Source organism: Aneurinibacillus sp. UBA3580 (genome assembly GCF_002375825.1).
GTDB classification, from domain to species: Bacteria; Bacillota; Bacilli; order Aneurinibacillales; family Aneurinibacillaceae; genus Aneurinibacillus; species Aneurinibacillus danicus.
Genome location: NZ_DFMZ01000051.1, coordinates 20032 through 61497 on the forward strand (window position 1 = coordinate 20032; position 41466 = coordinate 61497).

Consider the following 41466-nt stretch of genomic DNA (forward strand, 5'->3'; position numbering starts at 1 on the left):
CTTCCGTACGGGAGGCGCTGCGGGCGCTGGAGCTGCTCGGATTGATTACAACGCGCCGCGGTGAGGGGACGTTTATTCAGCATTATCGACACAATCAGCTCATTAATCTACTCGGAGCGTACATTTTAAAAGATTACAAAACAAGAAATGATCTGGTAGAGATGAGGAAAATCCTGGAGATTGATGCCGTACGCCTGGCATGCAAGCGGGCAGGTGAGAAACATTTCGCCGAGATGGAGCGCATCATTCAACAGGGAGAAGAGCGGATTCGGGAAGGAAAAGTGCCGACGGAAGAAGATTATTTGTTCCATCGGGCCATTTGTAGGTCCAGCCGCAATTCGGTGCTGCACCGGATGTGGGTTCCGCTCATTGAATACAGTAAAACCGTCCGAGAGAGCTCTCTTTCCAGAGAAGGGAGAGCGGAAGAAGGATTCAAGGAACACCGGGCGATTCTTGAGGCGATTCGGCGGGGCGATGAAGATGAGGCTGTACACCGCATGAGCATTCATCTGGAAAATAGCATCTTATAACCTTTCTCCGCATGGGAGTGATAAGTAAGGCAAATTCTGCAAAAAAGGTTTAGAATGGTGATAGGCAACATATATTTGGTAAGGAGGATGAGCCGGAATGTGGACGGTCATCTACATTGCCCATAGCGCAAAGATTGCGGAACGAATTCAGGATAAGCTTACAGCCGAAGGATTCCTCGTGAAAATTCGCCAGTCCGGTGTATCCAGGCAGTATGAAATTCTTGTTCCTGCCGGAGAAGTACGGGAAGTGCAGGAAGTATTGAGCGCAATTCTTCATTGATGCCTGAAGAGAGGTGTATCGTGTTGTTAAAAGACATTTTTTATAAAAAACGTCGCTACGCGACGGTACAGACGGGACAAGTCCAAGAAGACAAACCAATGGCAAAAGAAGTGCCGGAAGGGTTGATGACGAAGTGTCCCAAATGTGGAACGATTGCCTATGCGAAAGAACTTGAGAAAAACTTGAAAGTATGCCAGGGATGCGGCCACCATTTTCCTATGACCGCGTTTGAGCGGATTGCCATGCTGGTGGATGAAGGCCATTTCTTTGAATACGACAGCGGGCTTCTGTCTGCAGATCCGCTCAATTTTCCTGATTATATGCCGAAACTGGAGAAGGATATGGAGAAATCCGGACTATCCGAAGCGGTGGTTACGGGTGAAGGAACCATTAAAGGATATCCGGCCGTCATCGCCGTGATGGACTCGCGTTTCCGGATGGGAAGCATGGGGTCGGTCGTCGGGGAGAAGATTGCCCGCGCTATCGAACAGGCCATTGAAAAGCAGTATCCGTTTATCCTGTTTTCAGCGTCTGGAGGCGCACGCATGCAGGAAGGCGTACTCAGTTTAATGCAGATGGCGAAAACAAGTGCGGCGCTGGCCAAACTGAGCGCCGCCGGCGGACTTTATATCTCCGTGATGACCAACCCGACAACCGGTGGCGTATCGGCGAGCTTTGCTTCGCTCGGCGACTATAATTTTGCCGAGCCGGGAGCGCTTATCGGTTTTGCGGGAAGGCGCATTATCGAACAGACCATTCGCCAGGAGTTGCCGGAGGATTTTCAGACAGCCGAATTCCTGTTGAAAAAAGGGCAGCTTGATAAAGTTATACCCCGTAAAGAATTGCGCGACACGCTCGCGAAAATTCTTGACATGCATACAGTAAGGAGGGCAAACTAATGGCCGGAGAATTACCATTTGAGAAGCCGCTCCTGGAACTGAATGCGAAAATCGAGGAGCTGCGCAAATTTACGGAAGAAAAAGATATAGATTTTACCGATGAGATTGTAAAATTGGAAGCGAGGGCAAAATCACTGGCCCAGGAGATATACGGAAACTTGACTCCGTGGCAGCGGGTGCAACTGGCGCGGCATCCGGAACGTCCGACAACGCTCGATTTGATAAACGAGCTGTTTACCGATTTTATCGAATTGCACGGAGACCGCCTGTACGGAGACGACGCGGCGATTGTTGCCGGTATCGCCAAATTCAATGGTCGTCCTGTCACCGTAATGGGACATCAGAAAGGCCGCGATACAAAAGAAAATATTGCACGTAACTTCGGCATGCCCCACCCGGAAGGCTACCGTAAAGCGCTGCGCCTTATGCAGCAGGCGGACAAGTTCAATCGGCCGATCATTTGTTTTATCAACACGCCGGGTGCGTATCCGGGCAAAGCGGCGGAAGAGCGCGGACAAAGCGAGGCAATCGCCCGCAATCTGCGTGAGATGGCATCATTTGGAGTGCCGATTATTTGTATCGTGACTGGTGAGGGCGGCAGTGGCGGTGCGCTGGCACTTGGTGTCGGAAATCGGCTGTTGATGCTGGAGAACGCCTTCTATTCCGTTATTTCTCCGGAAGGGGCGGCGGCGCTCCTGTGGAAAGATGCAAGCCAGGCGCAGCGTGCGGCGGAGACGATGAAAATTACAGCCCGTGATTTATACGAATTGGGCGTTGTGGATGAAATCATACCTGAGCCTATGGGGGGTGCTCATCGTCATCTCGCGCAAACAGCGGCTTCTTTGCGTGACGCGATCAAAGGCCATCTCGCAGAACTCACGGACATGAGCCGGGAAGAACTGGTGGCCGACCGCTATGAAAAATACAAATCGATAGGACGGTATGCAGCTCTCACAGAATCTATCTAGGAGGTCAGCAAACGATGCGAAAAACGAAGATTGTATGTACTATTGGTCCTGCAAGCGAGTCGATTGAAACGCTGAAAGCGTTAATGGAGGCGGGAATGAACGTAGCCCGCTTGAATTTTTCCCACGGCTCACACGAAGAGCACGGCGCCCGGATTGCGGCGATTCGTCAGGCGGCATCGGAACTTAACAAAAACGTGGCGATTCTGCTCGATACGAAGGGACCAGAAATTCGCACAGGCGTGCTGGAGCAGGCATCCGTGGAACTTGTAGAAGGTGAGACGATTGTGCTGACCACGGAAGAAATCAAGGGAAATGCAAAACGTGTCTCAATCACGTATGAAGGACTTCCAAATGATGTCTATCCAGGTTGCACCATTCTTATCGATGACGGTCTCATCGGATTGACTGTCGAAAAGGTAGAGGGAACAGAAATATATTGCCGCATCCGTAATGGAGGCATATTGAAGGATAGAAAAGGGGTTAATGTACCGGGTGTACAAATCGGGCTTCCCGGCATTACGGAGAAAGATGCGAGAGACATTGAATTCGGTATTGCGCAGGATATCGATTTTATCGCAGCTTCGTTCGTCCGAAAGCCGGAGGACGTGCTGGAAATCCGTGAGATTTTAGAGCGCCACGGTGCGGATATTCAGATTATCTCCAAGATTGAAAACCATGAGGGAGTCAAGAATGCGGCGGATATATTGGCCGTCTCTGACGGACTGATGGTGGCGCGTGGTGATCTCGGTGTGGAAATTCCGGCTGAAGAAGTGCCGTTGGTGCAGAAAGAGCTGATTCGCCGCTGCAACGAGGCCGGTAAGCCGGTTATTACTGCGACGCAGATGCTTGATTCGATGCAGCGCAATCCGCGCCCGACCCGTGCTGAAGCGAGCGATGTGGCAAATGCAATCTTTGACGGCTCGGATGCGATTATGTTGTCCGGCGAGACGGCAGCCGGGAAATACCCTGTGGAAGCCGTAAGAACGATGAATCGAATTGCTGAACGGACAGAGAGTGCGCTTGCATATCGTGAAATTCTGCATACGAATTCCGTCGTTAAACAGACGGCCATCCCGGATGCGCTCAGCCAGGCTGTGGCGAATGTGGCCTTTGATTTGGATGCACGTGCCATTATTACCGCTACGGAAAGCGGTCATACGGCGCGCATGGTATCGAAATTCCGCCCGAAAGCGCCGATTATCGCTGTTACGCCGCATCCGCGCGTTTGCCGCAAGCTGGCGCTTGTATGGGGCGTAATCTCGCTGCACAGTGAAGCGACGGAGAGCACGGATGAAATGCTCGACATTTCCGTCCGCACCGCCGTCCTCTCCGGTGTTGTGAAACGCGGAGACCTGGTGATTATTACAGCCGGTGTACCGGTGCGCGAACCGGGAACCACCAACCTGCTGAAAGTGCATATTGTAGGTGACGTCGTGGCGCGCGGGCAGGGCATCGGCCATAATACTGCCACCGGCAGGGTATTGAAAGTGAAGGACGGAAATGAGATTCCACCTGAGGACGGCTCAAATTATATCGTAGTTGCCAGGGCGACGGACCGTGATATGATGTCGCTGATTGAGAAAGCAAGCGCATTGGTAGTCGAAGAGGGTGGCCTGACGTCCCATGCCGCGGTAGTGGGGCTAAATCTTGGTATTCCTGTTGTGGTGGGCGTAGCGAACGCAACTCGGGTATTCGCCGATGGAGATGAAGTAACGGTCGACCCGTCGAGTGGACGCATTTATGCCGGATTTGCCCGAATTCTATAAATAACGGAGAAACGGTGGATAGATATGAACGACACAGAGAAGTGGTTTGAGACAACTGTGCGGGTTCGTTACCAGGAGACGGACCAGATGCAGGTTGCGTATCATGCTAATTATTTGGTGTGGTTCGAGGTAGGAAGAACGGAGATGATCCGCCAGATGGGATTCTCTTATCGGCGGTTTGAAGATTTGGGGTTCATGCTTCCCGTAACGGAAGCGAACGTAAAGTATAAGCAGGCTGCCCGTTATGACGATGAACTTACAGTGCGGACAAAAGTTATCCGTTGCGAGGGCGTGCGTCTACTGCTCGGATATGAAGTGCTTCGGCTTCCCGAAGGTGAGTTGCTGGCGTCGGGTGAGACGCATCATGTGTGGACATCCACCGACCTAAAGCCAGTTCGTCTGGAAAAACGGATGCCGGAACTCTATACGTTAATGAAACAATACGAATGGTAGATGGAAGGGGGAAGAAGGTATGCTGCGCGTGCTAATTGTGCTACTCCTGCTTATACCGATACTGGAAATCTGGCTGCTGATGGCTACGGGAAAGGCAATCGGCTGGGTCCCTACGCTATTGTTATGCATTCTGACCGGAGTAACGGGAGCCTGGCTTGCCAGACGGCAGGGACTACAGTTTTTCCGGCTGGCGCAGCTGCAGCTAAGCCGCAGGGAGATGCCCGGAGAAGTTATTCTGGACGGGATTTTCGTATTCATGGGCGGTCTTCTTCTCCTGACACCCGGATTTTTCACGGATTTTCTTGGTTTTTCCCTGCTCATTCCGTATACACGCGGGATTGCCAGGCTATGTACCAAGCGATGGTTGGACAAGAAAATTCGTAATGGTCAATTCAATGTATTTACGTTCAACCGGTTTAACCGATTCTAACCAAAAAAGCTTACGGCCTGGGCTGTAAGCTTTTTTGATTTCATCTTAATTATTGCTTCATTTTTTCTGTTTTTTATGGCTTTTATATAGGCGGGGTTCCCTTAATAAATGTCCAAACATCCCGGAAGATTCCCGCGTTTCTTAGAGCATTCATTACTACGAGCAGCACAGGTCCGAGAATGAGACCGAGGAATCCGAATAACTTGAGTCCCACGAACAGCGCGATCAACGTAAGAAGCGGGTCAAGACCTACATTCGTAGCGACAATTTTCGGTTCTGTGATCTGCCGCTGGACAATCACGATAGCATACAGAATAGAAAGCCCGATAACCAGACGAAAATCCCCCTCGAAACCTGCATACGCAATCCAGGGAACGAACACGGCGCCTGTTCCTAAATATGGCATCAGATCGACCAGCCCGGTTAAAAGCCCGATCGAAACTGCATAGGGTACGCCTAGAATCAAGAGCCCGATAATTACAATGGCTGCCGTAATTGAAATGAGCGTAACTTGAGCCTTAATGAAGCCGAGGAGCGCTTTACGCAAATCATCCGCGACACCAGATGCTTTACTTACATATTCGGCCGGAATGGCGCTTTTCGTTCTGGCTATGATTTTATGGTAGTCCTTGCTGATGAAAAAAGCCGATAATACTGAAATAACCAGCACTGTGGCAGTGTTCGGGATGGAACTTAGCAGATGGCTGATACCTCCAAGGAAAGTTTTGGTTATATTCGTTCCGGTCTGGGCGATTCTTGTCATCGTCTTTCCGACATTTTCCTGAATTTTCTCCTGATAGCTGGCATCAAGGTTGCTGTATAGATTCATGAAGCGTTCATAAAGACTGGACTGCAGGCTGCGTGATATAAAATTTTTCGTATAGTTGGAAAGTTGATCGATATAGATGGGTAGCATTTCCAACAACTTGCCGATCTCGATAATGATCTGTGCCACCAGTACGGTTGCGATACCGACAAGGAGTGAAATCACGACGGTTAGCACGACCGAAACCGCCAGCCACCGCGGCCATCGCGCCCGGTGCTCGAGTAAATCCACAGGACGTTTAATCAGGTACGCGATGATGAAACCGATGATGAATGGGTATAGTAAAGGGGTAAGAAACAATATAAGTTTATAAGCGATGTAAATAATCCCTACAACAAGCAGGAATCGCAGTACCTGAAACAGCCGATGGTAAAGTAAGGATGTGTCCATTTCAATCTCCTTTGCTAATGCGACATTGGATTGACACTTTCGTAATTTTTAATTTTAGGTTATGATAATTGTGGACAAAAAAGCAAGATTTTGTGTACGTTGTGGAATATTTCACATTTTTTTAAAGAAACATTCACAAATCAGATGAAATATTCTATAATTGTTCTGAAACTGAAGAAGTGTCCTCTCTCTTTTTTTATGCCCTCTGTGGCATCCCTGAAAGATGGAGGAGCGCTTCGAGTGGACGTCCGACAGATAAATTTAGGGATAAAGGAGAGATAGTACTATGTCAGCAAAAGGATTAGAAGGAATTGTAGCAGCTCAGTCTTCTATTAGTTCCATCATCGACGGGGTGCTTACATACGCTGGTATCAATATTGATGAACTTGCGGAAAACGCTTCATTCGAAGAAGTCGTGTATTTATTGTGGCATGGACGCCTGCCGAAAGCCGACGAGCTCGCTCAATTGAAGAAAGACTTAGCTGAAAACGCTACAATTCCAGAAGATGTGATTGCGCTTTTGAAGGCAAGCCCGGAAGGTAACCATCCGATGGCTGTTCTCCGTACGGCGATCTCCGCTCTGGCTCTGTATGATCCGGAAGCGCAAGACATGTCCAGGGAAGCGAATCTGCGTAAAGCGATCCGCCTGCAGGCAAAAGTAGGGACCGTGGTTGCGGCGTATCATCGCATCCGCGAAGGTAAAGAAGTGGTGGCTCCGTGTCCGGACTTTGGACTCGCGCAAAACTTTCTTTACATGCTGAATGGCGAAGAGCCGAAACAAATCGCTATCGACGCACTCGATACGGCGCTTGTCCTGCATGCTGACCACGAATTGAACGCTTCTACGTTTGCAGCTCGTGTTACGGTAGCTACTCTGTCTGATATTTATTCCGGTATTACCTCTGCCATCGGCGCACTGAAAGGGCCGCTGCACGGCGGAGCGAATGAAGCCGTTATGGCCATGCTTGAAGAGATTAAAGATCCGGCGAATGTAGAAGAATATATTAATGAAAAGCTGGCACAAAAGGTGAAAATCATGGGCTTTGGTCATCGCGTATACAAAGACGGTGACCCGCGTGCGAAACACCTGCGCAAAATGTCCGAAAAACTGACAAGCATTACCGGTCAGCCGCAGTGGTATGAAATGTCTGTAAAAATCGACGACATGGTAACGTCGAAAAAAGGATTGAAGCCGAATGTAGACTTCTATTCCGCATCCGTCTACCACAGCTTAGGCATTCCGCGCGATTTGTTTACGCCGATTTTCGCCATCAGCCGCATGTCCGGATGGACGGCACACATTCTTGAACAATACGAAAACAACCGCCTCATTCGTCCGCGTGCCGAATATGTAGGACCTGTTAATGCTCACTACGTTCCGCTTGAGGAGCGCTAAAACATACGCGAAATGAAGTTTAGGCAAGGGGTTACATAGTGCCCCTTTCCTGCTTTCATTTTATATTAGGCAGTCAGGAGAGAGTCCCGACCTGCTGTAATACATATTTTGGGAGGGGTATTAGGTGTCTATTTTCGAAAAGTATGAAATGCCTACACATGGAGAGAAGATTACGGTTGACAGCACAGGTACGCTGAATGTTCCAAATAATCCAATTGTTCCTTTCATTGAAGGGGACGGCACCGGCCCGGATATCTGGAATGCGGCGGTTCGTGTCCTTGATGCGGCTGTAGAAAAAGCGTACAACGGAGAAAAGAAAATTGCCTGGTACGAAGTATATGCTGGCGAGAAGGCTTTTAATAAGTACGGTGAATGGCTGCCGAAAGATACGCTTACAGCTATCAATGAATACCTGGTTGCAATCAAAGGCCCCTTGACTACGCCGGTTGGCGGCGGTATCCGCTCCATCAACGTAGCGTTGCGCCAGGAGCTCGACTTATATGCATGCGTAAGACCGGTACAGTATTTCGAAGGCGTACCTTCTCCTGTAAAACACCCTGAACTGACAAATATGGTTATTTTCCGCGAGAATACGGAAGATATCTATGCCGGCATCGAGTGGCAAGAAGGCAGCGATGAAGTGAAGAAAGTCATCGCGTTTTTAAAAGATGAAATGGGCGTAAACAAAATCCGTTTCCCGGAAACATCCGGCATCGGCATCAAACCTGTTTCTAAAGAAGGAACAAGCCGTCTTGTGCGTGCCGCTATTCAATATGCAATCGACAATAAACGTAAGAGTGTAACGCTGGTACATAAGGGCAACATCATGAAGTTTACGGAAGGTGCCTTTAAAAACTGGGGTTACGAAGTGGCTGAAAAAGAATTCGGTGACAAAGTATTCACCTGGGCGCAGTATGATCGTATTGCAGAAGAGCAAGGCAAAGATGCTGCAAACAAAGCACAGGCTGAAGCGGAAGAAGCGGGCAAAATTATCGTGAAGGATTCTATCGCGGATGCATTCCTGCAGCAAATTCTGACTCGTCCTGCCGAATATGATGTTGTGGCTACGCTGAATCTGAATGGGGACTATGTCTCCGATGCACTGGCTGCACAAGTTGGCGGTATCGGTATTGCACCGGGCGCCAACATCAACTACGTAACAGGTCGTGCTATCTTCGAAGCTACACATGGAACTGCTCCGAAGTACGCGGGACTTGATAAAGTGAATCCCTCTTCCGTTATCCTGTCAGGAGAAATGCTGCTCCGTCACCTGGGATGGACAGAAGCGGCTGACTTAATCCTGAGCGCCATCGAGAAAACGATTGCTTCTAAGCAGGTAACGTACGATTTCGCACGTCTCATGGAAGGTGCAACTGAGCTGAAATGCTCTGAATTTGGTGATGCGCTGATTAAGAACATGTGATTGAATATGCGCTTTTTACGGGGCAACGCCTGCAAGACATGCATGTCATGCGGACGTTTCCCCTTCCTTATGTGTGTAACATGTCTTTTCATGTTAAAGCGGCATATATACAATTTATTCAATCAGGAGGGAATCGTTATGGCTTTCACACGTAAAAAAATCGCTGTTATTGGTTCCGGATTTACCGGAGCTACCACTGCATTCCTGCTTGCGCAAAAAGAACTGGGCGATGTTGTGCTTGTTGACATTCCGCAAATGGAAAACCCGACAAAAGGGAAAGCGCTGGACATGGCGGAAGCCGGTCCGGTACAAGGCTTTGATGCTCGCGTAACCGGTACATCCAACTACGAGGAAATCAAAGACGCTGACATGGTTATCGTAACGGCAGGTATCGCGCGCAAGCCAGGCATGAGCCGTGACGATCTTGTTAATACAAACGCAGGTATCATGAAATCTGTAGGCGAGCAAATCAAGACATATGCCCCAAACAGCACCATCCTTGTGTTGTCCAACCCGGTGGATGCAATGACCTATACTCTCTTCAAAACAACTGGCTTCCCGAAAAACCGTGTAATTGGTCAATCCGGTGTGCTTGACACTGCACGTTTCCGTACATTCGTAGCAATGGAGCTTAATGTGTCCGTGAAAGATGTAACCGGCTTTGTGCTTGGCGGTCACGGTGACACGATGGTTCCGCTTGTTCGTTATTCCTACGCCGGCGGCATTCCGCTCGAAACCCTGATTCCGAAAGAGCGCCTGGATGCAATCGTTGATCGTACTCGTAACGGCGGCGCTGAAATCGTTAACCTGCTGGGCAACGGATCTGCATACTATGCACCGGCTGCTTCCCTGGTGGAAATGGCGGAAGCTATCCTGAAAGACCAGAAACGCATCATTCCTTCCATCGCATACCTGGAAGGCGAATATGGCTACAATGACCTGTACCTCGGCGTACCGACGCTGCTCGGTAAAAACGGTATCGAGAAAGTATACGAACTTGAACTTACGGCTGAAGAAAAAGCAGCTCTGGATAAATCCGCTGACGCGGTGCGCAGTGTAATAGCTGTGTTGCAATAGAAATCTATACGGTATATGGGGAGCCTGGACTGTATGTTCAGGCTTCTTGCTTTATATAGAGAGATATGGAGAAAGGGTGCGGGTGAAAAAGAAGGGACTTCATTTTTCCACCCGCATCCCCTTCCCATCTGCTTCAATATGTGGAAAACAGGCCGGTATCTTGCGCCTCGTTTTTGCTATGGGGTATGATAGCTTCGGAGGGATATAGTTATGTTAAACAAGAAAATATATACGGCTGTACTATTTACGGTCGCATTGCTGCTCCTTGGGGGATGTTCAGCCAGTCAGGAAGATTTGGAATATTACAAGAAAGAATTCTTGCAAAAGTCGGATGCTGCGTTTGAAGCGCTGGACAATTCCAGCAAGGTACTGGCGGATGTAAGGAATGAAGCGTCAAAAGGCATGAAACGTACGAAAATCATGAATGCGATTGATCAGGGACGGACAGCACTTAAGTCGATGCATGATGATTTGTTCAATTCCGCTGTGCCGAAAGAGATGGATCCGGTCAAGGAAACGCTTCTTCAGGGAATCAAGAAAAAAATAGAAGCGCATGATGAGTTGTTCAAGTTTTATGATTTGCAGGACAAACAATTCGAGCAGAAAGCCGATCTGTTATTGAAAGAGTCAAATGATTTGGTTCAGCAAGCGAAAGCAGAATTGCAAAAATTTAAGAAATAAGGGTGTAGCGTGTGAAGAAAATTCTGGTAGTAGATGATGAACAATCAATTGTAACACTGTTGGAGTTTAATCTGCAGAAAGCAGGATTTGAGGTCGTGAAAGCCGGAGACGGCCCGACAGCGGTCAAGCTGGCTGAAACAGAGAAGCCTGACCTGATTGTGCTCGATATTATGCTGCCGGGTATGGATGGTATGGAAGTGTGTAAAAAGCTGCGAATGGAGCGAATTAACACGCCGATTTTAATGCTGACGGCCAAAGACGAAGAATTTGACAAAATTTTAGGGTTAGAACTTGGCGCAGATGACTATATGACAAAGCCGTTCAGCCCCCGCGAAGTGGTGGCACGCGTCAAAGCGATTTTGCGACGCAGCGGCCAGCAGCAGGAACAGGAAACCAATCAATCGGACGAGCAGATGATTACGATTGGACAACTTGTCATTTACCCGGAGAAATACGAAGTGCTGTTTAATGGAAACCGCTTGGAATTGACACCGAAAGAATTCGAACTCCTCCAGTATATGGCCAGCCATCCGGGCCGGGTAATGACGCGTGACCAGTTGCTAAACGCCGTATGGAATTATGATTTTGTAGGAGACTCCCGGATTGTGGATGTCCATATCAGTCATCTGCGGGAGAAAATCGAGGAAGATACCAAGCAGCCTAAATATATAAAGACTGTGCGCGGATTGGGATACAAACTAGAGGGATAGCATGCAAAAATTCCGTATTCGGCTCAACTTTTTGTTTCTACTGATTATTGGTATATTGCTGCTTCTGCTTGGCCTTTACTTCGCTAAAATGTTGCAGACAATATATATCGACGTGCTTGAAGATAGGCTTATGAAAGAAGCACGCATTATTTCCGACGACGTACTCTACGGAAATCTTATGGAGAAACCGGATGCGCTGCAGCAGCGAATGGAGCGTTTTTCCCGGGAAATCGGAGCGCGTATTACGGTCACAGACCGTGCAGGAAAAGTAACTTCCGATACGGAGCATGACCCAAAGACGCTGCCGAATCATGCCAACCGTCCGGAGATTCGGGCGGCCCTTGAAAGCGGAGCGGGCCAGTCGATAAGATATAGTGCAACGCTGAACTATGACATGCTTTATGTAGCCGTCCCGCTGAAAAAAGAGCAAAATATCGAAGGCATAGTCCGCGTATCTATTAAAATTACGCGGGTACAAGAAACCGTCCGGAATTTATGGGTGAGCCTGGTCGGGGTACTTGTGCTGACGCTGGTAGTATTCGGTTTTATCAGTACACGGATTACCAAAAGCATTACGCAGCCGATTGAGGAGATTACACACGTTGCCCGTGGAATCACACATAAAAAGTTTAAAAATCGTATTCGTACGAATGCGAAAGGCGAAATCGGGCAACTGGCTCAGGCGATTAACTTCATGGCGCTTAGCCTTGAACAGCAGATGTCCGCCATTCAGGAGAACGAGAAACGGCTTGAAAGCATTCTTAATAACATGTTCAGCGGAATGATTCTGGTCAGCGATTCGCGGCGTATCGTCATGATGAACGCCGCAGCGGAGCAATTGCTCGGATATGAAGCGAAAGATTCCCTTGGTCATATCCATACGGAGATCGGGAAGAGCTCGGGATTGAGCCAGTTGATTGATCGCTGTCTGGAGACGGGAGAGAAAATTCGGGAAGAAATTCACGTGTATTACCCTGAAGAACATATTATTGACGCCAACCTGGGAGCGTACACGAATGAAGAGGGCGAGATTAAAGGCATTATCGTACTGCTGCATGATATCACGGCTATTCGCCGTCTGGAAAAGATGCGCAGCGAATTCGTTGCCAACGTCTCTCATGAGTTAAAAACCCCGATTACATCTATTAAGGGATTTACAGAGACACTGTTGGACGGAGCGTTGGAAGATCCGGAGATTAGCCGTTCTTTCCTGGAGATTATTAATGAGGAAAGTGACCGGTTAAACCGCCTGATTACCGATATTTTGGACTTATCGAAAATTGAACAAAAGAAAATGCCGCTTAAGGTAGAAGAGATAGACCTGAGCCAATTAATTAAAGAAACGGTCCGGATTGTACGGGAAGAAGCCCGCGCCAAAAATATCGCGATTTACCTTCCGGCTGAAAAAGATATTACGCTTGAAGGAGACAGGGATCGGATGCAGCAAATCGTACTCAATCTCGTCAGCAATGCGATTCACTATACGCCGGACAATGGCGAGGTTACGATTACGTTGCGTGAGCCGGATGAAAAAAGCGTAGAGATGGTGATCGCAGACACCGGCATAGGCATTCCGGCGGAACACCTGCCGCGCATTTTTGAGCGCTTCTACCGCGTGGATAAAGCACGCTCTCGGGAATCTGGAGGAACCGGGCTGGGTCTGGCCATTGTTAAGCATCTGATTGAGTCACACCATGGTATGATTCATGTGGAAAGCGAAGAAGGCCGGGGGACGACGTTTAAAATCATCCTGCCCAAGTACCAGACTTCCCGGTTTCCCGCCTAGCATTTGATGGTCGGTTGAATCTCATGAATAAATAAATACCACACAAGATGACAGCCGTTCCAATTGTTTGGGCGGCTGTAATTTTTTCGCTGAGAATAAAATAGGCAAGAATCGCCGCGCCGATAGGCTCTCCAAGAATCGCCATAGAGACGGTGTTGGCACTGATCCACTTAATTGTCCAATTAAATATCGTATGGCCAAGCAGCGTAGGAAAAATAGCCAGTCCGATGAAAACCAGCCAGTCCTGGCTCGAATATGGAAACAGCGCAAACCCGAGTGCCATGTCATATATAAGCAAAACGATGGTGCTAATTGTATAGACCACAAACGTATACATCATAAGAGACAGTCGTTTGCGTACGCTCTGGCCGAACAACCAGTATCCTGTGACCGTCGCTGCGCCGAGCAGAGCGAGAACATCGCCGAAGAGTGCCGTGCCGCCTAAACGGAAGTCGCTCCAGCCGATGAATACGCTGCCCGCAACGGCGAGTAGCCCTCCGGCAATCCCAGCCAGAGCCACACGCTCTTTGAAGAACAGATAGGCCCCTATGAAGGAAAACAACGGCTGCAGAGTTACAAGCACAACAGAGCTGGCTACGGATGTGTAGTTGAGCGATTCGAACCAGAGAATGAAGTGCAGTGCAAGAAAAACACCGGCAAGCGTCGAAAAAATCCAATCTCTCTTCGAAATAAGTCTGATTTCCTTCAGGTGTTTCCACAAGACAAATGGCAGCATGAACAGCACCGTAAACAAAAGCCGATATGTCGCAATAATGGATGCGGGTGCAGCCGAAAGTTTTACGAGAATGGCCGATGTCGAAACGGCCAGCGTAGCGATAAATAAAGCCAGATAAGGGGAAACCACCGGTTGTTCTTTCATCTCTCTCTCCTATTTTGTCGATAGAATTCCTGAAATATGTTTTATGATAAATAAAAATTTCAGTTCTCACAATAGTTAAAAAAAGAAACTTTTTTACAGGATGTTCCGTATTACTTAGCAAGAGGATTACAAAAGGAGGAAACAAGATGTCAGAGAAAGTTGTAAAAATGGGAGGGCCGAATATAAATACGGGAAAGATTCTTAAATTCGTTATTCCTATCCTCGTGCTTGTCATTTTAGCGTTTGAATCGTTTACTGTCGTAAATCCCGGCCATCGCGGGATTATTGTACAGTTGGGCGCGGTTAAGCCTACGGTGCTGGAAGAAGGAATGCATTTTAAGCTTCCGTTTATCCAGGAAGTCGTGCCGGTAGAAGTTCGCGTACAGAAAGCTGAGAGCAACGCTTCCGCAGCATCCAAGGATCTGCAGGTAGTAACAACCAATATGGCGGTAAACTTCCATATTGACCCGGCCGGCGTAAACAAACTCTACCAGAATGTTGGTATGGATTACAAAACAAGAATTGTTGACCCTGCTATCGGAGAGTCGTTAAAAGCTGTAACGGCGCGTTATACCGCCGAACAGTTGATTTCCAGACGCTCGGAAGTCAGCCAGCAGGTAAAAGAAATTCTGTCTAAAAAACTGGGTACGTATAATATGGTGCTTGATGAAATCAATATTACGGAATTTAAGTTTAGTGACGAATTCAACCGTGCAATTGAGCAGAAGCAAATCGCGGAACAGCAGGCTCTCAAATCCAGGCTGGACCTTGAGCGTATTAAGATTGAGAAAGAGCAAACGATCACCAAAGCACAGGCCACTGCCGAAGCGCTTCGTCTGCAGAAGCAGGAAGTTACGCCTGAACTCGTAAGGCTGCGCGAAATCGAAGCGCAGCAGCAGGCTATCGAGAAATGGGACGGCAAACTTCCAAGCACAACCGGAGGCGCCATTCCCTTTATCAACGTCCAGAGGTAAATTAAATACGCATCTTCTTCTACACGCATTATGGAAGAATGATGCGTATTTTGTTTGATACCGTGCTTTGTTTTGCTCTGAAAGTGTATGGTATGATGAAAGCGTATATGCTTATATTACGGGAAAAGATAGGGCGTGGATGATAGATGGAAAAGAAGTTAATGGTATTGGACGGCAATAGCATTGCCAGCCGCGCTTTTTACGCGCTCCCCCTTCTGACGACGGACGAAGGTTTATATACGAATGCCGTGTACGGATTTACGACCATGCTGCTGCGCATGCTCGATGAAGAGAAGCCGACACACCTTTTAGTAGCGTTTGATGCAGGCAAGGTGACATTCCGTACGGAAGAATATAAAGACTATAAGGGAAAACGGTTAAAAACACCGGGTGAGCTGTCCTCGCAGTTTCCGCTGCTGAAAGAATTGCTGAATGCATTCAATATTAAACATTATGAATTGAACGGCTACGAAGCGGATGATATTATCGGCACCATCTCTGCTCAGGCAGAGGCGAACGGATTTACAACGCTGATTGTATCCGGAGACAAAGATATGCTGCAGCTCGTTTCCGACAAAACCCGGGTGGCGCTTACCCGCAAAGGCATCAGTGAAGTCGAGCTGTATTCGCCGGCGGAAGTAGAGGCGAAGTATGGTTTAACTCCGGCCCAAATCATCGATCTTAAAGGGTTGATGGGAGATGCGTCGGACAACATTCCTGGCATTCCGGGCGTCGGTGAGAAGACGGCGCTCAAGCTGCTGCATGAATTTAAGACGGTAGAGAACGTACTCGATCATGTTTCCGAAATAAAGGGAAAGAAACTCCAGGAAAAGATTGCGGCGCACGCGGATGATGCCCGCATGAGTAAAGAGCTGGCGACAATTCTGCGCGATGCGCCAATCGAGGTCACGCTTGAAGAGACGGTATACCAGCCGTATAATCAGGAAAAAGTCGTGTCGGTATTGGAACGGTTTGCCTTTAAGTCTCTCCTTGAACGTCTTGGATTGAATTCGGCTGAGGCAAATGGCGCACCCGTTCAGGCGCAAGAAGAAATCGATTTCGTAACCATTACAGAAGAGAACCGGGAAGCGTGGGCGGACAAGTTGACTTCGCCAATGGCCGTCATGGTTGAAGTGGATGCGGAGAACTACCATGGTGCCCCGATTCACGGGATTAGTCTGGCAGATGGGACTGTACGCTTGTATGTACCGTTTGATCAGGCTGGATGGCCGGCACTTATCAAGTGGATGGCAGATCCCGAACAGAAGAAGTGGGTATACGATGCGAAGCGCAGCCAGGTGGCTCTTGCGTGGAAGAACATCCAGCTTGAAGGCATCTGTTTTGACGTGCTGCTTGCCTCGTATCTGAGCAATCCTTCCGAGACGAATCATCGTCTGTGTGATGTAGCCGAGCGGTACGGCATGAAGCTCGCTTCTGACGATGCTGTCTATGGAAAGGGCGCAAAACGTTCGATTCCGGAAGCGTCGATTCTTGGGCCTCATATTGCGCGCAAAGCGGAGACAATCTATCGCCTGCGCGATAAGATGGATGCGGCTTTGAAAGAAGAAGGGCTGGATGAATTGTTTTACGACCTGGAGCTGCCGCTTGCAACCGTGCTTGGTGATATGGAGACGCATGGTGTGCGAGTGGACCGGCAGCGCCTTGATGAAATGGGCGTGGAGCTTACAGAGAAGCTCGAGCGGCTAACGAAGCAGATTCACGAACTGGCCGGTACTGAATTTAATATTAATTCACCGAAGCAGTTGGGCGAGATTTTGTTCGATAAGCTGCAACTGCCGGTCATCAAGAAAACGAAGACCGGTTATTCGACGAGTGCGGACGTACTAGAGAAGCTGGAATCGGCGCACGAAATTGTCCCGCTTATTCTGGAATTCCGCCAGTTGGGCAAACTTCAATCCACTTATATTGAGGGATTAAAGAAAGAGATTCGCGAAGAAACGGGTAAAATCCATACTTCCTTTAACCAGGCGGTGACAGCAACCGGTCGTTTAAGCAGTACCGAGCCTAATCTGCAAAACATTCCGATTCGCCTGGAGGAAGGACGCAAGATTCGGGAGGCATTCGTGCCGTCCGAGCCGGGCTGGTTCATCATGGCGGCTGACTATTCGCAAATCGAGCTTCGTATTCTGGCTCATATCTCGCAGGATGAGAATCTGATTGATGCGTTCCGTCGCGATATGGATATTCATACACGGACGGCAATGGACGTATTCGGCGTAGACGAGGACGAAGTGACTTCGCTGATGCGCCGTCAGGCCAAGGCTGTTAACTTTGGTATCGTATACGGCATTAGCGACTACGGTCTCTCGCAGAATCTGAACATTACCCGGAAGAAGGCGGCGGAGTTTATCGAACGGTATTTCTCCGTATTTCAGGGTGTAAAACGATATATGGATAATATTATTGCGGAAGCGAAAAAGAACGGCTATGTAACGACGATGCTGAAGCGCCGCCGGTATTTGCCGGATATTAATAGCCGCAATTTTAATCTGCGCAGCTTTGCTGAACGTACGGCAATGAATACGCCGATTCAGGGAACGGCGGCTGACATCATCAAACTGGCGATGGTTAACATGGCGCAGCGAATCGAAGAAGAGAAGCTGGCAAGCCGAATGCTTTTGCAGGTGCATGATGAATTAATCTTTGAAGTGCCGGAACATGAGCTTGAGACGATGGGTAAGCTTGTTTCGGAAGTCATGGAGAATGCCTTGCCGCTTGATGTCCCGCTTAAGGTGGACGTAAATTACGGCAAGAGCTGGTATGAAGCGAAGTAAACGGAGGAGAGAAATGAAATGCCGGAATTACCGGAAGTGGAAACGATCAGGCGCACGCTAACTAAGCTGGTCGTCGGGAAAACCATTGCTGACGTAATCGTAAGCCTGCCGCGGTTAATCAAAGAGCCGGATGATGCTATGCTGTTTGTTGAGCTGCTCAAAGGCCAGACGATTCAAGAGATCGGTCGACGCGGCAAGTTTTTGTTGTTCTATTTAGATGATTGGGTGTTAGTTTCCCATCTGCGCATGGAAGGCCGCTATGGTCTTTACCAGGCAGGGGACGAAGTGGAAAAGCATACGCATGTTATTTTTCAATTTACGGACAGTACAGAGTTGCGCTATAAGGATGTTCGCACTTTTGGCACTATGCATCTTGTTGCTAAAGGAAGAGAGATGGCCGGACCGCCGCTGCATAAACTTGGCCTGGAGCCGCTGGATGAGACGTTCTCGGCCGATGTATTGAAAGAAAGAGCCAAACATCGGAAAACCAAAATTAAGCCGCTGCTGCTGAATCAGGAAATTATCGTCGGACTCGGGAATATTTATGTAGATGAGGCGCTGTTTCAGGCGCGCATCCATCCGGAGCGAATGCCGGGTGAGCTAGCGGACGAGCAGTGGGAGGCTCTTCATATGAGCATTGTGCAAATTCTGCAGGAATCCATCTCGCTGGGCGGTTCGTCCATCAAATCGTATGTAAACGGACAGGGTGAGGCAGGACAGTTCCAACATACGCTAAAAGCGTATGGGCGCACAGGCGAACCGTGTGTAGTATGCGGTACACCGATTGAGAAATTGGTTGTCGGTGGCCGCGGCACTCATATCTGTCCTACCTGTCAACCCCGCAAGTAGAATGCACGACTTTTCCTTGTTCTCATATACTGTACCAGACGCCCATGAAAGAGATGGCGGGAGAAGGGTGGATATGGGGAAGGAGGAAAAAAGATGCTGCATATTTTTTCGCTCCTGGCGCTGGCTTTTGCAGTCAGCTTGGACGGATTCGGGGTTGGGATTATGTACGGCATGCGCCGCATTAAAATTCCGGTGCGTTCCGTTATCATCATTACTTCGTGCTCAGCGTTTGTGATTCTTGTTGCTATGTATATCGGCAAATGGCTGGGATATCTGCTGACACCTACAGCTACACATTATGTCGGTGGCGCCATTTTAGTCGGAATTGGCCTATGGGCGATGTATAACGCAAGGTCGCAAGGCGCGGAGGAAGAGGAAGGAAGCGCGGGACAGAATCAAGCAATTCGGGAGCTGCGGTCGCTTGTGGCGTTTGAGATTAAAGCGCTCGGCCTTGTCGTGCAGATTCTCAAGCGGCCGACCGAAGCGGATCTCGATCGTTCCGGTACCATCTCCGGAGTGGAGGCGATGTTTCTGGGCGTTGCTCTTTCTGTAGACGCGTTCGGCGCAGGAATTGGTGCGGCTCTCATCGGCTACGAGCCCTGGGTGACGGCATTCGTCATCGGGAGTGTGAGCTGCCTGTTTATCCTGTCGGGACTTAAGCTGGGATTTACGTATTCGGAAGCCGGGTGGCTGAAGCGAATGACGTATTTGCCGGGAATTCTTCTGATATTGTGCGGTTTTTTCAAAATGATGTGAGAGAGAGTTGAGAGAGCTATGGTTATTGGGCTGACGGGTGGCATCGCCTGCGGCAAGAGCACGGTGTCGCGGATGCTTGCAGAACGCGGGGCCCGTATTATTGACGCGGATATTATTGCGCGTGAAGTTGTTCGGCCAGGTGAAGAAGCCTGGTCTCTTATTGTCGAGCGGTTCGGACGAGATATCCTGCTTGCGAATGAAGAGCTGGATCGGGTAAAGCTGGGAGCGATTGTTTTTGCTGATGAACAGGCACGCCTGGATTTAAACGCTATTGTTCATCCTGCTGTGCGTGCACGTATGAGGCAGTTGATGAAAGAAGCCCAGGAGGAGAGCATAGCTTTAATTGTGATGGACATTCCCCTGTTGTATGAGTCAAAGCTTGAATATATGGTGGAAAAGGTAGTTGTCGTATATTGTACGGCAGAACAGCAATTAAAACGTTTGATGGAAAGAAACGGATACGATGAGGAAGAAGCAATGCGCCGCATCGCTTCGCAGATGTCGATCGAGGAGAAGAAAAGCCGGGCGGATTACGTCATTGATAATAGCGGCACGTTCACGGAGACGGAAGAGCAAGTGGACGAATTGGTTGGGAAGCTGTTGGATAAGGGAAGAAGAGGCGCGTAAATAAATGAAGCGATACGGATGAGGAGCTGGGGATGAAACGATTCAGTCGAAAGAATACGATATTTTTTCTCTGTCTGCTGGCGGTTTTTCTTCTGTTGGACGCGCCTGTTACATGGAAAGCAATGTACCCGGTATACTATAAAGAAGAAATCCGCAAATCGGCGGAACAGTATGATGTGGACCCATACTTAATCATGGCCATTATCCAAATCGAATCGAAATTTGATAAAAAACGCGTTTCTAAAAAAGGTGCGATCGGTCTGATGCAGGTAATGCCGATGACGGCGGAATGGGCGATACAAAAAACAAAAATTTCGCCGATGGCGACCGAATACCTGGACGAGCCGGATACGAATATCTTGCTTGGAACGTGGTATATTTCCTTCCTGCATGAAATGTTCGACAACAATCCGTATGCAGTTATCGCCGCATATAACGCCGGTCCGGGCAACGTAAAGAAGTGGCTGGAGAAAGGCATATGGGATGGAACTGAGGAGCATATCTCCCGTATTCCATATGGCGAGACCCGGCATTACGTTCAGCGCGCACTGTATTATAAACATCGTTACGAGAAAATTTATGCCGATGAATTCAGCGGGCTGAATTAAAAGGCTATTCTATATGTACTTTTTAAAGGCAGTCCTCCTACTGCCTTATTTTTTTTATCATGTAGCCGAAATAATAGTCTGAAAATAATAAATTTACACCAGTCTATTGAAAAAAGTGTCATACTTATTATAATGAATGTATGCAATAGTATGGAACATATCCGGGGAGGAGAACGTATTAATGACGACACGAATTGCCATTAATGGATTTGGACGTATTGGGCGGATGGTATTCCGCAAAGCGATAAACGATCCGGAGGTAGAAGTAGTAGCAATCAATGCAAGCTACCCTGTTGAAACGCTTGCTCACCTTATTAAGTATGACACAATTCATGGCAATATTTCTGATAAAGTCGAAACGAAAGATGATACGATCATTGTAAACGGAAAAGCGACGAAAGTGGTTTCTGACCGTGATCCGGCCAACCTTCCTTGGAAAGAGTTGGACATAGAAGTTGTTATCGAAGCAACGGGTAAATTCCGTGATAAAGAAGGCGCGGGTAAACATATTCAAGCCGGTGCGAAGAAAGTCGTTATCACAGCACCGGGCAAAGATGAAGACGTAACGATTGTAATGGGTGTAAACGAAGATGTGTACGATTACGAAGCGCACAATATTATCTCCAATGCATCCTGCACAACAAATTGCCTGGCTCCGGTAGCGAAAGTGTTAGATGAAGCGTTCGGTATCGAATACGGTATGATGACAACCGTACACTCTTACACAAACGACCAGAAGAATCTGGACAATCCGCATAAAGACCTGCGCAGAGCACGTGCATGCGCGCAAGCAATTATTCCGACGACAACAGGAGCGGCCCGTGCTGTTGCCCGCGTTCTTCCGCAGTTGCAGGGCAAATTGAACGGCTTCGCGCTTCGTGTGCCGACACCGAACGTATCGGTTGTGGACCTGGTTGTTAATGTGAAGAAAAACGTAACGGTAGAAGAAGTAAACCGTGTGCTGCGCGAAGCGAGCGAAGGTAGCATGAAAGGCATTCTCGGCTATACTGACGAGCCGCTCGTATCCGCTGACTTCAATGGAGACGAGAACTCCTCCATCGTAGACGGACTGTCCACAATGGTTATGGGCGAGAAACAAGTGAAGGTGCTCGCTTGGTACGACAACGAATGGGGCTACTCTTGCCGTGTACTTGACCTGGCGAAACACGTATCCGCTGCTGCAAACACGAAAAAAAAAGTGGAAGTAACCGTATAATCGCATACTATGTATAGTGAAGAAAACGAGGCGGTCCGGCAGCGGATTGCCTCGTTTTTCTGTGAAAATCATGAGAAAAGAAAGAAGAGAAGAAGAAATAAGATCTAGAGAAGAAAAAGGCGGAGGCCTTTTTCTACATTAAAATCCTTTCCTCGTTCTCTTCTCTCTTTTCCTTCGTACCACCAAAGTCAGCCGCCCTTTCGATGATTTCATGTTGAAAAGACAACCGTATGGACAAAAGTGCTTCGCGTTTCCTACTTGACGTCCGCCCCTTTCTGGGACAAACTAGGGAAAAGTACGCAATGGAGTGAGGTTGATGAGATGCGTTGTCCATATTGTACGCACAACGGAACGAGGGTGCTTGACTCCCGGCCGGTAAATGACAGCAAATCCATCCGGCGGCGCCGGGAATGCGAAGAATGCGGCAGACGGTTCACTACATTCGAAATGGTGGAAGAAACGCCGCTGCTTGTGGTGAAAAAAGACGGCACACGCGAAGAATTCAGCCGAGAGAAAATTCTGCGTGGCATTATTCGTGCCTGTGAGAAGCGGCCGGTGCCGCTGGATACACTGGAAGCAATTGTAGACAGGATAGAGCGGGAGCTGCGCAATAGCGGCCGGGCCGAGGTCCAGAGCAAGGATGTCGGCGAATTGGTTATGAATGCGTTATATGATGTTGATGAAGTAGCGTATGTCCGCTTTGCGTCCGTATATCGCCAGTTCAAAGACATTAATGTGTTTGTCAAAGAATTAGAAGACTTAATTCATAACAGTAAAAAGAAAGAATGAAAATAAAATGCAGACAGTAAACGGGGGAAGGCGAGCGGCAGTGAAGATACAGTTTATTGGGGGAGCAAGAACTGTAACGGGATCCTGTTACATGCTAGATACCAGTACGCACAAATTAATCATTGATTGTGGAATGTTTCAGGGCAGCAAAGAACTAAACCAGTGGAACGAACAAGATTTTGCGTTCGACCCGCAGGACATTTCAGCGGTGGTGCTGACGCATGCCCATATTGACCACAGCGGTCTTGTGCCGAAATTATGCAAAGAGGGTTTCAAAGGTCGGATTTTCGCTACACACTCGACTGTGGATCTTTGTTCCATTATGCTGCCGGACAGCGGACACATTCAAGAAGCGGAGGCAGAGTGGTATAATCGAAAACGCCGCCGCCGCGGACGGGCGCTGATGAAGCCGCTGTATACAAAGGAAGATGCACGGCGCTGTCTTTCTCAATTCAAAGGCATTCCGTATGACAAAATAACCGAGGTTGTGCCAGGGGTAACTGTCCGTATGCGCGATGCCGGCCACATTCTGGGCTCGGCCATTGTTGAGATGTGGGTCAGTCAGCCGAACGGCAATGCGATTAAATTAGTGTTTTCGGGAGATTTGGGAAGCAAGAAGCAGGCGATTGTCAAAGATCCGACTTTTATTGATGAAGCGGATTACATATTCATCGAATCGACGTACGGTGACCGTTTGCATGAGGAACGAGTCGATCGAGGCGAAATTCTCGGCGGCATTGTGCGTACCATTCAAAAGCAAGGCGGGAATATTATCATTCCTTCCTTCTCGGTTGGCCGCACGCAGGAGATCATTTATGAGCTGTCAGAGTTGCTTCATAAGGGCAAGATTCAACCGCTGCCGGTTTTTATCGATAGTCCGCTTGCCGTAGAAGCGACACGGGTATTCCGTCGCAACCAGGAAGTATTCGATGAAGAGAGCCAGCAGTATCTGCAGGCAGGGGTGGACCCGCTGTCTTTTCCTGGTTTGCAGTTCGTGGAGACTGTAGAGGAATCACAACGACTGAACCGGGTAACCAGCGGTTCTATTATTATTTCATCGAGCGGAATGTGTGAAGCCGGACGAATTAAACACCATCTAAAACATCATTTATGGCGTCCAAAATCACACATTGTGTTTGTGGGCTATCAGGCGCAAGGTACACTTGGCCGCCGTATCATTGACGGAGCCAAGCGGGTGCGGATTTTTGGTGAAGATATCAAGATTGCGGCACAAATCCATAATATTGAAGGATTCTCAGCGCATGCAGACAGGGATGGGCTATTGGAGTGGCTGTCCGGGTTTGTCCGCAAACCAAAAAAAGTATTTATTGTGCATGGTGAGGAGGCTGTATCGCTGAAGTTCGCAGAGATCATCGGCGAATCGCTTGGACTGGACACGTATGTGCCAAGACGGTTTGAGACGATCATTTTCGATGATGCAGCGGAAATGACCACCCTTCCGCAGGAAGAGACAGAACATCTGCCGCTTCCAGATGCACTAGAAACTGCGCTTGCAGCGCTGTCTAAGGCTTCTCTAGAGATACAAGAACATGTAAAACAGCAAGCTTTGTCTCCTGTGCAGAAGCAGGAAGTGCTGGAGAGGCTGACAGCATGCATAGAGGCGTTAGATCAGTCTGTGCAGGATTGCGAAATATAACGGCGGCAGTGCTATAATGAAGGAGAGATTGATATACAGGGAGTGATACGGGTGAGATGGCAGGAAACCGTCCCCAATGACCCCTACCTTATCCGCATTAAGCGTCCGATTAGCAGTGCGGAGATTGGATATTTACTGCATTTATACCAGCCTCTGATGGGTGTGATGCCAATTGCACTGTACCAGACGCTATTTCACAATTTATCACTGGCAAGTTTTGCCCCGGTGCAGGGGCTTCATTACGGGTTGATGGTCACAATGTCTGCTCCGCTGGATGTGATTATTAAAGCAAGGCAGCAGTTAGAAGCTATCGGACTGCTTGAAACGTATCAGATTGATTCAGATGGGGAGTACATGTTTGAGTATGTACTGCAGCCGCCGCATGCTCCGGATGTTTTTTTCCGTGACGATACGTTGAGTATTATGTTGCTCAACCGTGTAGGCAAGGAGTTTTACCGAAAGCTCAGACGCCGGTTTGCTGTGGCGGAAGAGCAGAGCATACCAGCCACGGCGAAGCGGACGCGCATTACAAAAGCGTTTGATGAAGTGTTCTGTCACCTTTCCCCAAGTGAGATTACGGTGGAGAAAGGAACAGAAACCCATCAATTTCTCCAGGCAACGGAAGAAGAGAGTCCACTGCCATTTTTTGATCCGAAAGAGAGTACGGTACGCAGTTATGCGGAATCTCGCCTGGACTTTGAGTTTTTGGAAGCATCGCTTCCAAAGGTAGTGAAGCGTAAGCCCGTATTTACGAAGGAAGTGAAGGCAGTGCTGGACAATCTTGCGTTTACGTACGGGATTGACGATGAGACAATGGCCCGCCTTCTTCAGGAGCCTACTGTCATTCCGGAGGATACGATTCATCTTGCTGCTTTGCGCCGCCGTGTAAAAGAGTGGTACAACAGGGAAAATGGACGAGTCCCGAAAATCTCTCCCCGGGAAGAAATTGTGTTCCAATCGGATACGGAAGCGAGAGAGCAGGAGCAGCTGTTATCGGAAGCGGAGAACCATGCCCGTCTTCTGGAATCTTTATCTCCACTGCAGTTGATGGAGTATTATCAGCACGGAGGTAAAGTTGCGCCGGCCGACCAGAAAATTGTGGAAGAATTGCTGGAGGAATATCAGCTGGCGCCTGGCGTGGTAAATGTCCTGCTGGAGTATGTGATGCTGGCGTATGACCGGCAGTTGCCGAAGGACGTCATCTATAAAATTGCCGGCCATTGGAAGCGAAACAATATTCAAACCGTACAGGAAGCGAAACGGCAAGCGCGGCAGTTCTATCTTGAACGCAAAAGCGGTAGGCCGCTGTTTTTTGATAAAAAAGCAACGTCGGAGAAGAAGACATCCGCACGCGGAACATCGAGCGGAAAAAACAAGCGGAAAGACGAAATTCCTCCGCTGATTCTCGAGCAGCTTGAACGCCAGCGCAAATTGCAGGAGAAGAAGCAGGAGGCACCGGAGAAAGAGCAGGCTGTGGTAGACCCCGCTTACGAGAAAAAAAGAGAGCGTGTAAAAGCTCTCTTAAAGGCCATGGAAGAAAACAAGCAATAGAGAGGGGAGAGAGGAGTGCAGCGGATGAATAAACTACTTGCTTCATATAAGGTAGGAGGCAAATATTCGTTTGACGATATTGTCAGTAACATCGTCCGCAGACCTGAAGTGATCGAATTGCGTAAACAGCATCCGGAAATTGAAGATGTGCATATTGTCAGATCGTTGTCCCGGGTTAAGCAAACGATCGATGAAGCAGAGCACTGTCGACATTGTCCAGGGCTCGATGCCTGTCCGAATCTGTTGAAAGGGCATCAGGCAATGATGGATTGGACGGGAATGTCTATCGAAGTCAGGCATGCACCCTGCCGCTTGTATCAGTTGGATCAGCAGCAGAAAGAGCGGGCTAAGCTGATTCGGACACACCACATCCCAAGAGAAATTCTTAATGCTTCATTTGCTGAGTTGGAAGCCGACAATGAACGGATTGATGCAATCGAAGCCATTCTGGAGTTCTGTCAGAACGTGGTGCCGGGCCAGGCGGGAACGAAGGGGCTGTACTTCTATGGACCGTTCGGAGTCGGGAAAAGCTATCTGATGGGCGCTGCGGCGAAGAAGCTGGCGGAGCGGAGCATTGCTTCGCTGATGGTCTATACGCCGGACTTTTTCCGGGAAATCAAAGACGCGCTCGGAGATAATACGGTACAGGAGAAAATCGCCGTACTTAAAGAAGTCCCGGTACTTATTCTTGATGACATCGGAGCGGAAACGCTGTCGCCCTGGGCGCGTGACGAGGTATTGGGGGCGATTCTTCAATACCGGGTCAGCGAGAACCTGCCTGTGCTGTATACGTCTAACTATACGTACGATCAGCTGGAAGAGCACCTCGCCTACTCGCAAAAGGCGGGTAACGAGCAGTTAAAAGCGATGCGGATTATGGAACGAATCCGCTACTATACGCGGGCCTATAAGCTAAACGGGATCAATCGTCGAATCGGATAGCGCAAATTGAGAAGGAAGGCAGGGGGATACGAACATGAAGAAGTGGCTGCTGATAGGCTTCTCCCTTCTTGTCCTGCTGGGTGTTGGTGCCAAATTCGCGTTTGACTACGCGGCGGACAAGACGATGAAGAAAGTAACCGAGGAAGTGATGAAAGATCCTGCCGTGAAAAAAATGCTGGAAGACAAAAACATGAAGACAAAGCTGGAGCAGGCCGCAAAAGACCCGGACCTCCAGGCTGAGCTTAAGAAAGCGGGCAGCTCTTCTGCCGCGGCTTCCGGTGATAAGAACGAAAACGGGAGCGATGGAAAAAGTGGCGGCGCGGGGCCGTCTGTTCATTTTGATAACAACAGCGAGGCCATGCGCTACGCAATGAAGAAGTTCTCCGTTTCTGAGATGAATCAATACCGCTCGATGGTTTCGGACGGATTGACGCCGGAAGAGAAAAAGAAATTAAAGGAGGATGTGCTGTCCCGCTTCTCTCCGGAAGAAATCCAGGCGTTTATTGAAGCGGCTCAAAAATAGTAAAATAAAAACAGGAGATAGGAATTGAGAGGTTGGACTTCTCTTATCTCCAGCATTCAAATAGAGTACTGATGGGGAGGAAAAGAAATGAAAACACTGGGAACAGGGGAAGTCGTGTTTTACGGGATGGATCAAACGGTGCAGCGGCTGCAGGGCGAGGTACAGATTAAAGACAATCGCGTAATTTTGTCAGAAATTATTTATTTTAACGGCAAACCGAACGGAATGCGCGAGGTAAACTTGCCGCTCGAGCGCTGCGTCATTCACTGGCAGCCGGAAGTCTACGAACAAATCGGTTTCTCGGAATAATGAAATATGTGCCCCCTGCAGGTATGCAAGCAGGGGGCTTTAATGTTACCATGGAAAGGTGAATGTAACGTTTGGGGGGATACACCGTGGCGATTGACCAAATACTGGAACGTGCGCTGGCCGGTGAACGGCTGGGGCTGGAAGACGGTCTTCGTTTATATGATAGCAATGAAATAGAGAAACTGGGCCATTATGCTAATAAAATCATGGAGAAATGGCACCCGGAGCCGATTACGACGTTTGTTATCGGACGTAATATTAACTATACAAATGTGTGTGACACATACTGCCGTTTCTGCGCGTTCTACCGCGCTCCAGGCTCAGAGGAGGGCTATGTCCTTCCAGATGAAGAGATTTATAAGAAAATCCAGGAGACGGTGGACGTACAGGGGACGGAAATCTTAATGCAGGGTGGTACAAATCCGAATCTGCCGCTCGAATATTACACAAATTTGCTGCGCGGCATTAAGCAGCGTTTTCCTTCGATTCAGATGCATTCTCTGTCGGTCGCAGAAATCGTAAAGATCGCTGAAGTGTCGAACAAACCGGTGGAAGAAGTGATTCACCTGCTGCATGAAGCAGGACTGGATTCGCTTCCTGGCGCCGGAGCGGAGATTCTCGATGACCGTACCCGCAAGAAAATCAGCCGTCTGAAGGGAACATGGCGGCAGTGGATTGACGTTATGAAGATGGCGAACCGGGAAGGTATGTCGACGACGGCTACCATGGTCATCGGGTTCGGTGAGTCGATGGAAGAGCGTGTATTGCATCTGCTGCGCGTCCGTGAAGCACAGGATGAGATGAAAGCGGTAGGCGGACCGGGCTTTCTCGCGTTTATCTCCTGGACATTCCAGCCGGAGAATACGAACATGAAGGCGGAGAAGCAGACGCCGGAGCAATACTTGAAGAATGTCGCCATCAGCCGCATCATGATCGACAACATTCCGAATTTCCAGTCTTCCTGGGTGACGATGGGACCTGACGTAGGCAAATTGTCGCTTTCATATGGTTGCAACGACTTTGGCTCGACAATGATGGAAGAAAACGTTGTGTCGGCTGCGGCTTGTACGTACAAAGTAAACACGAATCATATTCTGCAACTCATCCGCGAAGCCGGCAAAATTCCGGCGCAGCGCAACACGAAATACGAAATCCTGCGTGTTTTCAAGGAAGGAGAATCGATGGAAACCGATTTTGTGATGCAGAATTAATGTTGACATGCGCTTATCCGGCTGCACAATACAGGTGTAAGAGGGATAAGCGCTTTTTCTTTCCTGGATCTCATTTCCTCTTTCCTTCTCCTTCTTTCTTCGTGATTTTTACAGAAAAACTTATACTATATACAAGCAGAAAAAGACAAGATGATAGAGGTTAACCATACTATACAGGCACACGGTAAATAACAAGGCATGCTGTACCCAGCTGCTTCGACAGTGTGGAAGCAGATAAAGCAGAATGAGCGGTCCGGCGCATTTCCAGAGAAGCACCAGGAGCGGATCCGTAGTAATTATATCCGATAACAGCGGGTTTGCTTCCTGAATATATTGATTACGGATACCGTAGCAGGTGAAATACCAGTCTGCAAGGTTGAGGAGTAACAGATAAAGGAGTAACCGCTGATAAAGGGTAAGAGAGCGAATCATTTTCATTCCTTCTTTGTCAAAAGATGTCTTCTTTTTTCCTTATAATTTCCACAGAAAAATGATCCATTGATTGTATCAATGGATCCAAGGTAGGAGTGGAGAGATTAATTCAATTCCAGGAGGTGTCAACCCATTTAAAGGGGTTGGTTTTATTATAGCCGTTTTTGTAAGCGTTATCAATACTATTTTCCAAATTTTTTTTATCTTTTTTAAGGAGAACACTTTTCTTCTATATGACAAAAGGAGAAATACTTTTCCTTTTCATACATATAGTAAGGAAAAAAGCAGGAAAGAAGGTGCTAATGTGCGGTGGGTACAGCTATCTTTTCCACGTGCGGATGAACGTTTCTTGTTTGAGTTTCATTCAACGCTGTGCCATGGATTGGAGAGCGTGCATGCCGTGCTGCAATTCCGAATTAGAGAGGAAGTGGATGCATGGTACCGGAACTTTTATTGCCTCGGATGGCCGCGGGAAGAGCATACACCGCTGGTACATGAAGCGTGGCTGTTTGCACTGGCGCGCGCCGTGCGAACTTATGTGTCCGCCAAGGAAAAAGAGCTTGTGTATCGCCGCATCGTTCATCATGATGCATACGAAAAAATTGCAGACAAGATGCATCTTTTGCATTATGTGCTGAATTATATAGAGGCAAGAGAAGAAGAGGGCATAGAGGGCGTGCTGTACAGTAAGCATAAGGTTGAGCAGGAAGCCATCATCTATTTGGAGAGCGAACACGTATTGCGTCTGGATGGCTTTTTTCGATTTCGTTTACGGGAGTACATACAGGAATTGTGTGCCATGGTCGATTTAAAGATCGAACAATACATGGCGGAAGAAGAGCAGGAAGCGATTATTCGAAAACTTCGCGCGTTTTTGTTTGCGCTCCCGCGTCGTCAGAGTCTGCTCAGACTTGTCCATAATGCGTCCTTTGCGTTTACCTATTACAATGAAGCGTGGGAAAAGCTTATGCCCCAGGGCTTACTTTCGCTTCCTCCGCAGACCGAGTCCGCTTACGGAAATGAAGAAGCGAATATTATCGGGGCGTTGGCGGAATTTGCCCCGGAACAAATCGTCATCTATACTCGAAGGCCCAGTCATGGACTTGTCATGACGCTGAAAAAGATTTTCGAGGAGAAACTGATCGTTTGTACAGAGTTTTCGTTTCCGGTACATATTGGACCGGATACTTGACTTTCGTTTTATGGCTTACTATAATCAAGACAACAGCATGATAATAATAGCGATGATAAGGATATGGTCCCAACCAGACGGTTCCCAGAGAGGAAAGCCATTGGCTGAAAGCTTTCCAATACGAGGTTGACGACTACCGCCTTGAGCTGCCGACCGGAACGCGCAGAGGCGCCAGTATGGAAGGCCGGAACCCGGGTTCCGTTATCGAACGATGAGGGTATGGCTACCTGTATAGGATTGCCGTGCCGAAGTAGGGTGGTACCACGAGAACAACACGCTCGTCCCTTTTGGGATCGGACGTGTTTTTTTTATTTTTGAAGGAGGAAGCAATCATTATGTCAACATTGCAAGTGACACTTCCGGACGGTTCCAAACGCGAATACGAATCCGGTGTAACGATTGAAGATGTAGCGGCTTCGATTAGCCCAAGCCTGAAGAAAAAAGCGATTGCCGGTAAGCTGAACGGCAAAATCGTTGATGTAAAAGCGATCATCCCGCATGACGCTTCCGTGGAAATCCTGACGGAAGACAGCGGAGAAGCGTTGGAAGTGATGCGTCACAGCTGTGCGCACTTGATGGCGCAGGCAATCAAGCGCATCCTCGGCGATGACAGGGTACGCCTCGGTATCGGCCCGGTTATTCAGGACGGTTTCTATTATGATATCGATACCGATGTGACGATTACACCGGAAATGCTTGAACAAATTGAGAAAGAGATGCAGAAAATCGTGAAAGAAAATCTCCCGATCGAACGCAAAGTCGTTTCTCGGGAAGAAGCGCTCGACATTTACGGCAAGCTTAATGATCACTTGAAAGTCGAAATCATCTCCGAGCTGCCGGAAGGCGAAGAGATTAGCATGTATCATCAGGGCGAATTCTTCGATTTGTGCCGTGGACCGCATGTGCCGTCTACCGGAAGAATTAAAGCGTTTAAGCTGATGAGTGTAGCCGGCGCATACTGGCGCGGCGACTCCGATCGTCAGATGCTGCAGCGCATCTACGGAACATGCTGGGCGAAAAAATCCGATCTGGATGAATACCTGCACTTCTTAGAAGAGGCAAGAAAACGCGATCACCGCAAGCTTGGAAAAGAGCTGGAACTCTTTATGTTCTCGGAAGAAGCGCCGGGCATGCCGTTCTACCTGCCGAACGGGATGATTGTACGCAACGAGCTGGAGAAATATGCGCGCGGTCTGCAGATGGAGCGCGGCTACCAGGAAGTGCGTACGCCGCTCGTGATGAACCAGCGTCTGTGGGAGCAATCCGGCCACTGGGAGCACTATCACGAGAATATGTACTTCACCGAAGTAGATAACACCAAGTTCGCGCTGAAGCCGATGAACTGTCCGGGCCATATGCTCGTATTCAAAAATAAAATTCATTCATACCGTGACCTGCCGCTGCGCATGGCCGAGTTCGGTCAAGTGCACCGTCATGAATATTCCGGAGCGCTCAACGGTATGATTCGTGTGCGTACATTTACACAGGATGACTCACATATCTTCGTGCGTCCGGATCAAATTGAATCGGAAATTAAGCAAGTTATCGAACTGGTTGACAAAATTTATGGTGTATTCGGTTTTCCATACAGTGTAGAGCTATCCACTCGTCCGGAAGACTCGATGGGCAGCGATGAGCTATGGGAGACTGCGGAACGTTCGCTTCAGAATGTGTTAGATGAACTGCAAATCCCTTATCGCATCAATGAAGGGGACGGCGCATTCTATGGTCCGAAAATCGACTTCCACATTCAGGATGCGATTAAGCGGAGCCATCAATGCGCAACCATTCAGCTTGACTTCCAGATGCCGGAGAAATTCGATCTTACCTATGTGGGCGAAGATAACGCGAAGCACCGTCCTGTCGTTATTCACCGTGCGATTTACGGTTCAATTGACCGCTTCATCGGTATTCTAACTGAACACTTTGCGGGCGCATTCCCGACCTGGCTGGCACCGGTGCAGGCGAAGCTGATTACAATTGCCGAGCCACACGTCGCTTATGCGGAGCAAGTGAAACGGAAAATGCTTGAGAAGGGCATTCGCGTCGAAGTGGATAGCCGCAACGAGAAGATTGGTTACAAAATCCGCGAAGCGCAGATGAACAAAATTCCGTTTATGCTCGTTATTGGCGACAAAGAAATGGAAGAGGGCGCATTGTCTGTACGCCGCCGCGGCGAAGGCGATCTGGGTGCGAAGCCGGTCGATGAAGTCGTCGAGATGATTCTTAACGAGATTGAGACGAAGAAATACTAATATATAAGAGATATATGTAAGTGATAAACACGGAGAGAATGAGTAGTTCTTTCCGTGTTTTTTATTTACTAATTCGTAAGACTTATCTATGAATAAAATAAAAGGGTCTTTTTACATATGTTTTACAAAATGTTAATTTTGGATTGGCATAATGAAAGGAAGAGAAAAAGGGGGGAAAACAGAGATGCTGTCGTTTTTTAGGAATTTACGGGAGAAGAAGACACCTTTTGTATACACGGACCAGCGGGTGCAGATTAAGAAGCGGCTGGAAACGGAGTTGGCCGCCCGTCATCATGTGGTGCTCCTCTATCTTGATATTATTAAGCTATCCGATATTGAAATGAAATTTGGCTATCTGACGGCCGGACGCATTCTACAGTATATGGATCAGGCGCTGCTTGTCGCATGCCGGCATACCCTAAAAGATCCGGCTCAGCTCATTGCGATTCAAAAGCTGTGGGCGGATGACTATGCTGTTTATATCTCATTCGCTCGGAATTATGCGGACACACTCATTCATAATATATGCATCGAGCTTAAACAAGAAGTGGAAAAAGTACTGAACCACAAAGTTACGCATTCTCATATCCGTAACATTGAAGTACATATCGGATACGCCAAAATTGAAGGTCAGGATCTTGCTAAAGATATGTATTCTTCCGTCAAACTGGCCAGCCAGATGGCTAAGTGCGGGTTTATGTCGGACGAATTCAGAGAGATACAGGAATTTCGCAGCATTCTTGAACAAGAAAATATCCATACGGTCATTCAGCCGATCGTCTCGTTGAAAACCGGCGTTCCGCTGGGCTGGGAGACGCTTGTGCGCGGACCGGAAGGAAGCGGATTTTACTCGCCGGGCCGCCTGTTTTCGTTCGCCCAAAAGACGGGCGCAAGCTTCCAACTGGAATCCATGTGCCGCCGTCAGGCCATAAAACGTCTTAAGCAACTGCGCCCGTCGGAAAAGCTATTTATTAATCTGGATGCACGGAGCATCGACGATCCGTTTTTATTGCGGGGTAAAGTGTTCAAAACAATGGAGGAGCACCAGCTGAACCCGCACAATATTGTATTTGAAATTACGGAACGGCACGCGATTAAGAATTTTGCTTCGTTCCGTTCCATCATTCAGGAATACCGCAAGAAGGGATATCTGATTGCCGTAGATGATGCGGGGGCCGGATATTCCAGTCTGGAGGCTATCACTGAGATTTATCCGGACTATATTAAGCTTGATATGGCGCTTATCCGAAATATTGACTCCGATCCGGTGAAACAGGCGCTGGTAGAGACGTTCGTTCAATTCGCGGATAAAGTAAAGTGCCGGATTATCGGTGAAGGAATCGAGACGGAAAGTGAGCTTGAGACGCTGGTGAAACTCGGTGTGGACTACGGACAGGGGTTTCTGTTGGGAAGACCCGAGCGCGAGAGCAGGCCGATTGCAGAACAGGCGCTCAATAAGCTTCGACAGCTGCAGGAAGAGAGAGCGCCGCTTGTGCTTGAAGAGCCTTCAGGTAAGATAGGTGACATTGTTCAAAGTACCATTTGTGTAGATCAGGATACGTTGGTACGTGAAGTTCATCATATCTTCGAGCGGAATACCAAAATTGACAGCATCGTCGTTTTAGAAAACAAAGTACCCAAAGGGTTAATCATGCGATTCCAGTTGTACAAGATTCTCGGCGGACAGTACGGCATTTCTTTATACTATGAAAAGCCGGTGGCCCAGTTGATGAATCGCAGTCCGCTCGTTGTCGACCGGCGCGAAAACATCGAGCAAGTTGCCAAGGCGGCAATGGAGCGGCAGTCTTTTCATCTCTATGATGTCATTATCGTGACGGAAAAAGGCAAGTATATGGGCGTAGCTTCCGTACAAAGTCTGCTGGATATGCTGGCGAAAGCGAAGCTCGAAATCGCGGCCGTATCCAATCCGTTGACCGGTCTGCCGGGAAATGTACGAATTGATCGGGAGATTGCCGCACGGTTAAGCAGGTCGGAAGATTTTATTGTCGTATACTGCGACCTGGACAAGTTCAAGTGGTTTAACGATCAGTTCGGATTTGAATTGGGGGATGAGATTATTCGCCGTACGGCACAAATGTTGGGGACGGCTATTCGAGTAAGCGGAGGAAAAAATTGCTTTCTGGGCCATATCGGAGGTGACGACTTCATTATTATTGCCCCACCCGAGCATGTTCCACATATTGTTTCGTATGTTCATCAGTATTTTTACAGCCATTTTCAAGACCTGGCGGAAGAGGGGAAGGACGTCTGTCCTGTGCTGTCCATTTCCATGGCCGGCGTCTGTTGTCCGGCAGATTCGTACAAGACGGCGGGACAGGTTGCGGAGAGAGCGGCCCGCATCAAGAAGGAAGCTAAGAAAATTGCCGGTATTTCTTATGTTGAAGATTCTGAACTCTGTGAAGACATATGTACATAAATCCCCCCTCCGATTTGCTTTATGGTAAAGCTGTCTAATTAAAAATATTAGTAGAGAAGACTTGACGGGACAATCTGTATCGGCTATACTATTACAAGTGTTAAGAATATAACGGATTCCAAAGCAGGAGCACCCGCTTCTCACCTGCATGACGCACATGATGTTGTCGACAGGTACTTATATATCATCCATAATCATGTATCGTAGTATCTTATGGAATGAAAGGCGGGCGCAATGCGTCCGCATTTTTTGCTTTGGATCAAGGTTCAAAAATTTCTGGAGGTGGCAGGCTATTAGCAAAGAGCATTTAATCAATGAGGATATCCGTGCTCGTGAGGTTCGTTTGATTGATCAGGAGGGTGAGCAGGTCGGTATTATGCCGCTTCGTGAAGCGCTCCGTCTCGCACAGGAGAAAGATCTTGATCTCGTGAACATCGCGCCGACTGCTAAACCGCCGGTGTGCCGTATTATGGACTACGGTAAGTTCAGATACGAACAGCAAAAGAAAGAAAAAGAAGCACGCAAGAATCAAAAAGTCGTTGACATTAAAGAAGTTCGCCTGTCACCGACGATTGAAGAACACGATTTCCAGACGAAACTGCGCAACACCGTGAAGTTTCTTGAGAATGGAAATAAAGTCAAATTGACGATTCGCTTCCGTGGACGCGCGATCACTCACGCTGAAATCGGCCAGCAGGTAATGGAGAAGCTGGCGAAAGAAGTGGAAAATATTTCGACCGTCGAGCGCAAGCCGAAAATCGAAGGGCGCAGTATGATTATGATTCTTGCGCCAAAAAGCGACAAGTAATTCTTGATTGGAGGATTTGTACGATGCCAAAAATGAAAACTCACCGTGGAGCTGCTAAGCGTTTCAAAAAGACTGGAAGCGGCAAACTGAAGCGTTCCCAAGCTTTCACAAGCCATATTCTGGAGAAAAAATCTCCGAAGCGTAAGCGTAACCTGCGTAAAGGCGCGCTTGTAGCAAAGGGCGATCAAAAACGCATTGCATCTCTGCTGGCGTACGTGAAGTAATTTCGATTTTTTGATTTGAAGATTTAGGAGGAGAACATCGATGCCAAGAGTTAAAGGTGGAAATGTGGCGCGCAAACGCCGCAAAAAAGTATTGAAGCTTGCTAAAGGTTATTTCGGTTCCAAACACCGTTTATTTAAATCTGCAAACGCACAGGTTATGAAATCTCTGCTGTACGCATACCGTGACCGTCGTCAGGTGAAGCGTGATTTCCGTAAACTGTGGATCACTCGTATCAATGCGGCAGCCCGTATGAACGGTCTTTCTTACAGCCGTTTCATGTACGGTCTGAAAGCAGCCGGTCTTGAAGTAAACCGCAAGATGCTTGCCGACATGGCTGTAAACGACAAAGAAGCATTCACGCAACTGGCTAACGCTGCAAAAGAAAAACTGAACGCGTAAGCTTTCCGGAATGAACCCGATCCCCATTGAGGATCGGGTTTTTTTGATTAATATGCTTGTCTTTCCCTTCTCCCAGAGGCAGCCGCTTGTTTTTTGCAGCGGTAAACAAATGCCGGCGGAATGTTCAAGGGAACAAAATCAATGTGAATTTGCTCAAATCGTTCCGCAAGCTGGCGTTTCATCTGATGTGAATATTGAAAGGCAATAAACAGCCCGTCCGGTTTTAAAGATTTCTCTACACCGTCCATAATCTTGTCACGCAATTCCTGTGAAAAGTTGGCGAACGGCAGACCGGAGAGAATATAATCAAATCCTTCGATATTTAATGCATGCATCACCTGATGGATGTCTGCCGCATTGTTATGGTAATGCAGTTCAGGATATGTGGCTTCAAGCCGGTGGCGCAGCTGATCATCTCTTTCGAATACGACCACTTTACAGTCGTTTTTTCTGTATTGATGTAAGTGCTTGGTGAAAATTCCGGTTCCCGCGCCCAGTTCGGCAATCGCTTTGGTTTTGCTGAAGTCAATCGGCTTCACCATCGCATGAGCGAGAAAGCGGGAGCTTGGCGTTATGCTGCCCACACTGCGCGGAGAGGTGAGAAATTTATAGAGGAAAAGAAGTTTTCCCATTAAGATCCTCCTTGTATGGATACTGTCTTTATTATAACAGTAACATATTTCTTTACCAAGCAAATCCGCCGACAGGCGGAAGTGCAGAGTAAAGAAGGGGATAGCGGGATACATAGCGAAAGATAATAAAGAAGACAAGAAAAAGGAGGCTGCATGTATGGCATTTACTAATCCATCAAATGAAGAACGACGCAAAATTCTTGAGGAAGCAAAAACGATTGCGGTTGTCGGATTATCCGACAAACCTGAGCGGACGAGTTATATGGTATCTCAGGCAATGCAGAACAATGGTTACAAAATCATTCCGGTGAATCCGACAATTCAGGAATCGCTCGGCGAGAAAGCGGTCGCCTCATTGACAGATATTAAGGAGCCGGTCGATATTGTAAATGTGTTCCGCCGCAGCGAAGATGTCGGTCCTGTCGTTGAAGAGGCACTGAAGATTAAACCGAAAGTTATATGGATGCAGCAGGGCATCTATAATGAAGAAGCAGCTGCGAAAGCGCAGGAAGCCGGTATTACAGTCGTAATGGACCAGTGCATTAAAGTGGACCACGCAATTTTGATGAGAAAATAATAAACGGTAGGTTCAAAGCTCGCTTCCATATATAAGACGGGGGCGAGTTCTTAATTGTAAATATAAAAAGGCCTTCCCGCAGGAAGCCGGGAAGGCGAGTAAAAAGGGATTCAACTAGACAATTCCATTTTACCATAAATATAATAATAAAAAACCTTAAAATACCAAAAATACTAATAAGAACCTATGTTGTGGAACATACAAATACGACTTCAGTCTTTCCTTTATTGTTTTTGTATGTCCGATGTACCGTAATATTCCCGCATCGGAACTTAACAGAAATTTAATCTTAGTAAAATACAGGCCTTACGTTCTTTCATTATAATAAGAAGTGTGTTGAACCCCTTGCCACTATTTAATAAGGTTCTCTTATCCCTTGTTTCGACCCTGTTTCCAGGGTCTTTTTTTTTATGAATGAAGAGAACCGCTTGCTCGGCAGACGCGATGCGCATTGCGCTAAATTATTCGCTTAAAAAGAATTTTCCGGGGAACATTGATGAAAAAATGACTGTACAATATGAATGGGTGACCATTCACCGTGGGATAAGTGATAAATGGGTGGACGCTTCGGAAATAACGAACGAGTAATTTCTCGCAGATTCCAGCCCTGACGTCGCCGTTCCGCTATAATGGCCTTTATCTCTTCCAGATGGTTCAATTTTTGGCGAAGCCGTTGTTTTCCGTCAGGTACGACACCGGCGTGAGCACAAAATAAAGTATCAAAATCAAGGGCAAGCACTTTTCGCAGCGAATCGATTAGCGTGGGCATTGATTCACCCCGTATACAGATTTTTATTTTGGGGCCAAGAAACAAGTCACCGCTGAACAGCCAACCATGTTCTGCATCATACAATACTGCGTGATCCGGAGCATGTCCGGGTGTTTCAACAATCTGGAAACGATGATGGTTTGTTTCATGTACAGGTTGTAGCGGCAAAGGGTGAAATGGTTCGGGATTTCCCCAGAACAATTCTCGATAGCGCGGAAGTACAGGCGGAAATGCTGCCGCTTCCACGGACATTGGATGAATGTAGATAGGGATTTCTTTTTCGCGCTGCAGCCAGCCCGCCATTCCGTAATGATCCTCATGCATATGGGTGATGAAAGCCTGCTCCGGCCGGTAACGGTCTACAAAAGCCTGAACATGGGGCGCAATGCTTTTGGCGCCCGTGTCAATTAGCATGCCGTCCACTTCATAAACATGGACGGAAAGTGTAACGCCATGCAGTGTAACGAATTCCTGAAGTATGTGGATATCTTCATATATACTTTCCATGCCTGTTTTCACCTCGCCTCGTTTATCTTATTTTAAACCTATTATTCAGAATATACAAACTCTTATGTTCGGATAAAATCCTCAATGCCAGTACAACATTGAGGATTATCATCAATGTTTTGTTGGAACCCATCGGGGCCGTTCAGAGAGTAGTTCGGATACTGTGACGAATTTGTAGCCTTCCTGCGAAAGGGTTTGAATAATTTTTTCCACAGCTTGGACCGTTTGTGTGCGGTTGCGGCCAAAATCATGGAACAGAACAATGTTCCCCGGACGGGCGTTCCGGCAGACGTTGGTGACAATCTTCTCCGTACCGGGATTCGACCAATCTTTTGTATCCTGTGTCCAGGACCACATGATGACAAGATGATTCCCGTTTTTGGACGCCTGAACGACCTTTTCACTGTATTCGCCACCCGGTGGCCGAAACAGTCTGGGAGTCTTGCCAGTAATGCCGTGTATGACCTCATCCGTCAGTTGGATTTCTTTTGTCAGCTTTTCCATGTTCACTTGACTCATCATTGGATGATGATACGTATGGTTGGCAATCTCATGGCCGTTGTTCTGCATTTCTTTCAGAAGGTGAGGGTATTGTTGGGCTCGTTTGCCCACCACAAAAAAGGTGGCTTTTGCATGATGTTTATGTAAGATATCGAGGATTTGCTTCGTATAGCGCGGATGTGGTCCGTCGTCAAACGTAAAGGCAATCCATTTCTTTTTCGTATGTACATCCCAAACGATATCTCCTGTGGATTCCCAGTATGCCCGATTTTTTTTTGCCGCCTGTACCGAGGGTTGGGTTATGCATAACGAAACGATCGCCAAAACCCATATCCATCGTTTCATTGCCTGAGACCTCCTGTCCATGATGTGAAATTTTCTTCTGTAGTGTATGCAGATTGCACTTTTCTATTTATGCCTTATCCCGGAAAAATGCACTGCATAAGACGTGCCGTGAAAATAGAGAGCATAACAAAAAACCTGGCTCTGGCCAGGTTTTTTGTTATGCAAAAGAACGATTTTAGTCGTCATCATTTTCCGTATTGTTTTGTTGTTGATCGTCGTCACGATTCGCTTTTTGCTCTTCCTCTTTTTTCTTTGCTTTATCTTCTTTTTTCGGTTTATCTTCTTTTTTTGGCTTCCGGGGCACCTGATCCATCACAGCTGCCAGATTTGGATTTCCGTTCTTGCGCAGAGACTGAGCGATTTCCTTCGGATCGACGCCTTCTGCCACCATGCGATCGATTTTTGCCAGATCTCCTTCCCGGATACCATGGCTGCGCAGCTGGCTAATCACATTCGCGTCAAGACCCTGGCCGGCTGCTGCGGTTTGCTCTACAGTGGCGGATTCGGTTGATTGTCCCGTTTGAGCGCCAGAGGAAGATGCATTTTCCTGAGTGCTGGTCTTCTCGCTATTTCGATGCGTGCGGTTAACTGATGCCGAACCGGAGTCCGATTCGGAATAAAGTCCTTCCGCTTTCGCCTCATCAAGTGTTTTGTCTAACGGTATACGAACAACACCTTCTCTATTGCTTTCGGAAGAAACGGAAGCAGGGTCTTTTTCGTATGAAGAAGATGCCTGCCGGGCTGTCTGTACGTCAGAAGGCGAGTTGCCGGATTTCGTAAACATTGTGGCGAGCGCGAAAGCGACGAGCAGTACAACCAGGCCACCTCCAATAAGAAGGTAGATGCGCTTAATTCGCATTCGCGATTGCAACCATCTGTTCATCTATCGATGCTTCCTTTCTTTCTTTAAATCTCTCCTATCATCTTCGCATATTCCTTCAGGTTTTTAAAGGCTACAAAGGTAAGTTTTTCTTTGAAAATCATGAGAAAAGAAGGAAAGGGAAGAGGAAATAAGATTCAGGGAAGAAAAAGGCATTCGCCTTTTTCCACATTGAAATCCTCTCCTCATTCTTTCCTCTCTTTTC

Annotated in this window: 41 protein-coding genes; 34 read left to right on the forward strand and 7 right to left on the reverse strand. The window is 48.0% G+C overall.

Annotated elements, in window-relative coordinates; genetic code table 11:
* From B2899_RS08220 to B2899_RS08250, 7 genes are all read left to right on the forward strand, one after another.
* The coding region (locus B2899_RS08220; RefSeq protein ID WP_286884996.1) for a FadR/GntR family transcriptional regulator at window positions 1–530 on the forward strand (530 nt) is incomplete at its 5' end.
* A 97-nt stretch (window positions 531–627) separates the two neighbouring features.
* Window positions 628–810 carry a glutamate decarboxylase gene (locus B2899_RS08225; protein WP_146807922.1) on the forward strand — a complete coding sequence of 61 codons (183 nt, stop codon included), beginning with the start codon at window positions 628–630 and terminating at the stop codon, window positions 808–810.
* A 23-nt stretch (window positions 811–833) separates the two neighbouring features.
* Window positions 834–1709, forward strand: coding sequence for an acetyl-CoA carboxylase, carboxyltransferase subunit beta (accD, locus tag B2899_RS08230; protein WP_286885103.1), 876 nt, complete (start codon window positions 834–836; stop codon window positions 1707–1709).
* Window positions 1709–2677, forward strand: a complete 969-nt coding sequence (gene accA, locus B2899_RS08235; RefSeq protein WP_146807923.1) for an acetyl-CoA carboxylase carboxyl transferase subunit alpha — start codon at window positions 1709–1711, stop codon at window positions 2675–2677. Before accD ends, accA begins: the two co-directional genes overlap by 1 nt.
* A gap of 14 nt (window positions 2678–2691) precedes the next feature.
* Window positions 2692–4443 (forward strand): pyruvate kinase, encoded by a 1752-nt coding sequence (pyk, locus tag B2899_RS08240; RefSeq protein ID WP_146807924.1) that lies wholly within the window; start codon window positions 2692–2694, stop codon window positions 4441–4443.
* A gap of 24 nt (window positions 4444–4467) precedes the next feature.
* On the forward strand, window positions 4468–4896 hold the full coding sequence (locus tag B2899_RS08245) for an acyl-CoA thioesterase (RefSeq protein ID WP_286885000.1): 429 nt from the start codon (window positions 4468–4470) through the stop codon (window positions 4894–4896).
* Window positions 4897–4915: 19 nt separating this feature from the next.
* Window positions 4916–5326 (forward strand): FxsA family protein, encoded by a 411-nt coding sequence (locus B2899_RS08250; RefSeq protein WP_286885002.1) that lies wholly within the window; start codon window positions 4916–4918, stop codon window positions 5324–5326.
* Window positions 5327–5408: 82 nt separating this feature from the next.
* Here B2899_RS08250 and ytvI read toward each other — a convergent pair whose 3' ends face one another.
* Entirely contained in the window at window positions 5409–6542 is a 1134-nt protein-coding gene (ytvI, locus tag B2899_RS08255; RefSeq protein WP_146807927.1) for a sporulation integral membrane protein YtvI, read from the reverse strand.
* A 286-nt stretch (window positions 6543–6828) separates the two neighbouring features.
* Here ytvI and citZ point away from each other — a divergent pair, with 286 nt between their 5' ends.
* The 6 genes from citZ (at window position 6829) to pnpS (ending at window position 13615) form a co-directional block, all read left to right on the forward strand.
* The gene (gene citZ, locus B2899_RS08260; protein ID WP_146807928.1) at window positions 6829–7938 is read left to right on the forward strand and encodes a citrate synthase; all 1110 of its coding nucleotides are present in this window, start codon (window positions 6829–6831) and stop codon (window positions 7936–7938) included.
* A 148-nt stretch (window positions 7939–8086) separates the two neighbouring features.
* Window positions 8087–9361, forward strand: a complete 1275-nt coding sequence (gene icd, locus B2899_RS08265; RefSeq protein WP_146807948.1) for an NADP-dependent isocitrate dehydrogenase — start codon at window positions 8087–8089, stop codon at window positions 9359–9361.
* Window positions 9362–9499: 138 nt separating this feature from the next.
* Window positions 9500–10438: a malate dehydrogenase gene (gene mdh, locus B2899_RS08270; RefSeq protein ID WP_146807929.1), complete on the forward strand. Its 939-nt coding sequence runs from the start codon at window positions 9500–9502 to the stop codon at window positions 10436–10438.
* 210 nt (window positions 10439–10648) lie between these two features.
* Window positions 10649–11119: a hypothetical protein gene (locus B2899_RS08275; RefSeq protein WP_286885007.1), complete on the forward strand. Its 471-nt coding sequence runs from the start codon at window positions 10649–10651 to the stop codon at window positions 11117–11119.
* An 11-nt stretch (window positions 11120–11130) separates the two neighbouring features.
* Window positions 11131–11829, forward strand: coding sequence for a response regulator transcription factor (locus tag B2899_RS08280; RefSeq protein ID WP_146807931.1), 699 nt, complete (start codon window positions 11131–11133; stop codon window positions 11827–11829).
* Between the two features lies 1 nt (window position 11830).
* Window positions 11831–13615 carry a two-component system histidine kinase PnpS gene (gene pnpS / locus B2899_RS08285; RefSeq protein ID WP_286885011.1) on the forward strand — a complete coding sequence of 595 codons (1785 nt, stop codon included), beginning with the start codon at window positions 11831–11833 and terminating at the stop codon, window positions 13613–13615.
* Here pnpS and B2899_RS08290 read toward each other — a convergent pair.
* A complete protein-coding gene (locus B2899_RS08290; RefSeq protein ID WP_146807933.1) occupies window positions 13575–14495 on the reverse strand; it encodes a DMT family transporter in 921 nt (306 codons plus the stop codon). The two genes, pnpS and B2899_RS08290, sit on opposite strands and share 41 nt — an antisense overlap.
* Before the next feature lie 146 nt (window positions 14496–14641).
* On the opposite strand from B2899_RS08290, the gene B2899_RS08295 reads away from it, so the two are divergent.
* The 14 genes from B2899_RS08295 to mqnC all read left to right on the forward strand — a co-directional run bounded on the left by B2899_RS08295 (window position 14642) and on the right by mqnC (window position 29302).
* Window positions 14642–15469 (forward strand): prohibitin family protein, encoded by an 828-nt coding sequence (locus B2899_RS08295; protein ID WP_146807934.1) that lies wholly within the window; start codon window positions 14642–14644, stop codon window positions 15467–15469.
* Between the two features lie 146 nt (window positions 15470–15615).
* A complete protein-coding gene (gene polA, locus B2899_RS08300) occupies window positions 15616–18264 on the forward strand; it encodes a DNA polymerase I (protein ID WP_286885015.1) in 2649 nt (882 codons plus the stop codon).
* 18 nt (window positions 18265–18282) lie between these two features.
* Window positions 18283–19113 (forward strand): DNA-formamidopyrimidine glycosylase, encoded by an 831-nt coding sequence (mutM, locus tag B2899_RS08305; RefSeq protein ID WP_146807936.1) that lies wholly within the window; start codon window positions 18283–18285, stop codon window positions 19111–19113.
* A 93-nt stretch (window positions 19114–19206) separates the two neighbouring features.
* Window positions 19207–19869 (forward strand): sporulation membrane protein YtaF, encoded by a 663-nt coding sequence (ytaF, locus tag B2899_RS08310; protein WP_286885017.1) that lies wholly within the window; start codon window positions 19207–19209, stop codon window positions 19867–19869.
* An 18-nt stretch (window positions 19870–19887) separates the two neighbouring features.
* Window positions 19888–20496 (forward strand): dephospho-CoA kinase, encoded by a 609-nt coding sequence (gene coaE / locus B2899_RS08315; RefSeq protein ID WP_286885019.1) that lies wholly within the window; start codon window positions 19888–19890, stop codon window positions 20494–20496.
* Between the two features lie 32 nt (window positions 20497–20528).
* Window positions 20529–21104, forward strand: a complete 576-nt coding sequence (locus tag B2899_RS08320; protein ID WP_146807939.1) for a lytic transglycosylase domain-containing protein — start codon at window positions 20529–20531, stop codon at window positions 21102–21104.
* A 181-nt stretch (window positions 21105–21285) separates the two neighbouring features.
* Complete coding sequence (locus B2899_RS08325; protein ID WP_146807940.1) at window positions 21286–22320, forward strand: glyceraldehyde-3-phosphate dehydrogenase; 1035 nt, start codon at window positions 21286–21288, stop codon at window positions 22318–22320.
* A gap of 321 nt (window positions 22321–22641) precedes the next feature.
* Complete coding sequence (nrdR, locus tag B2899_RS08330) at window positions 22642–23109, forward strand: transcriptional regulator NrdR (protein WP_146807941.1); 468 nt, start codon at window positions 22642–22644, stop codon at window positions 23107–23109.
* A gap of 7 nt (window positions 23110–23116) precedes the next feature.
* Window positions 23117–24766: an MBL fold metallo-hydrolase RNA specificity domain-containing protein gene (locus B2899_RS08335; protein WP_286885021.1), complete on the forward strand. Its 1650-nt coding sequence runs from the start codon at window positions 23117–23119 to the stop codon at window positions 24764–24766.
* Between the two features lie 51 nt (window positions 24767–24817).
* Entirely contained in the window at window positions 24818–26317 is a 1500-nt protein-coding gene (locus tag B2899_RS08340; protein WP_146807943.1) for a replication initiation and membrane attachment family protein, read from the forward strand.
* 24 nt (window positions 26318–26341) lie between these two features.
* Window positions 26342–27259 (forward strand): primosomal protein DnaI, encoded by a 918-nt coding sequence (gene dnaI / locus B2899_RS08345; protein ID WP_146807944.1) that lies wholly within the window; start codon window positions 26342–26344, stop codon window positions 27257–27259.
* A gap of 34 nt (window positions 27260–27293) precedes the next feature.
* Window positions 27294–27782 (forward strand): hypothetical protein, encoded by a 489-nt coding sequence (locus tag B2899_RS08350; protein WP_146807945.1) that lies wholly within the window; start codon window positions 27294–27296, stop codon window positions 27780–27782.
* 87 nt (window positions 27783–27869) lie between these two features.
* The gene (locus B2899_RS08355) at window positions 27870–28091 is read left to right on the forward strand and encodes a hypothetical protein (RefSeq protein WP_146807946.1); all 222 of its coding nucleotides are present in this window, start codon (window positions 27870–27872) and stop codon (window positions 28089–28091) included.
* Window positions 28092–28177: 86 nt separating this feature from the next.
* The gene (gene mqnC / locus B2899_RS08360; RefSeq protein ID WP_286885024.1) at window positions 28178–29302 is read left to right on the forward strand and encodes a cyclic dehypoxanthinyl futalosine synthase; all 1125 of its coding nucleotides are present in this window, start codon (window positions 28178–28180) and stop codon (window positions 29300–29302) included.
* A gap of 120 nt (window positions 29303–29422) precedes the next feature.
* Here the strand turns inward: mqnC and B2899_RS08365 are convergent, their stop codons facing one another.
* Window positions 29423–29734 (reverse strand): DUF5658 family protein, encoded by a 312-nt coding sequence (locus B2899_RS08365; RefSeq protein WP_286885026.1) that lies wholly within the window; start codon window positions 29732–29734, stop codon window positions 29423–29425.
* A gap of 304 nt (window positions 29735–30038) precedes the next feature.
* On the opposite strand from B2899_RS08365, the gene ytxC reads away from it, so the two are divergent.
* From ytxC to rplT, 6 genes are all read left to right on the forward strand, one after another.
* The gene (gene ytxC / locus B2899_RS08370; RefSeq protein ID WP_286885028.1) at window positions 30039–30926 is read left to right on the forward strand and encodes a sporulation protein YtxC; all 888 of its coding nucleotides are present in this window, start codon (window positions 30039–30041) and stop codon (window positions 30924–30926) included.
* 335 nt (window positions 30927–31261) lie between these two features.
* Window positions 31262–33181, forward strand: coding sequence for a threonine--tRNA ligase (gene thrS / locus B2899_RS08375; protein WP_286885030.1), 1920 nt, complete (start codon window positions 31262–31264; stop codon window positions 33179–33181).
* A 184-nt stretch (window positions 33182–33365) separates the two neighbouring features.
* Entirely contained in the window at window positions 33366–35618 is a 2253-nt protein-coding gene (locus tag B2899_RS08380; RefSeq protein ID WP_286885032.1) for a GGDEF domain-containing protein, read from the forward strand.
* 196 nt (window positions 35619–35814) lie between these two features.
* Window positions 35815–36426 (forward strand): translation initiation factor IF-3, encoded by a 612-nt coding sequence (gene infC, locus B2899_RS08385; protein WP_146807954.1) that lies wholly within the window; start codon window positions 35815–35817, stop codon window positions 36424–36426.
* 23 nt (window positions 36427–36449) lie between these two features.
* Complete coding sequence (gene rpmI, locus B2899_RS08390) at window positions 36450–36650, forward strand: 50S ribosomal protein L35 (RefSeq protein WP_146807955.1); 201 nt, start codon at window positions 36450–36452, stop codon at window positions 36648–36650.
* A gap of 40 nt (window positions 36651–36690) precedes the next feature.
* Entirely contained in the window at window positions 36691–37050 is a 360-nt protein-coding gene (rplT, locus tag B2899_RS08395) for a 50S ribosomal protein L20 (RefSeq protein WP_146807956.1), read from the forward strand.
* Window positions 37051–37097: 47 nt separating this feature from the next.
* Here the strand turns inward: rplT and B2899_RS08400 are convergent, their stop codons facing one another.
* Window positions 37098–37682, reverse strand: a complete 585-nt coding sequence (locus B2899_RS08400) for a class I SAM-dependent methyltransferase (RefSeq protein ID WP_286885034.1) — start codon at window positions 37680–37682, stop codon at window positions 37098–37100.
* A 157-nt stretch (window positions 37683–37839) separates the two neighbouring features.
* Between B2899_RS08400 and B2899_RS08405 the strand changes: the two genes are divergently transcribed.
* Window positions 37840–38259: a CoA-binding protein gene (locus tag B2899_RS08405; RefSeq protein WP_146807958.1), complete on the forward strand. Its 420-nt coding sequence runs from the start codon at window positions 37840–37842 to the stop codon at window positions 38257–38259.
* Window positions 38260–38728: 469 nt separating this feature from the next.
* Here B2899_RS08405 and B2899_RS08410 read toward each other — a convergent pair whose 3' ends face one another.
* The 3 genes from B2899_RS08410 to B2899_RS08420 all read right to left on the reverse strand — a co-directional run bounded on the left by B2899_RS08410 (window position 38729) and on the right by B2899_RS08420 (window position 41264).
* Window positions 38729–39535 carry an MBL fold metallo-hydrolase gene (locus B2899_RS08410; protein WP_286885038.1) on the reverse strand — a complete coding sequence of 269 codons (807 nt, stop codon included), beginning with the start codon at window positions 39533–39535 and terminating at the stop codon, window positions 38729–38731.
* 111 nt (window positions 39536–39646) lie between these two features.
* Window positions 39647–40381, reverse strand: a complete 735-nt coding sequence (locus B2899_RS08415; protein ID WP_286885040.1) for a polysaccharide deacetylase family protein — start codon at window positions 40379–40381, stop codon at window positions 39647–39649.
* Between the two features lie 175 nt (window positions 40382–40556).
* Complete coding sequence (locus tag B2899_RS08420) at window positions 40557–41264, reverse strand: hypothetical protein (protein ID WP_286885042.1); 708 nt, start codon at window positions 41262–41264, stop codon at window positions 40557–40559.
* Window positions 41265–41466 lie beyond the last annotated feature (202 nt).

Coding starts and splice junctions, on each gene's coding strand:
- B2899_RS08225 (WP_146807922.1), top strand. CDS start 628: ATGTGGACGGTCATCTACATTGCCCATAGCGCAAAGATTGCGGAACGA.
- accA (WP_146807923.1), top strand. CDS start 1,709: ATGGCCGGAGAATTACCATTTGAGAAGCCGCTCCTGGAACTGAATGCG.
- pyk (WP_146807924.1), top strand. CDS start 2,692: ATGCGAAAAACGAAGATTGTATGTACTATTGGTCCTGCAAGCGAGTCG.
- B2899_RS08245 (WP_286885000.1), top strand. CDS start 4,468: ATGAACGACACAGAGAAGTGGTTTGAGACAACTGTGCGGGTTCGTTAC.
- B2899_RS08250 (WP_286885002.1), top strand. CDS start 4,916: ATGCTGCGCGTGCTAATTGTGCTACTCCTGCTTATACCGATACTGGAA.
- ytvI (WP_146807927.1), bottom strand. CDS start 6,542: ATGGACACATCCTTACTTTACCATCGGCTGTTTCAGGTACTGCGATTC.
- citZ (WP_146807928.1), top strand. CDS start 6,829: ATGTCAGCAAAAGGATTAGAAGGAATTGTAGCAGCTCAGTCTTCTATT.
- icd (WP_146807948.1), top strand. CDS start 8,087: ATGCCTACACATGGAGAGAAGATTACGGTTGACAGCACAGGTACGCTG.
- mdh (WP_146807929.1), top strand. CDS start 9,500: ATGGCTTTCACACGTAAAAAAATCGCTGTTATTGGTTCCGGATTTACC.
- B2899_RS08275 (WP_286885007.1), top strand. CDS start 10,649: ATGTTAAACAAGAAAATATATACGGCTGTACTATTTACGGTCGCATTG.
- pnpS (WP_286885011.1), top strand. CDS start 11,831: ATGCAAAAATTCCGTATTCGGCTCAACTTTTTGTTTCTACTGATTATT.
- B2899_RS08290 (WP_146807933.1), bottom strand. CDS start 14,495: ATGAAAGAACAACCGGTGGTTTCCCCTTATCTGGCTTTATTTATCGCT.
- B2899_RS08295 (WP_146807934.1), top strand. CDS start 14,642: ATGTCAGAGAAAGTTGTAAAAATGGGAGGGCCGAATATAAATACGGGA.
- polA (WP_286885015.1), top strand. CDS start 15,616: ATGGAAAAGAAGTTAATGGTATTGGACGGCAATAGCATTGCCAGCCGC.
- mutM (WP_146807936.1), top strand. CDS start 18,283: ATGCCGGAATTACCGGAAGTGGAAACGATCAGGCGCACGCTAACTAAG.
- ytaF (WP_286885017.1), top strand. CDS start 19,207: ATGCTGCATATTTTTTCGCTCCTGGCGCTGGCTTTTGCAGTCAGCTTG.
- coaE (WP_286885019.1), top strand. CDS start 19,888: ATGGTTATTGGGCTGACGGGTGGCATCGCCTGCGGCAAGAGCACGGTG.
- B2899_RS08320 (WP_146807939.1), top strand. CDS start 20,529: ATGAAACGATTCAGTCGAAAGAATACGATATTTTTTCTCTGTCTGCTG.
- B2899_RS08325 (WP_146807940.1), top strand. CDS start 21,286: ATGACGACACGAATTGCCATTAATGGATTTGGACGTATTGGGCGGATG.
- nrdR (WP_146807941.1), top strand. CDS start 22,642: ATGCGTTGTCCATATTGTACGCACAACGGAACGAGGGTGCTTGACTCC.
- B2899_RS08335 (WP_286885021.1), top strand. CDS start 23,117: ATGCAGACAGTAAACGGGGGAAGGCGAGCGGCAGTGAAGATACAGTTT.
- dnaI (WP_146807944.1), top strand. CDS start 26,342: ATGAATAAACTACTTGCTTCATATAAGGTAGGAGGCAAATATTCGTTT.
- B2899_RS08350 (WP_146807945.1), top strand. CDS start 27,294: ATGAAGAAGTGGCTGCTGATAGGCTTCTCCCTTCTTGTCCTGCTGGGT.
- B2899_RS08355 (WP_146807946.1), top strand. CDS start 27,870: ATGAAAACACTGGGAACAGGGGAAGTCGTGTTTTACGGGATGGATCAA.
- B2899_RS08365 (WP_286885026.1), bottom strand. CDS start 29,734: ATGATTCGCTCTCTTACCCTTTATCAGCGGTTACTCCTTTATCTGTTA.
- thrS (WP_286885030.1), top strand. CDS start 31,262: ATGTCAACATTGCAAGTGACACTTCCGGACGGTTCCAAACGCGAATAC.
- B2899_RS08380 (WP_286885032.1), top strand. CDS start 33,366: ATGCTGTCGTTTTTTAGGAATTTACGGGAGAAGAAGACACCTTTTGTA.
- infC (WP_146807954.1), top strand. CDS start 35,815: ATGTATCGTAGTATCTTATGGAATGAAAGGCGGGCGCAATGCGTCCGC.
- rpmI (WP_146807955.1), top strand. CDS start 36,450: ATGCCAAAAATGAAAACTCACCGTGGAGCTGCTAAGCGTTTCAAAAAG.
- rplT (WP_146807956.1), top strand. CDS start 36,691: ATGCCAAGAGTTAAAGGTGGAAATGTGGCGCGCAAACGCCGCAAAAAA.
- B2899_RS08400 (WP_286885034.1), bottom strand. CDS start 37,682: ATGGGAAAACTTCTTTTCCTCTATAAATTTCTCACCTCTCCGCGCAGT.
- B2899_RS08405 (WP_146807958.1), top strand. CDS start 37,840: ATGGCATTTACTAATCCATCAAATGAAGAACGACGCAAAATTCTTGAG.
- B2899_RS08410 (WP_286885038.1), bottom strand. CDS start 39,535: ATGGAAAGTATATATGAAGATATCCACATACTTCAGGAATTCGTTACA.
- B2899_RS08415 (WP_286885040.1), bottom strand. CDS start 40,381: ATGAAACGATGGATATGGGTTTTGGCGATCGTTTCGTTATGCATAACC.
- B2899_RS08420 (WP_286885042.1), bottom strand. CDS start 41,264: ATGAACAGATGGTTGCAATCGCGAATGCGAATTAAGCGCATCTACCTT.